A 41031-nucleotide genomic window follows, 5' to 3' on the forward strand; every position below is an offset into this window, starting at 1 on the left:
GACATCAACTATTTTCTCCTCGCTGTCAAAAATTATAATTCCATCTTTTGAGTGAGAGAAAAGATTATATCCAGGCGAATTGCCGTTAGCCAATATATTCTTTTCCTTTTCCAAAGTCTCAATCCTGGCATAGAGTCTCCTGATTTCCTGATTCATAATGACCACTCTATTTCCTCCTATTGGGATTTGCAATTAATTAAATATTTCTACAAAATCAGATTAAAACCTTTAAATCTCAGAGAAAAATGGCTAAAATAATTTTTATATTAAGGGCTTTGGATAGAAAGGAAGAGACATACCCTATCACGAGTATGCCTGGATTTTACAGTTTAAATTTTGCAATCATCTCATTTAATTGTTCTGCCAATTGCAACAGAGACTGTGCATTATCTGATATTTCCTCCATTGAATGATTAGTCTGAGCCATTGATGCGCTCGTTTGTTCGATGCCTGCAGCAGATTCCTCAGATACTGCGGCAATATTGCCAATGGACTGATTCATATGTGAAGAATTAATTGAAACTTGCTCGAGGCTGCGGGAAATGTCGCTGACATTGGTGGACATTGAGTTAACTGCCTCATAAATTTTCTGGAATGTTTGTCCTGTCAGTTGAATTTGCTCCGTTCCTTTTTCAACCTGAACATAGCCTGTTTGAAGTGACACGGCTACACTGTTCGACTCTGCTTGAATACCTCCGACAATCTTGGTGATATCTGAAACCGAATAGGATACCTGCTCAGCCAGCTTCCTCACCTCATCTGCCACGACTGCAAAACCTCTTCCGTGCTCACCGGCTCTGGCAGCTTCAATTGCTGCGTTTAATGCGAGCAGGTTAGTCTGGTCAGCAATTTCCTTTATAACCTTAACTAACCTTGAGATTTGTTTGGTCTGATCATCCAGTCCATTAACCTTGTCCACAGACGACTTCATAATCTGATTAATTAATCCCATTTGTTCCTGGGATTCTTTCATAAGCTTGTTTCCATCCTCAGTAAGCGATAACACCTCAGTGGAAGCACTCTTGATTTCATCCCCGCTGTATGCTGCTTCTTTTACTTTTTCCAGGTACTCGTCCATCAATAAAGACAAACGTGTTGCAGAGCCAGCCTGATCCTCAACTCCTCCTGAAAGCTCCTGCATGGTTGAAGCAACCTGCTGACTGGCTGCTTTCACTTCATTTGCAGCAATATTCAGTTCTCCGCTTCTTTCTGTAACATATCCAGAAACTGCATTAATTTCCTGAATCATTGTCTGCAGTTTTACTTTCATGGAATTCATGGCTCTGCTAAGCTGTGCTACCTCATCATTACCCTCATATTCCACTGAATCCGCATTGAGGTTTCCTTTTGCTATTTCATTTGAGAACTGTACGATCGAAGTTAATTTCTTTGAAATAATACGTCCTATAAAAACAATACTTGCGATTCCAAGGAAAGCGGAAACGATTATTGAAATGCCAAGTACTATCAAAGTTAGAATAAGACTGGATTTTGCAGAAGATACTGCCTTTTGCTGGTCCTCTTTCATCATGCTGCTAAGGGTATTCAATTTTTCAACCGTTTCAGAAATAATATTATCTGCCTGCAATTTCCCAAGCCTATATTCTCTTTCATGCTGAAGTTTGACTTTTGGCTCAATAACGTCATGAAATAAACTGGTGATTTTTTGATCGTTTTCATCAATTTGCTTAAAAAGGTCTTTGGATTTCGCATTGTTGAGATCCGGCGAAATCTCCTTCTTTAATTTATTAAATTCCTCTGTCAGCTGGTCAAATGTCTTTAAATGTTTAGGATTGGAGTCAATGATAAAGTTTCCAATCGTGCTCCCTTTATGGTGAAATGTGGCCGCTGATTCACTAATTATAATGGCTTTTTCTCCAGAATCCTTAACAATCTCCAGTTTTGAGCTGGCAATTGTAAGCAGAAAAAAAGTAAGGACTGTTGAAACTGTGAATAGACCAATGGTCACAAAAAGAGCAACCCCATATTTCTGGCCAAGCTTCAGGTTCTTCCACCAGCTTGTGCCGGCAATTTTATTAAAAAACTTGCCTATATCAAACTTTTTAGACTTAGATGAGGCTTTTCGTTCCTTCTTTCCTGATTTGAATTTCCTTACCCCTTTCAAATTACTTCCCCCTTTGTGATTTAAACCAGATGCGAACAATTGAACTAGTTTATTTATGATTCTTTTTTACTATTCTTTCAATTCATTATAATAGAACAAAAAAGACATTTGAAGATTATTTTTCCAATTTATTTTAATCTGGCACTTCTCAGGGGCTTTCCCCTTTATGATTTTTTTCCTGGGAAGCGCAGCTTTTTAAAGATTGGCAGACTAAATTAACTGCTACCATTTATCTGAAACAAAAATGACAATCAGTTCAAGAATTTTGAAACAGGCTTGCAAAAAGATTTCTCAGCCTTATAATATATGAGTTGGATGGCCGTTTTTTTATACAACAGAGTTTTAATTATTATGTTACAGTTATTTCAGAACTTTTTTAATTTACTTTTTCTGTAAATAAAACCTCCTATTTACACGAGAAATGAAGTTTGCTTCATGTTAAAGTGGGTAAAGACATAGAGAATATTTTTTTGGGGGTCTTTAATAGAGGAGGACATATGAAACAACGTGACTTTTACTTCGACAATGCTAAGTTTATCTTGATCTTCTTTGTCGTTTTCGGGCATTTGCTCCGCTCTTTTATTGAAGATAATGAGACAATTTATACAGTATATAAAGTGATTTATACGTTCCATATGCCGGCATTTATATTGGTATCCGGTTTTTTTGCAAAAGGCTTTTATAAAAAAGGCTATATAAAGAAAATTGCCAAAAAGCTTATACTGCCGTATATCATTTTCCAGGTTATTTATTCCGTTTTTTATTACTTTTTATATAATAAAGGCACCTTTGAGCTGGATCCTTTTAACCCGCATTGGTCATTATGGTTCCTGATCAGCATGTTCTGCTGGAATATCATGCTTTTATTCTTCGCAAAGTATAAAGCGGTTTACTCCCTCGCAGCTGCCTTTATCATAGGGCTTGCTGTTGGATATGCTGATTGGATTTCAAACTATTTAAGTTTATCAAGGACGTTTGTGTTCTTCCCTTTATTTTTATTGGGATACTATTTAAAGAAAGAGCATTTATATGCTCTATTCCAGCCGAAGTTCAGGATTAGTGCGTTCGCTATTTTTGCTGTGGTCTTTATCGGCTTTTATCTTTACCCTGAAGTGGATTACAAATGGCTGCTTGGGTCGAAGCCATACACTGAAATGGGGGCAGCATCCATTGGAGCAGTTTTTATGAGATTGGGCTTTTATATCCTAAGCCTAATTATGGTATTTAGCTTCTTTGCTTTCGTACCGCGCAAACAATATTTCTTTACTAATTTAGGGAAGAATACACTTTATGTCTATCTGCTGCATGGGTTCTTTGTTCGGGTATTCAGAGAAAGTGATATACAGGGCTTTTTCACTAAACCGGAAAACTTCCTGCTGCTTGCCGGCATATCACTGCTGCTGACCTTGCTTCTCTCAAGCAAACTGATTACATCATTTGCACAGCCTATCATTGAACTGAAGACATCACAGCTTAAGAAGCTGAAAGATAGATCAAGGGCATATGCGAGATTTTATCGTAAAAAACTTACAAGTTAGATCAGAAACCGGTCATGTCTTAATGGCCGGTTTTACTTTAAGCATAACCATTGACCATTTTTGATTATGGGATTATAATAAGTAACTGTACTTCACACAATATAATTATGCCAACATGTCTCAGTAGCTCAGCTGGATAGAGCGACAGCCTCCTAAGCTGTAGGTCGTGAGTTCGAATCTCGCCTGGGACGCTACAAAAGAAAAGCGCAAAACCCTTTTATATCAAGGGTTTTGCGTTTTTTATTCTATTTAATTTGAGTAGTCATAAACCTTTGAATTCCAAGTTTTGGGTCGGTTTGGGGTTGGAACGAAATTTTTTCCTAATTAACTGCTCCAGGCCTCTTAATTTCTACAGTTATATTTGGCATTATCTTTAGTGCAGAGTACTTCTCACTTAATTCTTCATTGCTTAAATGAGTATATTTCCTTAAACTTTTTATTTTTCTTCCAATTCCTATGGGATCTGTTTCTAAGATTTTTAATTCCTCAAGAATTTTCTCGAATTCATTATTAAGTTCTTCACCAATCAAGCGCTCTAATTTTCTCGTTGATTCTTTATCAATTATGGAAGCGGATGGCTGAATTTCTATTATTGAAACTGAAATAGACGCGTTTAAGTTTACTATTTCATTATTAACTACCTCAATTTCTCCCTGATAATTGATAGGGTGTAAGGTTATTTTATACTTTTCATTTTCTGCATTCTCAGAGATAAGCACTCCAGTTTTCTCTAATTTATCAGAAGGTATCGTTAAGGTTAAATCCCCTAAGAAAGCATTGTTGTTAGTGAATAATTTTATGTAGAAGGTTTTAATTAAAGAGATAGAATCAACCATTTTATCATCCTTGAATAATGCTACTCCTTCTATAAAAGGTGCTTCACCTTTAATATTTTTTATAATAGGCAGCGTAGGATCAATGCCGCTCTCATATAATGCGGAAATAAAGTCATGCAAGTTAGAGTTTATTAACATTTCTTTTTTCTCATGTTTGTCCAGTAACTGATACATATAAGAACCCATTTCCGGAAACTCCTCATATTCTTTACTATTTATCGTTTCCTCCGACTTGTCTGTGATCGCTAAGAATATGAAGGGATTTATCCTGGTGTCCCTCAGCATTGTATCAAGAAATGAAAATAACCCTTCCTCGGCAATTTGCTTATCAAATAGGATGGTTCTTAATTGTCCAGAGGAAATGTCATGGCTTGTTTGCTGCTCCAGCCTTTGTCGAATTTCTTTACTGGTAGAACCCTCAGCTGAAATGGTAGTACTTGTCTTTCCCTGTGAACGGTCAAATTGCAAAAGACTAATTGTGCCTTTGTAAGTCTCATCATCAAGTAAGTCAAAACCAAGAATAGTTGAAATACCCTGCATCTCGATTATTTTGCTTGGAGGGACACAAGATGTACAGATAAGGGTACTAACCAAAATAAAGAATCTTAATTTCATTATTTCAACTCCCCTTATGAACGACCAACGATTTTTGATTTAATGGTAATGATGCCATATAAAACTACAGGGTATACAAACCATAAAAAAAATCCAATTTGAGCAACTTTATCTATAAAATAATCATTATCAACTCTTTTGGTGATAAAAAAACTGCAGATAAAAATGATAATTGAAATTATCCATATTCCATATTTCTGCTTTATGCGAAAAATCTGTTTAACACCATTAGAAGATAAAAATAACGAAATACACAAGTTAGGAAAAATTACGATTATCCATATTGAAACTACTATAAATTCAAAGCGCTCAATAAACGGAAAACGAATAGTACTGATAATGCTGACAAATGGCCAGATATTCACCTCTAATTCTTTTGAGCTAAAAAACAATATAGAGAAAATGGTAATGATTAAAACAAGAAATGTTGTAAACCATACTGCCAGTTGACTGTATAAGTGTACTTTATTTTTCTCCTTGAAAAATGGAAAAAGAAAAAGTAACGCCTCGAAGCCTAACATTGTATAAGTACTTTTGTAGACTCCATTCATAATTTCAGTCGGACTAGTCGATAAAATGGGTAATATTCTATCGAGATTTAAACTTTGAAGAGGTTGATACAATACGAATAACATCCATATGAAAATAATAAAAGATAAAAAACAAATACCAGCAACAACTCTGAATCCGCCAGACACACCATAAATTGTTATCAAAACTAATGACAGGACACCGACCCATTCATAGAGACCTTCATAACCCCACGTAAGTGATAGTTCAACATAACTTATGGTGATTGAATAATGAACTGCCATAAAGTAAACGACAATTACGACATTAATGATGCTGCCAAACATACGTCCAAATAAATTTTCATGTATTTCAAATAGCGTACGATTTTCATTCTGTTTAAGTATGGATATCATTATCCAAGTTATAAAGCTAATTGCTATACCAGACAGTAAAACCGAAATCCAAGCATCTTTCTTAGATTCTAAGTACACGATCCTCGGAGCTCCAAGGATACCCATACCAAATTGAGATGTGTGTATAATAAAAAAGGCCATAAAGGCATTGACAATGGCATTTGACTTCATTTTCCACCTCAAATTTCATGTGAATTTGAACTTTTTATTACCTCTCCCTTATTCGAATTGTATCTTTTGGGCGATTGACTACAGGGCGTTTGGTATAAAAATGGTGGGGGAGCCGAAATAGAAAGTATTTAAAATCCTCCTTTCTGAACGGATATAATGGCGCAAGATAGGGCTTATTTAAAGACGTAAGCTTTAACAAATGAACCATTAGTATACAAACACTAATCATAATCCCATTCAAACCCCATAAACCAGCCAAAATAATACATGGAAATCTTGCTATCCGAATCGCAGTACCCATTTCATAAATAGGAGCCAGAAAAGCCCCTAAGGCACTGAAGGCAACAATAATAATTAAAATATTACTTGTTAATCCTGCCTCAACTGTAGCTTGGCCTACAACAATTCCTCCAACAATCCCCATTGTTTGACCTACTTTAGAAGGGAGTCGTGCACCAGCTTCTCTAAGTAATTCAATTAATAATTCAAGTAAAAGAGCTTCTAATAAAGGTGGAAAAGGAACTTGTGAGCGCGATTGTCCTATTATAATCAACAATTTAGAAGGTATCAGTTCAAAATGATAGGTCATTGTAGCTACATAGAATGCAGTTAAAAATAAAGATACTATCATAGCAAAAATTCGAGTAAATCGTATAAATGTACTTAGCGACCATCTTAAATAGATATCTTCTGTTGATTCAAAGAACGAAAAAAAGTTAGCTGGCCCAATAATAGCTACTGGACTGCCATCCATAAATACACCAATTCTTCCGTTCAAAATCGAGTAAATAAATCGATCGGGTAATTCTGTTAATAGAAGCTGCGGAAAAAATGTATAGTGATCGTCTTCTAGGCATTGCGCTAAAACTGAACTGTCATTAATATTATCTGGTTTTATTTTTTCTAATCTTTCTTTAAGGTTATTTAGTGTTTCATCATTTGCTATATCTTTTATATATACGATTCTTACTTCCTTCTTAACACGTTCCCCAATTGTTAAGCTATCAGTACACAAATTATAATCATTAAGGTTTTGCCTGATAATCTTGATATTTGATGATAATGACTCTGTAAAGGATATCTTAGGTCCATATACTAATGATTCTGTTTCTGCCTTCTCAATTGATCTTTCAAGAGTATTATTGCAATTTACCATAAAACCTTTTTTCTCATTTAAGAAATAAATATAAGAAAATCCTTTTAAAAGAGATGAGATGAACTCATTCTTTTCGTTTTCAGTTTTTATTTCCTCAATTGGTATGTTATTAACCAAATAAGTGTAATTTAAGTGTTTTTCTGGAATTGTTTGCATGTATTTAATAACATATTCATTTAGGACTTCCTGATTTATTAAATTCTTCATAAAAACGATTTGAATAGTTTGCCTTCCTAATTCCATTTTTCTACACATCAAATCTGGCGAGTCATTAAGTATGGTTCTTATTTCCTGATAATCCAGGAAGACATTTTTGCTTTTCATTTGTAACCTACCCTTTAATCATTTCTTTTAGTTTTTGTTTCAGGGAAGAATTTATACGCAGTAGCAGAAAACACGCGTTAAAATATTTAGATCAATTTTAAATTTTTCACAATTAATACACAAGGACTCTCCTTACACCTAGCCAATTATTGTCAGGAGAGGGATAAAATTGATAAGCTCAAAGGCATTAATCCTCATTGCCATGTTTGTAAGGAGCAATTAAAAGTAGGTGTTCGTGTTGTGATGGATAGAACCTTAAAAGGAGTTATACACACTACATGCAACAACCTACCGCAAATGGAAATAGAAGATCAGGGTTGATTCGAAGAAGTAGTCTTAAGAAATCAATTGTGGCTAAATCAATAAATCATATGGTATTACATTAAAATGAAATTACTGGATGAAATTAAGCGACTTTACTACGATGAAAAAATGTCACTAAGGCAAGTAGCCGGTATAGTTGGAATCCAAGCAAAAACGGTGATTAAATACCTAAACAAAAATACTGCAGGTACAAGAGAAATGAAATTAGCATGCCAACTGTTTCAGATATTATACGAAGAAAGACCTGGAAGCACATATAAAGCCCCTCACAATTTAGAAGGACTTTTATACTTTTTTGCTAATTCACTATTATTAAGTATCATTTAGTTCTCCTAACCATTCCTTTTTTGAGTATTATAAATGTACTTTACCATCTGCATAGTTTTAAGACCCAAGGCTGTAATAATTAGGGTATATATTGTTGTTAAAAGTATTGCAGAATATCCTAAATATGTAATGTTGCCTGTTGTTTTAGAAAATCTCAAAAGGTCCACTTCCTTTGTATGATATTGTATTATAATGTTCCCACCATAAAAGCTTCTATGTATTACAAAATTCTTTTATCAAATTCTTCATATGTGAAGCCCCTCTCTAGTGAGAAGGGCTTTAAACTGATAGCCTAACCGGGAACTATAATTTCCCCTGTCTTTTATTTCTATCAAGGTCAAAAACCAGACAATGAATCCAAACCTAACGGTACTCACTACAATTCCATCACCTGCTGCCACGGAGGGGTGGATATTTCTTAACTACGCTCACTTGACACGTAAGCGCTGTCCCACATAAATAGTATAGTTTTCATCGAGATTGTTCCAATCCCGGATCTGCTGAATTGTGCTCCCATAGGTTCTGCTTAAAGAATATACAGTATCTCTAGATACAACAGTGTGGTAGACCGCTGAACTCTTCTTAGGAAGATTAAAACTCTTCACAATCCCTTTCACATGACCACGAGCAAGATTTTCAATAAAAGTGCTTGATTTTAATTTAGCTGCGTCACTTGCATTATCGATAAACCCATTTTCAGTTAGTACTGCCGGCATGCTTGTTTCCCGCAAAACATGAAAGTTTGCCTGCTTTTTACCACGATCATAAAAATCAACCAGCTTAATTATTTCAGCATGAATATTATTTTGATATGTGGTCGTAGGTGCTCCAACTCCAGGATAAACATAATCTTCATATCCTGTTCCCCCGCCTGCATTAATGTGGACCGACAAAAAGAAATCAGCTCCCCATGCATTGGCTGCATTCGTGCGCTCTGATAAAGATACGGTTTGGTCACCAGTTCGGCTCATTCGGATTGAAACATTATCATATTCAAGGGTTAAAATATCTTTTATACGTGTGGCGATTTGAAGTGTTAAACTCTTTTCCTGAAGACCATTTCCTACCGCACCTGGATCTGTGCCGCCGTGACCTGGATCAATAAAAAGTTTGACCATATTTAATCACCTCTAATAATATTTTTATTCGCAAATCTATTAACTGCTTGTACTGCTGTCCTTCCTTTCACATGACAAACACCCCTTTCAAGGCATAAGAAAAGCCACCGAAAAGGGCAGCTTATTTTGGCCTTTGATAACGTTTAGCTTGTTGGCTATCCTCGATTCCCCTTGTTGTTGGATCATTCAAAGCATTCCACACACTCACCATGATCAGCAGTAAAACATATGGATTTGAAAAAGCTCCGGCCAGTAAATAAAAAACAGAACCCCATGTAGTGAGGTCCTGTGCGGTTAATCCGTAATAACCAAGTATTGGTGCAAAAAAGGCTAGAAATAATTGTGCAAGAAACACAGGATTTTTAAAGCGAACCTTCCAATTTATCAATTTATTGTCCTCCTCTTAAAACGTTATAAAAAATAGCGATTGCTCCCCCGATAATACCGGTGCAAATCGCTGTAATAATAGCTCCTGTAATTGTTCTTTTGATCCATGTTGTATTTTCATCAATTTTATTGAGCTTTTCATTTATGGAAGTAATTTGCTGATCATGCCTATCTGTCACCCTTTCCAATTTGTTAACTCGAAACTCTATATCTTTTATATCACCTTTCAGCTCAGCAATTTCTTGATTATATGCGTTTACTGATACCGCCTTAAAGATTTTCCCCTGGAACTTAGCACATTTTGGCCGTGCACCCATATGTGAACTGACTTCTACTAAATCTGCTCCATATTCATCCATTCGAGCAAATTGCATTTCATTAGCAACACTGTTTGACATTGACCTTGTAACCATAGATACATAAGCTTCCGTTGACATTTTAGCCCCATCTTTACGTATTAGAGCAGGAACACCATGTTCTGCCCATCTTGCAGCTGTCTCTGCCAGCGCTTGTCTGGGTGTTTTTGTCCCTGCTATAACTTTTCGTGTTGTTTCATTCAATATGGTTAGATATATTTGCTGAGACTGATCTAACATTGTTGTATTTATCAGGTTGAAAGTTTCCCTTGCTTGCCTTTGAAAAGACAATAAGACCCCTTCAAGAACTGGGCTTTCTTTAGGTAAAGGTGGTTGTAGCAAGATGCCTTGAGTAACAGCTTCTATTAGTTCCATTTCCGATTCCGTAATAGCTTCATAGCCGGCTTCTTCAAGGTGTAGGTCGTGAGTTCGAATCTCGCCTGGGACGCTACAAAAAAAACGCCAACAAAAGTTTGGCGTTTTTTCTCGTTTATGATGTCAGGCGCTTCACATATTATAAATCATCTATAACAATATAAGCAGCCTTAACAGGCCCATGGACTCCCACAACGAGGTTCATCTCAATATCTGCTGAATTGCTTGGTCCGGTTATGAAGTTAATGCATGAAGAAGCCAGCTCCCCTCTGCTCACTCGTTCCCCGATAATCCTGGCAGCCTGTGTCATGCGAGGGACAAGTGTGCTTTTCGGAATAAGGATAATGGAAGCAGCAGGCAGAAAACTGATTGACCGTCCATGGTCTCTGCTGCTGAACAGGACTGCTGTTCCGGATTCAGCCAGAGTAATTTCACTGATGGTAATGCCGATATTTGCCTTTTCTGCGTAATCAACATTAATTTCTCCAGCAGAATAATCCCATTCATATACTTCCACATTCTCTTTTGGCCAGATTTCCCCAAATAGCTGCGTAAGCCCAAACTGTCTATAACGGTCATCCTTCCAGGTTACAACTGGACCCCCTCCGTACTGGGCTGCAATCTCTTTAAGAGTTTCCGGCAAATTGGCGGCTTTGGTTACAAGAAGGTCAGTGTGTATTTTCGTGCACTGTGTTTTTAAAGCTTCCAGAAGCTCATCTGAATCTGCTTCTTTAAAGATGGAATCCTGAGGATTATAGCTCCATTTTGGCCTTTCAACTCCAGAAATTCTCTTTTCCCTGCCCAGTCTGCCTGCAATTTTATTTAAAAAAGCGTCCCGATTATGAATAGTTCCGTTCACTGCTGTCCGCCTCCTTTTGGCCGGTTTTTGAACCAATCGCGAAATCTTTCTTTATTAGGAGCAGGAAAATCCCTGATTTCTGTCCAGGCCTTTAAAGGCCCCGGTCCCTTTATAATTTTGTCGCCAGCTGTAAATGGATTCATGGCTGCCGGTGCCAGCTTAGACCCCAGTTTATAAAGGGAAGGTGAAGCGGCGCCCAGTCCAAAGGCCTTCATGGTCATCTTTTCCGATATAGGAGCCCTTCCTTCTTTTTCGACAATTACCTGCCGGTGTCTGTGAAGCAGCTCATGCAGAGGGATTTTGACTGGACATGCTTCTGTACAGGCTCCGCAAAGGGTGGATGCATAAGGCAATTCCTTATAATCATCATAGCCGCCTAAAAGGGGTGAAAGAACCGCTCCGATCGGGCCTGAATAAATAGATCCGTAGGAATGCCCTCCAACATGCCTGTACACTGGACAAACATTCACACATGCAGCGCAGCGGATACATTGAAGAATGGACTGAAACTCCCCTCCTAAAATCGATGAGCGGCCATTGTCCACAATGACGAGATGAAATTCCTCGGGGCCATCAACATCAAGTTCTTCTTTTGGACCAGTCAAAACAGTTATATAACTCGTAAGCTTTTGTCCAACCGCACTCCTTGTCAGCATGCTGACAAGCACTTCCATTTCCTCGTATGTCGGGACCAGCCTTTCCATGCCCATTACGGTAATTTGTGTCTTAGGCAAGGCTGTGACAAGATCTGCATTGCCTTCATTAGTCACTAATGTGATTGAACCGGTTTCAGCCACAGCGAAGTTACAGCCCGTAATGCCAACATCGGCGGTTAAGTATTCATGGCGGAGCATTTCTCGCGCATGCCAAGCAAGCTCTTCCGGCTTTTCTGTATTCTGATAGCTTAGTTTTTCTGCAAATACATCCCGAATCTGCTCTTTATTCTTATGAAGGGCTGGCGCCACAATATGTGATGGCGGGTCATGGTCGTCCACCTGAAGAATGTATTCCCCCAAATCAGTTTCAATCACCTGGCACCCCGCCTCTTCCAAGGAGGCATTTAAGTGGATTTCTTCCGTTACCATCGATTTTGATTTAACCACTTTTCTTGCGTTCTTCTTTTCAATTACTTCCCTTATATAGGCAGAGGCTTCTTCACCAGTTTCAGCAAAGTAAACGTGCCCTCCCCTTTTAGCAACATTTTCGCTGAGCTGGTATAAGTAAAAATCAAGATTTTCAAGTACATGCTGGCGAATTTCTTCTGATAGCGAACGCCATTCTTCCCAATTTCCAAGTTCTGCGGCAGCATCAAGTCTTCTAGTCTGAAGCCTTTCCTGTGCACCTGACACTGCCCCTCTCATAAAGGAATTGTTTATTCCGGAATCTACACGATCCTTAAAGTCGTTTGTTCCTATTTTCATAGCCATAACTATTCCTCCTGTAACATAGCATGTCCATTAATTTGTCAGCGGCAATTCAACACTTCAGCAATATGCATAACTCTTATGGGTTTTCCCTGCCTTCCAATCCTGCCTCCAATATTCATCAGGCAGCCTGCATCAGCTCCAATAAGAATTTCCGCTTCAGTCTCCTCTATATGCCCAACCTTTTCATCTACCATTTGCTCCGATATTTGAGCCATTTTCACGGAGAAAGTACCTCCAAAACCGCAGCATTGCTCTTTGCCTGGAAGCTCTTCAAATTCAAGGCCCTTCACATTTTTCAATAGTCTCATGGGAGCTTCTTTAACTCCAAGGAGCCGGGTCATATGGCAGGATGTATGATAGGTGGCCTTCCCATTTAAACTCGCCCCGACGTCGTCCACATTTAGAACTTCAACGATAAATTGAGTAAGTTCGTATGTTTTCTCTGCCAGCTTTTTTGCTTTGGGTTCCCATACAGAGTCTTCTTTAAAAACCTGCGGATACTCATGAAACATATAGGCGCAGGATCCGGAAGGGGAAACAACATATTCTGCATGTTCAAATGCCGAGATCATCCTTTTCATGGCTTCCTTCGATTCCTTCACATAGCCGCTGTTGTAGGCAGGCTGGCCGCAGCAGACCTGTGCTTCCGGGAAATCTATTTCACACCCCAGCCGCTCGAGCAGTTCAACTGCTGCCTTGCCTGCATTTCCCTGAAACATATCTACCAGACATGTTGCAAAAAGACTTACCTTCATCTCTATTCCCTCTCCCAGCTAATTATTTTATTTTCTATTATTTTACTATAGTTATAATCCAAATTGTTGTATTTTTATAAATATTATAATAATTATCATTGTTTATCTTCTCTAACATATGTCAATGTTTTACTTCCTTTTTTTCAGTCAAAAATATGATACAATTATATGATGTTTAAGTTGCTAACAAGGGAGTTCAGAAATAAATGAAAGTTATCGCCAGTACGCTTAATGCCAAATATATTCATACAAATATAGCGATCCGGTATCTCAAGGCATACGCTCAGCCTGATTTCGATGTGGAATTAGCCGAATATACAATTAAAGATCCGGTAATGAATATCGTTACAGATCTGGTCCGCAAAAAGCCTGATGTGATCGGATTCAGCTGTTATATATGGAATATCGAGGAAACCATTAAGGTCATTAAGATGATTAAAAAGATTGATCCCTCCATTCATATTGTAGTCGGAGGACCAGAAGTGACTTATGATGTTGCTGATTGGATGAACAATGTACAAGAATTTGATTACATTGTCATCGGAGAAGGTGAGGAAACCTTCAAACAGCTGCTGAATGAGCTGAACAGCACCATGAATATGGAAAATGTGCATGGTCTTGCTTTCAGGGAAAACGGCCAGGTTCGTATTAATCCACAGCGGAATAAGCTGGACTTGCGCGATCTGCCTTCACCATTCCGCTTTGAAGAAGATATTCCCCACCTTTCTAAACGTGTCACTTATATAGAAACCAGCCGGGGATGTCCATTCAGCTGCCAGTTTTGCCTTTCCTCTATTGAAGTAGGTGTGCGGTACTTTGACAGGGAAAAAATTAAGGACGATATCCGATATTTAATGAAGAATGGTGCAAAAACGCTAAAATTTGTTGACCGCACATTCAATATTAGCCGCAGTTATGCCTTGGAAATGTTCCAATTTTTGATTGATGAGCATCTGCCGGGGACTGTCTTTCAATTTGAGATCACCGCAGATATTATGAGACCTGAGGTAATTGAATACCTGAATAAGGAAGCACCACGAGGATTATTCCGATTTGAAATTGGCGTACAGTCGACAAACGACTATACAAATGAATTGGTCATGAGGAAGCAGAATTTTGACAAGCTTTGCCGAACAGTTACAATGGTAAAGGATGGAGGAAAAATCGATCAGCATCTCGACTTAATTGCCGGACTGCCTGAGGAAGATTATGATTCATTCAAAAAAACATTTAATGATGTATTTGCCATGCGGCCGGAAGAGCTCCAGCTCGGCTTCTTAAAAATGCTGAGAGGCACCGGTCTTCGCTTAAGGGCAGAAGATCATCAATATATTTATATGGACCACTCACCATATGAAATACTGGGAAATAATGTTTTGTCCTTCGATGACATCATTCGCATAAAACAGGTCGAAGATGTGTTAGAGAAATATTGGAATGACCATAGAATGGATGCAACTGTTGAATATTTGGTTACAAAAGTTTTTCCGACTCCTTTCGATTTCTTCCAGGAATTCGGCAGTTATTGGGAGCAAAAAGGATGGTCCAGAATTGGGCATCAGCTTGAGGATCTTTTCAAACGCCTTTTTGAATTTCTGCAATCAAAAGAAATTGCTGATTTGGATATAGCAGAAGGACTAATGAAGTTCGATTATATTTCAAAACAAAAATATAAGCCCAGAAAACCATGGTGGCAGCCAAGCTTTGAAAAATCTGAAAGATCGAAGCTTTATCAGTCTCTGCTCGAAAACCCAAACCAGCTGGGAGAAAACTTCTTAACCCTCCAGCTGAATGAAAAAGAAATATACAAACATACCTTAAGTGAAAGATTATCCTTTGATATCGAAAGGTATATTAATGAGGGAATAATAGAAAAGAAAGACTCTGTTCTTCTTGCCTATTTCGATTCAAGCTCAGAAACAGTCTCTATCTTTTCGGGTCCTTTACAATAACGAAGAAACCGGCAGAAATCTGCCGGTTTTTTAGCATTTATCCCGATCTTTCATTTTATCTTTATCACGGTTCATAAATGGCTGCTCATAAAGTTTTCCAGCATTTATATCACCAAACTCCATACCGAATTCTACATTGGCCGAGCCATTTTGCCGGCCTTTTTTTCGTGGTTTATTATGATCCACTTAGGCTCTTCCCTCTCTCCCATGCTTGGAGTTGCGGTTAGCCATTTTCATGGGATTCTCTCCCTGGCTGAATTCTGCTGAAAACTCTGATTCCTGAAGGTTCTTCTTAGGCGTTTTGCTGTATTTTTCAACGGCATTATACTCAGCTTTTCGTTTGGCCATCCCAATCTCCTCCTGAAATATATTTCCTAGTGCTAATCCATTTTCAGGTTTAACACAGCTTTATCTTTAGTAAAAAACACGGTTTCATTCCTATCTGAGTCTTCCTTATTTTACAATCATAAATTTTACTGCGGTGCAAAAAATAGAGTAAAAAGGAATGAGCGATATGACTAATAAAAAGAATAAAGATAACAAAAGCATTGGCATTGACGAGACACTTCCACATCAAATTGAAGCTCCGAGCTTTAAAGACACAGGCATGAAGCTTCAGCCTCCTTTCAAGAATTCTTTTGGCGTAACGATCGGGGACAGTCATTATTCCTCAAACAGTTCACCGCTGGAAAACTGGAGTGATGAAACAGACCCTGCAGTTATAGCTGGAGACGAATGGATTCATCCAACAAATGATATCGGCTGGAATACAACAGAAAACAAAGAACTCCTTGAAAGCAAAAAACCGCCTCAAGCCTACCCATTCATGCATCCTACTAAAGATGTCAGCCGCGGGACGGATTAATAAGAAAAGCCCAAGCGCATAGGCGATGGGTATAGACAAAAAAAGCAGTCCGGAATTAATCTTCCGGGCTGCTTTTTATCCAATAATAACTCGCTCTTTAGGATAATGAAAATTAGGCTGTTTTTCTTTGCCGCCTATAATAAATAAGAAAGAAGTTAATCCAATTCTTCCAATAAACATTAAGGCCATTATGATACATTTCCCAATCATTGATAATTCAGGTGTGATTCCTAACGAAAGACCCGTAGTACCAAAAGCTGAACAGACCTCGAAAATAATTTCAATAAGCTCCATCTGCTTTTCTGTAATGCTTAGAATAACTACAGAGAGAAAACACATTCCAATAGCAAGCAATGTGATGGCAAGGGACTTCAGAATATCATCTTCATGAATTTCTCTTTTAAATATTTTTATATCCCGGTTTCCTTTGGCAAAGTGATAGATAAAAAGGATATTCACAGCAAAGGTAGTCGTCCTGATGCCCCCGCCGACAGAACTCGGTGACGCCCCGATGAACATTAAAATACTCATTATGACGAGTGTAGGCATTGTAAACTCGTTAACATCCATGGTTGAAAGACCGCCGCTCCGGGTGGTAGCGGATTGGAAGAATGCATAAAAGAAGCTTTCATGCCAGTTCATGCCTTTAAAATATTGATTAAATTCCATGATGAGCAAAATAACCGTTCCAAACACAAGAAGTGCTGCATACGTAACAGTCGTCAATTTAGAAAATAAGGAGAATCGAAAAGATGGCTCCTGACCCCATTTATTCCGAAATAAAAATTGCTTTAATTCGATAAGAACAGGAAAACCTATAGCGCCTAACGTAATCAGAATAATATTGATCAGCTGCACGAAATAATCGCCGGCATACGGTTTAAGAGAGGCTCCTGTTATATCCATGCCTCCGTTGGTTGTTGCACTGACCGATGCGAACAGCGCATGCAGGAATGCATCATCCCATGCCGGATAATATTTGAGAAAATGAAAACCCAGTATGAGGGCACCCAGGGTTTCAATCACCAATATTATTTTAATGATTTCTTTCACTAAATTGACTAGTCCTGACAAGGCATATTGATTATGATCGACCATTATGAGGCGGCGCCCTCTTAAACCAATCTTGCGGCCCAGCAGGAGCCAAAAGAAGGTGCCCAGCGCCATGATCCCTATTCCGCCAAATTGAAGGATGAACATGATGACAAAATAACCAAAAACACTGTATGTTTCTGATATATCAACCACAGACAGACCAGTCACACTGACAGCACTGACAGCAGTGAAAACCGTATCAATAAATGCAACCTCCACTCCTGGTTTATGTACAGCTGGTATTCTTAATAAAAGTACCGATACAGATACTGCCAATAAATAATATCCGGATATTACTTGGGCAGGTGTTAGTTTATCCAGCCAGCTTCTTACGTCTTTCCACATATCATACCTGTCCCCTTCAAAATTTTTCTAACCCTTATCATAATGAATATACCCGGTTTTTAAAAGGGATATTATAAAATTCGCAGGAAGTTTTTTATTTATATATAATAAAATCAAAAACAAAAGGGAGATTTGATATGCTGCTGCCTGATCTGGCTGAAAAAATCATAGCTGAAGTGCGTCAGTTTCTTCAGGAAGATATCATTGTTGCCAATACCTGCGGAGTGATCATTGCAAGTACAGACGCTGGCAGAATAGGCAATTTTCATGAAGGAGCATTACTTACTATAAAACATAAAGAAAAGCTGATTATAACCAGGAAGGATCAATCACGTCTTCAGGGTGTTAAAGCGGGCATTAACCTGCCGATCTTTTTTAAAGGGGAAACAGTTGGTGTTATTGGCATTACCGGAAATCCCGATGAAATTTCCCCATTCGCAGAAATCATCCGCAAACTAACAGAATTGTTTATCAGCGAAAGTTACTTTGCAGAGCAGCTCGATTGGCAGGCCCGTGCAATGGAAGGTTTTATGTTTGACTGGCTGCAGACTAAAGAGTGGGATCCCGCATTCAAGGAACGTGCTCACCTGCTGAAAGTAAACCTCTCAGTGGATAGGCAGGCATCTATCGCTGAATTCAGGCACCATAGCCAATTGCTTCATCGTGATCTTTGGAATAGAATTTTATCCTGGAAAGAAGCAGGTCCAAATGATATTCTGATTCGCTGGGGCAACGATCGAATTGTCCTTTTAGCCGGGGTTCCTTCAGCAGAAAAAGAACGCAGCATAAGGGAAAAAATCATACGCTTCCATCGTTATCTGGAAAACCTGCTCGCTGCCAAAGTAAGTATCGGCACCGGTAAACCCTTGCCTCCTTTCAGTCTGTCCGAATCATTTATTCAGGCAGAACGAGCTTTAAAAATCGCAAAAGACCGGGGCCCCATTATATTTGATCAGGATTTGACCATTGAAATGATATTTGATGACCTTTCTCCGGAAACTAAGAAGGACTTTATAGAAAGAACGATCGGCACATTTTTGTATGAAGAGGATCTTATGGTTACCCTTAAGGAGCTATTCCGGCAAAATCACTCTTTGAAAAATACTGCTGAGGCCCTGCATATACATATTAACACCCTTCATTACAGACTCAAGAAAATATCAGACCTTTCAGGACTGTATACCTCAAATTTGAATGATTTAATGAAATTATTCATTGCTGTAAAGCTTTTAGAGGAAGGTACAAAAAATAATTAAGACAAACCTTAATATTTGTATAATTATCTATAGCAGGGGGTTCCCTGTTTTTTTTATACTTAAAGAATAGATATTGCCAGGCTGCTATTAAAGGAGAGGATCTATTTGGTTGACGTTCAAATAAAAGAAAAATTAACTGCCATTGTTGGCGCAGAAAATTATGATGACTCAAAAGCCGGTCGCCTTGTTTATTCTTATGATGCAACTCCCAATTTCCAATCGATGCCCGATGCGGTGATCAGCCCGCGAAACGCTCAGGAAATTTCCCAAATCCTCAAAATTTGCAGCAGCAGAGGAATTCCAATCGTACCAAGAGGATCAGGCACAAATTTATGTGCAGGCACCTGTCCTACAGAAGGCGGGATTGTACTCCTGTTTAAGCATATGAATAAAGTCATTGAAATCGATGAAGAAAATCTTACGGTTACAGTACAGCCCGGTGTCATCACGCTTGACATGATTAACCAGGTTGAAGCAAGAGGGCTATTTTATCCTCCTGACCCAAGTTCAATGAAAATAAGCACAATCGGCGGAAACATCAATGAAAATTCAGGCGGACTGCGCGGATTGAAATATGGTGTTACCAGGGACTATGTGATGGGACTGGAAGCTGTACTTGCGAACGGAGAAATTATCAGAACGGGCGGCAAGCTTGCAAAGGATGTGGCAGGATATGATTTTACCAGGCTGCTGGTTGGATCTGAAGGAACTTTAGCGATTATTACGGAAGCCACATTGAAGTTAATTCCGCTTCCCGAAGCAAAAAAGACAATGCTTGCTCTCTTTCAGGATCTGGAACAAGCTGCGAAATCTGTCTCAAAGATCATCGCAGACAAAATCATTCCGGCCACGCTTGAATTTTTAGATCAGCCAACACTAAAAGCAGTAGAGGATTTCGCTCAAATCGGTTTGCCAACTGATGTTAAAGCTGTACTTCTTATCGAACAGGATGGGCCGGTTGACGTTGTGGAAATGGATATGCAAAAAATGGCTGAAATCTGTCAAAAGCAAGGAGCTGTATCGGTACAGCTCGCAAAATCTGAACAAGAAGCCGAAGCCTTAAGGACAGCAAGACGTGCCGCATTATCGGCTCTTGCACGCCTAAAGCCGACAACCATTCTTGAAGATGCTACAGTGCCAAGATCTGAAATTGCCAATATGGTAAAAGCCATAAATGAAATTTCCCAAAAATACGGGCTCTCCATCTGTACCTTTGGCCATGCCGGTGATGGAAACCTGCATCCGACATGCCCTGCAGATGCCCGCGATAAAAATGAAATGGAACGGGTTGAAAAAGCTTTTGAGGAGATTTTCATCAAGGCGATAGAACTTGGAGGAACTATAACAGGAGAACATGGAGTAGGAGTCATGAAAGCTCCTTATCTTGAACTGAAGCTGGGCCAGGCAGGGATTAATGCCATGAAAGCGGTAAAGACTGGTTTAGACCCCAATAATATTCTCAATCCCGGGAAAATTTTTGCCAAGGACAACAGAAAACGTGTGGTGGTTACACAATGACAACATTAAAAGAACAGGCAATCATACAGGAAGAATTTGCGAAGCGAATGGATGAAGACGAGCTCCTGAATTGCATGCGCTGTGGCTTTTGCCTCCCTTCTTGCCCCACTTATGTCGAGTCAGGCTTTAAAGAAGCTCACTCCCCAAGAGGGCGGATTGCATTAATGAAAGCTGTTGCTGACGGATTGATTGAACCGGATGAAGATGTAGAGAGATCTCTTGATCTTTGTCTGGGCTGCCGGGCATGCGAGCCTGTATGTCCTTCAGGGGTAAAATATGGACACTTGCTGGAAGAAGCGAGGGATATTATTAATCAGAATAAGAAATACTCACTTCCGGTCAGAGCGGTTCGCAATTTTGTCTTTAATGGGCTTTTTCCCCATCAGAACAGAATGAGGGCAGCTGCAGGGCTATTGGGCTTTTATCAGCGTTCAGGCCTGCAATCGGCCGCCAGAAAAACAGGAATGCTGAATTGGCTTCCAAAAAACCTCAGTGCAATGGAAAAGGTACTGCCTCAAGTACCAAAATTAAAAGAAATGAAAAATAGGCCATCATATCTCTCAGCAGATAAGCCAGTAAAAATAGCCGCTTTTTTTACCGGGTGCTTAATGGACACGATGTTCCTGGAAACGAATAATGCGACAATAAAACTTCTCCAGCTTGCCGGATGTGAAATTCATATCCCTCAAAATCAAGCTTGCTGTGGTGCTCTTCACGGTCATAGCGGTGAAAAACAGACAGCTAAGGATCTGGCAAAGCGGAACATAGAAGCTTTTGAAAAACTGGACACAGACTATATCATTACAAATGCAGGGGGATGCGGGGCATTCCTTATTGACTATGGCCACCTGCTTAAAGATGACCGGGAATGGCATGAAAGAGCTGTAAAGTTTTCGGAAAAACTCAAAGATATCAGCCAAATTCTATATGAACTTGAATTTCATAAAAAAGTTCATCTTGAGCTGCCGGGGCAGATCGTAACCTATCAGGATTCCTGCCATTTGCGCAATGTCATGAAAACCTCCATAGCACCTCGTACCCTTCTGAACTCAATCAGGGGCATTGAATTCAGGGAAATGAAAGATGCAGACAGATGCTGCGGTTCTGCAGGGATTTATAATATTGTTGAATCTGAAATGTCTATGCAAATACTTGATCATAAAATGATTCAGGCCAAGTCAGCAAATGCTGCAGTAATTGTTGCCTCTAATCCAGGCTGTCTTCTGCAGATGAAGCTGGGGATCGAACGGGAAGGTTTGCAGCATAAAATTAAAGCAGTTCACATCGCAGACATCCTATTAGAGGCTGCCTGTGAAAAATAAACATTCTGCTTATGCCGAAATATTACCACTTATGAAAACCCCTTTTTAATTCATACTACAAATACAGAGGGATGGTAACTCTGTAAGACCAATAATAAGGAGTTGAATACAATGGCAAGAAGCAGCAATAAGCTTTTAGTTCCTGGTATTGAACAATACATGGACCAGGTTAAATATGAAATTGCCCAGGAATTTGGTGTTCAATTAGGCTCTGATACGGTATCCCGGGCTAATGGATCTGTAGGCGGAGAAATTACTAAGCGGCTTGTCCAGCAAGCTCAGGCCCAAATGTCCGGCCAGAATAATCAATAATAACTTAATATAAATGGAAAAAGTCCGGAGCATGCTCCGGACTTTGCTTTTATCGATTTCCTTTATCATTATGCTTCCCTTGATTGTTTCCTCTGCCTTTATTAGGATTGTCACTAATTTTCTGGTTTTTCTCATGACCATTCCCGCCTCTGTTTTTCCCTTTATCTTTTTCTTCGGGACTTCTTTCAGGGTTATTTCTGTTTTCATTAGACTTATTATTTTTTTTTCGCTTGGATGATTTGGATGTTTTTGGGCTTTGACCTTATTTCCCTGATCTTTTTTTCCTTCTTTATCGTGTCTTTTTTCATGATCATTTCCATTATTGTTTTTCCCGCTGTTATTCTGCTGGTTTTGCTGGTACTCAGACTTTTTTATTTGCCCCGGAACAGCAGGTTTTTCTTTATTAACTCCTTTATTCCCCTGCTTTTTTAATTGGCTTTGGGTATTTTCAGCAGGTTTTTGCAAAGATTGAGTTTCTTTATCTGACTGTTTATGCGGATATGCAGGTTCAGAATTTTCTTTCCTGTCATCGGCAGCCTTTAATTTACTTTCTTTATATATCCCGGCTGACAGCCCTTTTTCAATGGCAGCTTCTCTTTCCTCTTCACTTGCTTCCAGTAAAGTTACTTCAAGCTGCTCTTTCTGTGCATCTTGTTTAATATCTGCTAACTCTTTCTGAATGCGCTCATCCGCTTCTTTATTCTCTTCTGTATAAACGGCAGCAATGACTACCTCTTTATTTTCCTTAAAATAGCCCTGCTTCTTTATCTGAAGGAGAATTTTGTCAGCCACTTCATGAATGCTGTTCTTTTTCCAGCTCTTGATGTTCTGGATAATAAGTTTCCCTTCTTTATTATAAGGAATGAGTTCTACTACCTGATATTCCTGATTGACCCCTAATTCAATACTCGGATTAACGTCTATTGACATATAAGCATACACTTCGTCGTTTTGCAAGAACGGCAGAAAAGACACGATTGCGAGCATCATCGCAAATGCCGCTGCCATTAATCCTTTTCCTCTTGACAATCTAAAAATAGATAGAGGACGAGACAAGTTTCCGTTTTTCAGTTCTATTGGGAAGAATGCAATTTCCTGGCCTATTACGTATGCCCGATCTTGTTTTCGGGCACGCAGAAATTCTCCTTCCGGGGTTAATAGGGTTAAAAAACGTTCGTTTATTTCCATGATTATACCTGTTTTCACGTTTCCAACACCCCTTTGATATAATCCATTAAAAAGACATAATCGCCAGTTAATATCAGTGATATGGCAATTATATATTTTCTATTTCTCTCTATTGTTTTTCTGCTTAAAGATACATAACCCTCCAGCTGTTTGATCGGCAGCTTTTTTTTGTCAAAAAGAATACTTTTGAGCTCTTCATTTTCAACCAGAATTTTGGCTACAGTCATCGCATTTTTTCGTGCATCCGCATGTTTTGGCGATTGTTCAATCAGATCACTGAAGGTAAGTCCGAATTCCTGAAGGATTAGCGTAAACTGGATAATTTCTTCTTTCCTCAGCTCTTCATCTGTTTTTTTCCTGTAGTCTTCAATGGACAATTCGGCTTCTATTGCCGAGCCGGCAGTATCATCATCTTCCAGTTTAGAGACTCCATTAAAACTGAGATTCTGAAATTTGGATTGCTTGCGGATATAATCAATAACCCGCCTTTTAATCAGCACTTCAGAAAAACTGATCAATGAACTTCCCTTATCAGGACTGTACTTTTGAATGGCTTCATTAAAGGCTATGAGGCCAATGCTAAATTCATCATCAGATTCATGAATATATCTCTTGCATACTGCTGATACTGTTTTAGCAATAAACGGCTTATATGACTCTATTAACTCATTATTTAATGCTGTATCTCCCTGCTGTATTAACTCTACCGTTTCTTCGAGCGATCTTTTCCGCTTTTTCGGCATAAACAATAAACCCAGCAATAGCCCCACCTCTTTTCAAATCACATTATATCATACGGCGTCCAATCCGTATTATGGGCAGGGGCTAATGTAAAAGCTTTAATTCTCTTTATTAAAACTCATATGATTCCACCTCATGATTAAGTTAAAGCGGCCGCTTGTTCATTACAACTGTACGGATTCATGAAAGAGATTTGTGGGGGTAATGTAAAAAATATTTTAAAAAAGAAAAAAGCTTTAGCACCACTAAAGTAATTAGTGTGGCAAAGCTTTTTTGATCAATAAAACTTAACTTTGAACCGTTGACTTTCTCCATTTTAGGATTAACCACCTGATCAGCAGGCCAGTTACTACACCAGGAATAACAAAGATCATAGGTAGAAAGACCGGCCCAAAAAACATTCCGAACAATTTTAGTTTTGTTGAGTACATAAGTCCTACTGTGACAAAATAGGCACTGAATACAAAAGGAAGGAATGATAATTCTTCCTTTTCCGGCATAGCACTGCGGTATGCATCCCACATTGCATACATGTAAAGACAAGGGTAAAACATGAGCCACTGATAATTAAGGACATGAACAGCTTTATCAATTTCGCCCATAAAACTGAACATGATAGCCGAATTAAAATGGCTGGATACATTAATGATAAATTCAAGGACGACAAACAATGTCCCCTTCCACAGCTGCCCCGCCAATAATTGGCTAAAACCTGGCAATGCAATACTCCAAAAAACCGCTTCTAGTTTACTGAGTTTTTTCATTTCATTACCACCAGCTACAAGTCGATACTTATATTGTGCTCTGAATATTGGTCGATTATCAAAAAAATTTCCAGATATTTTCCTGAAACACCTAGTCTTTAACGTAAAAAAAGACCCCTTTATTTGAAGGAGCCTTCATCAGATCTAGAAATTATCATCCCGTTTCTGTTTTTTCTTTGCATCGTCATCACTTTTGACAATTTTTAATAATTCCTCCAGCATGGCTGCCATATCATCTCTGCTGTAAGATTTTGCATCATAGGTTTGAAGCTGATCTTTGTCTTCGTCATTATTGTGATTCCGGTTTTTGTCCACTCTTTCTTCAAGCAGGTAAGCAGGCACTAAGTGGCCATCCGGTGTTGCATACATTTTATTTAATCGCCGTGTATCCTTGTCAAAAAAGCTATATACAACTGGTATGACAAATAATGTCAGGAACGTACTGCTGATCAGTCCGCCAATCAGAGTAATTCCCATAGGCTGGTTAATTTCTGTTCCTTCTCCAATGCCAAGTGCTAAAGGCACTAATCCAAGTATAGTAGTTAAGGCCGTCATGAATATTGGCCTTGCACGGTCCTTAACTGAAATGATTATGGCATCGTAGCTCTTAAGACCCTGCTCTTTCTTTTGGTTAATATAATCGACAATGACTATTGCATTATTAACTACAATGCCTGCAAGTACAATTATCCCGATTATGGCTGTTAAACTAATAGGTGACTGGGTTGCAGTAAGAGCAATTGCCACGCCTATCACCATGAGAGGCACAGTAAACATGATAACTAGCGGATACTTTAGCGACTCAAATTGAGCTGCCATGACAAGATAAATAAACACGATTGCCAGTACAAATGCCAGAATCAGGTCATCAATGGATGATTCCAGCAATTCTCTGTCACCGCTAAAAACGATTTCTGTTTCATCCGGCAATTTCAGATCTGCAATTTCTTTATCCACTTCTTTTGACATGGCACCCATGTTTGTAGAAGACTTGTACTTTAAAGTAAATTGGACAGCATCCTGCTGATTTATCCGCTGAATATTTACCGGTCCTTCTCCGCGCTCTATATTGGCTACATCACTCAGAGCGGCGGCGTAATTGCCATCTGGCTTTTTAATTAGCAATTTCTTCAAATTCTCTATATCCTGTGTGACTTCCCGATCGTACTCCACAAAAACGCCATATATATTGGATTCTTCATCTATCATTTGTGTTGCACGATTGCCTTGGGTTACATCATTTACTGTCATGGCTACCTGGGCGGGAGCCAGGCCCTGCTCAAGAGCCTTTTCACGGTCCACAGTAATTTGAATTTCCTCAACGGTATCCATGAGGTCAGTCGATAATTCGGTTACATCATCAAGGTCTTTCAATGCATTATAGATTTTATCTACATTTTCCGTTAAGCGGTTTGGATCTGTATCCCTCACACTGAAGGTCAGTGTATTCGGTGATGTACCTGCTGTTGATTGAGTATTAAATGAGAGTTCTGCAGTTTCATTAACCTTTGATGCAGCACTTTCCAAATCCTTTTTTACCTCATCGACAAATTCAAACGTTGACCTTTCCCGCTGATCCAGCTCTTTCATTTTGATATACAATTCAGCGATATTGGCATTTTTCAAGCCCCGGAAGGACCCTTCCTGTGTAGTTCCGATGAGACTGACAAATGTATCTACATCTTCTTCATCTTTCAATTCTTCCTCTATAGCTGATACAGCCTTTTCTGTTTCTGAAAGTGCAGTGCCGTTCTCAAGCTCCATACGCACCGTAAAAAAGCCCTCATCTGCATTTGGCAGAAATTGCGTCCCTACTGTGGTCAATCCAAAGCTGCCCGCTGCTAATAACAGCATGGTAATAGCTATTACCGCTGCACGATTCCGCAAGGACCACTTGATGGATTTTTCAAGTGATCGCATTAAGCCTGTTTCCTGCCTTTTGATCTCCATGTTTGTTTTTGGAGACTTCAGCAGCCTGCTCGCAAGCATCGGCACTACTGTCAGGGCAACAACCAGAGATGCAAATAAGCTAAAGGAAATGGTCAGGGCAAACTCCTTAAACAATTCACCGATTATTCCAGTTATAAATACTACTGGGAGGAATACTGCAACTGTCGTCAGTGTGGAAGCCGTAATTGCACTTCCTACTTCTTTTGCCCCAACACTTGCCGCCGTTTTCGGATCTTTCCCCATTGATAAGTGGCGGTATATATTCTCAATAACCACGATGGAATTATCCACCAGCATGCCTATTCCAAGCGCCAATCCGCCAAGAGTCATAATATTTAAGGTGAAATCGGAAAAATACATTAACACAAACGTGAAAATAACTGAATAAGGAATAGAAATTCCGATGATGAGCGGACTTTTGACATTTTTCAAAAAGAAAAACAGCACAATCATAGCAAAAATACCGCCGAGAATCAGTGAATTGGAGATATTTCCTATTGCAAGACTTATATAATCCCCCTGGTCGAATAGAATTTCTGATTTAATATTTTCAAACTGTTCCTTTTCAAGAAGATTATCCAATTGCTTTATAAATTGGTCTGAAACCTCTGCCGTATTAGCATCGGATTGCTGCAGGACACTCAGTAAGACAGACGGAGCCTGGTTTGTGCGCGTGATGGTGCGATCATCCTGGCTGGTCAGCTGAACCTCTGAGATATCATCAAGGCTTACTTTATTGCCTGTTGCAGGGTCAACTGTTACCGTAAGTTTTTTCAGTGTATCCAGGGAATCAATGGAGCTGATAATTCTGGTTGTCAGCTCTTTTCCCTCAGTCAAAACAGGATCACCCGGCATTGAAATATTATTGGATTCAATTACATCCACAACATCCGCCTGGCTAAGTTGGAAATCTCTAAGCTTTTCCTGGTCAAGTTCCACTCTTACTTCCTTAATCGCAGTTCCAGAGAGATTTACACTTGCTACTCCTTCAACTTTAGTCAGTTCAAGGTTCAATTCTTCAGCAAGCCTTCTTAATGCTTCAGGCTCCTCATCTGCACTAAGAGATAATTGAATAATAGGAAACTGAGCGGGATCAAACTTCATAAATCGCGGTTTATCCGCTTCATCAGGAAGCTTTGTCTGGTCCAGTCTTTGAATGACCTCACTTTGTATTTCATCAATATCTGTAGTCCAAGAAAATTGCATCAAAATGAAATTTGCGCTCTCCTGCGAGGTAGAAGTCAAGGTCTTAATCCCCGGCAATGTTGCCAGATTTTCCTCAAGCGGCTTTGTTACTTTTTCCACCATTTCATCGGGACTTGCTCCAGGATATGAAGTGACTACAACTCCTACAGGAGGATTAAGATCTGGTATGAGTTTTAATGGAATATTTATGAGGGAGACAACCCCTAAAATAAGCACTAAGAACATCGTAACCAATGTAAAAATTGGCCTTTTGATTGAAAAATCGCTTATTCGCACACATTCTGCTCCTTTCAATGACTGTATGAGATAATCTGTGATCGATGCAAGCTGTAAAATTTAACACATTTTAACTATATTAAAGCAGCTATTGCGATGCAAGCAATCAGTGTGCTGCATAATTTGTCCATACAGCTCCTTATCCACAAAAAAAAGCAGCCTAAGCAGCTGCTTTTCTCTATAATTTCTCGATTTTCAAACCCGTAAATCCATAGATTAAGGTGATTGCAGGACTGAGCAGACAGAACAATGAAAACGGCATGTAAGCTGTTGTTTCTACACCTAGAACACCTGTTAGAAATACTCCGCAGACACTCCACGGAACTAATGGGTTTACTACAGTGCCTGCATCTTCAAGAATTCTGGAAAGATTCTTCGGATGCAGCCCGGCTTTTTCAAAAGGCTCCCTGAAAGCATTTCCTGTTAAGAGAATAGACAGGTACTGCTCGCCAAGCAGGAAATTAATCCCGATTGCTGTTCCTGCTGCTGCCGCCACAAGGGCTGACACCCGATTCAAAAACCCTTTGACCCCTTCCAGAAGTGCTGGAAGGATGCCAAGCTTAAAGAATAAACCGCCCATAGAAAGCGCGAGCAATACCAAAGAAATAGAAAACATCATGCTTTCCATGCCGCCTCTTGATAAAAGGGCGTCAACTTCCTCTGAACCGGTATTTGAAGAATATCCCGAAAACAGCAAGGTCATAACTTTTTCCAAGCTGAGGCTTCTTTGGACGATAACGGCTAAGATTAATGCAGACACGATGCCAGCAGACAGCGTAATAATAGCTGATGCTCTTTTAATGGCCATTATAGTCAAAATTGCAAATGGAATCAGGGAGTACCAATGTACCAATCCCTCATCCAGCAAGGTTTTTTTCAGCTCGGCAATCTTTGAGAAATCAGATGCTGCCTCCGATGGTGACAGGAAAGCAAAGATTGCCAGTGAAATGATAAACGAAGGAATCGTTGTCCAGGCCATCGTCTTGATATGCTCAAATAAATCCACCTTAACGGTGGATGATGCCAGGTTCGTTGTATCGGATAGGGGGGACATTTTATCTCCAAAAAATGCGCCGGAAATAACTGCACCAGCCGTAATTGCATCCGAGAGTCCCAAAGCAGAACTGACTCCCATAAACGCCACTCCCAATGTAGCAGCTGTTGTAAGTGAGCTTCCTATACTCATGCCGATGACAGATGCTACCACAAATACAATGGCATAAAAGAACTTTCCATTTACTGCTTCCAAAGCCATGTAAATAAATGTAGGAATCGTGCCGCTCGCCATCCAGCTGCTTATCAGCATCCCGATTAAAAAGAAAATGAAAATAGCTCCTAATCCGGATTGGGCACCTTCAATAAGCCCCTTTTCCAGCTGTATTATAGATACTTTTCTTATTAAACCGTAAGCTATTAACCCCATTATCGCGAAAACAACCGGAATATGGGGAACTGCCCCGGCAAAAATAATTGAATAGCTGATTCCTCCTAAAATGATGAAAGTGACAATGAGTGCCTCCAAGGGCTTTAAACTTAATGCTGCATGATCTTGATGCATAATGTATTCCTCCTAAATTTGCCTGTAATTCAATACAAACAAAAAGAGCCCTCTCGCCTATAGGGACGAAGGAGCTCCGCGGTACCACCCTAATTGATAAGCAATGCTGCTTACCCACTTGTAAAGTATTGTCCTGATTGATGCAGTTGTATTTCGATCATTGCTGCCTGGATTTTCATCGGCCATCCAGTTTCTGTTTGCTGCCGGCAATTACTCTACTTATGCTGCGGACAAGATCTTTAATTGAGAATTCAATTTCTACTTTTCAACTTAAACGCTTTTTAGCGTTAAAGTGTATGTGTTAATACTATATTATCAATTGATAGATATGTCAATAGGATTGAGACAGGAATATATGGAAAGCTAAAACGGCCCATAAAGGGCCGCCAGTTTTATTCCGAATCCATCGGATTATATAGTTTTACATCCGGATTTTTTTCCTGGAACCATCTGAGTGCAAAGTCATTTTCAAAGAGAAAAACGTTTTTGCCGTAACGGTCTTTAACCAGGAGACTTCTTCCGCTGGAAAGATTTTCGTTGACCTCATCGCCTTCGACCCAGCGTGCAATCTTAGAGCCTTGTCTTTCCATATAGACTTCCGTGTTATATTCATTTTTCATGCGGTGTTCAAAGACTTCAAACTGAAGCTGTCCCACTGCACCCAGGAGATACTCTTCCATTTTGACAGTCTTAAAGAGCTGGATGGCTCCTTCCTGAACCAGCTGTTGAATACCCTTATGAAAATGTTTTTGCTTCATGACATTTTTAGCCGTTACTTTAACAAAAAGCTCAGGTGTAAATTGAGGCAGACGCTCATATTGAAAGTTATTTTTGCCAACTGTTAATGTATCGCCTATTTGGTATGTTCCCGGATCATAAATGCCGATGATATCTCCGCTTACTGCAGAATCAACTGTACTCCTGTCATCAGCCATGAATTGTGTAGACTGCGCAAGCTTAATGGACTTGCCGATTCTTGGAATATTCACGGCCATGCCTCGCTCAAATTGCCCTGAACAAATTCTTAAGAATGCGATCCGGTCCCGATGTGCAGGATTCATATTAGCCTGAATTTTAAATATGAACCCAGAAAACTCCTCTGACAGCGGATCAATTTCCCCTGCAGTCGAATTCCTCGGCTGAGGCGGCGGTGCAAATTGCAAATAAGACTCAAGGAAAGTCTGTACCCCAAAGTTTGTCAATGCACTTCCGAAAAACACAGGTGTCAGTTCTCCTTTTGCAATTCTCTCTCTTGAAAACTCATTGCCCGCTTCATTTAGGAGCAAAATTTCTTCAAGCGTCTGATCATATAGCCCAGTATCCTTAATGGAATGGCTGCCCTCTATTTCACCATCCTGATTTAAGGGAATAAAGCGCTCCTCATCCTCTACTCTGAACTGCTCAATTCGATTATTAAACCGGTCATAGATTCCAAGGAATTCTTTCCCCATCCCGATTGGCCAGTTCATTGGGTAAGATTCAATTCCCATGACTTCTTCTAATTCTGCAAGGAGCTCAAGAGGTGCTTTCCCCTGGCGGTCCAGCTTATTCATAAAAGTAAAAATCGGAATTCCTCTCATGCGGCAGACTTTGAATAATTTTAGTGTCTGCTCCTCAATACCTTTGGCTGAGTCGATGATCATAACCGCACTGTCAACGGCAGTCAGAGTGCGATATGTATCCTCACTGAAATCCTGGTGACCAGGGGTATCAAGAATATTAACGCGCGCACCATTATATTCAAACTGCATCACACTGGAGGTAACAGAAATACCGCGCTGCTTTTCAATTTCCATCCAGTCACTTGTCGCATATTTGCCTGTCTTCTTCCCTTTAACTGTACCTGCATCGCGAATGGCACCCCCAAATAATAGGAGCTTTTCGGTCAGCGTCGTTTTACCCGCATCCGGGTGGGAAATGATCGCAAACGTTCGGCGGGATAAAACTTCTTCTTTAAAATTTTTGGACATAGTCGTTCCTCACTTACTTATATGAAAATTTGTTGATCTGGCAATCAATGTGTCACTTAATTATTGCAATACCTTCAATTTTATCTCTCTCAAGTAAAGTTTGCAACGCATTTAAGATTGCATATTTCTTTTTATTACTCTTTTTGAGGCTTATAATAGGGAAACTAAATGTAAAAAAGGGGTGAATAAATGGACACAATTACTCATACTCTATTCGGCTTGAGCCTTTATGGTGCAGTTGACAAAACGGATATGGATAAAAATTCCAGAAGGGCATATTTGCTTACCGCTGTTGGGGCAAGCCAAATTCCGGATATTGATGTCATCTCGCGCTTATGGGATACGGAAGGACTTTATCAGATGTGGCACAGGGGGATTACCCATTCCGTTTTTCTGACTCCGCTGTGGGCTCTGCTGTTTCTGCTGCTCTCCTTTTTGCTATTCAGAGTCAAGGATAAGAAACTTTTTCTGCTGGGATGGCTTGCAGTTTTCATACATAATACCAGTGATCTATTTAATGCATGGGGAACAGGTTATTTGGAGCCTTTTTCAGCTTTGAGGGTTACTTTTGGTACGATTCCGATTGTTGATTTAGTGTTTTGGGCCATAATAGGAACAGCTTTTTTCTTTACAAAAAGGAATAAATCAAAATCCCCCTATTATTTTAAAATGGCATGGGCATTTATGCTTCTGCACGTAGTAATTCAAAGCGCACAGGGATACCTCATTTATAAGCAGTATGACGATCACTATGAGCAAGTTGCCCTATCGGCAGAGTTTATACCGTGGACTTATTCTGTTATTACCAAGAAAGATGGCGAAGTCACAATATTTCATGATAATCTATTTACTGAAAAGAAAACCCGGTATGTGCTTCAATCGGAAGAAACAGCTGATTTGGACAAGTTGTTTTCACAATCCCCTGAAGCTAAAACACTTTATGAATGGTCCCCATTTGTCGTTCTTGTTGATGATGATGAAAGGCTTGGACTCTACGATCCCCGTTTTTACAGAAACGGCCAGTCATTTTTATTTGAATATATTGAAAAAAACACTGAAAGATGAGCGCTCCCGCTCATCTTTTTCCGTTTATACCCATTATTTTCTTCGTGCATACTATTTTCATGAATTTATTCCTTTTGTACATAATACAACTATTGAGCTTTATAAGCCGTTTCATAAGGGAATAGGATTATTGGCGCCAGAACTCTCCCTGCTGATTTTTGCCGGGAAAACTACTACATAGTGAAGAGGTGTAAACATGAACTTTATTTGGGGGATATTCGGTATTATTGTCATTTTAGGGATAGCCTTCCTGCTTTCAAGCAATAGAAGGGCGATAAGTTTAAGAACAGTAGCAGGCGGGCTTGCCATTCAGCTGATTTTCGCCTTTCTCGTTCTTAAATGGGAAGGCGGCAGAAAGGGTTTGGAATGGCTCACAATGAAGGTAAACGACATAATCAATTATGCCAATCAGGGGATAAATTTTTTATTTGGCGGCTTGTTTACAGATGAATCTGGCATTACCTTCGTTTTCGCACTTCAGGTTTTGCCTGTTGTAATCTTTTTTTCATCACTGATTTCCGTCCTCTACTACTTAAGGATTATGCAGTTTTTCATTAAAATTCTCGGCGGGGGACTGGCTAAGCTTCTCGGAACCAGAAAAGCTGAATCCATGTCGGCAGCAGCCAATATATTTGTGGGTCAAACAGAGGCACCGCTTGTGGTCCGTCCATATATCGCTAATATGACAAAATCAGAGTTATTTGCGGTCATGACCGGGGGCCTTGCTTCTGTGGCAGGATCTGTTTTGATTGGTTATTCTTTACTGGGAGTGCCTCTCGAATATCTTCTGGCCGCAAGCTTCATGGCGGCACCGGCTGGGCTGGTCCTTGCCAAAGTAATGCTTCCTGAAACGGAAGAAAAAGAAGAGCCTAAAGAATTTGATATGGAAGTGGATAGCGATTCTGCTAACGTCATTGATGCCGCCGCAAAAGGTGCAAGTGTCGGACTGGAGCTCGCTTTAAATATCGGAGCCATGCTGCTGGCCTTTATTGCATTGGTTGCTTTGATTAACGGACTTCTTGGATGGGTTGGAGGATTATTTGGGTTAGAAGGCTTAACGCTCGAAATCATTTTGGGATATGTTTTCTCGCCTCTTGCGTTTGCTATAGGAGTTCCATGGTCAGAAGCCGTACAGGCTGGAAACTATATTGGCCAGAAGCTGATTTTGAATGAGTTTGTTGCTTATTCTGCTTTTGCGCCGGATATCCCAACTTTATCTGATAAAACGGTGGCAATTGTAAGCTTTGCCCTTTGCGGATTTGCCAATATTTCTTCATTGGGCATTCTGCTTGGAGGACTTGGGGGATTGGCTCCAAATCGCAGGCAGGATATTGCCCGGCTTGGCTTGAAGGCAGTTGCTGCCGGCGCCCTCGCATCTATGCTAAGTGCCGCCATAGCTGGAATGCTGTTTTAATGAATTTTGGTATATGGAAAATCCCCCCGCAGGCCGGGGGGATTTTTTCTATTTCCTTAAATAATAGATAACGGATTCATATGGCCTTAAATGGATGGTCTCCGCAGCTGGAGGTGACTGATTGTAATTGGTCAGTAAGATTTCTCCTTTATATTCATCTGCGTGAATGTGATCAGGAAGGGTAAACGATGTTTCTTTCCCATAAAAATTATTTACGACCAACAGTTTTTCATTGTCACCATTTCGAACATAAGCAAATACATCAGGGTGATCCTCAGAAATCAGTTCATAGTCGCCATAGGTGATAATATCGTACTGCTTGCGAAGCTGGATGAGCTTTTTATAATGATAAAATATAGAATTCTCGTCCTTTAATGCTTTTTCGGCGTTGATTTCCCTGTAATTGGCTGCAACATGAATCCATGGTGTTCCATCGGTGAATCCGGCATTTTCAGAGCTATCCCACTGAACCGGTGTCCGGGAGTTATCGCGCGATTTGCTTTTGAGAATATTAATAATTTCTTCTTCTGCCATTCCTTTTTCCTTAAGGATAGAATAAACATTCAATGATTCTACATCTCGGTATTCATCTATGCTCTCAAAGCCCGGGTTCGTCATGCCAAACTCTTCACCCTGATAAATATATGGAGTTCCCTGCATCATATGAATGGCTGTCGCCAGCATTTTTGCAGATTCCCGGTGATAGTGTTTGTCATCGCCATATCTTGATACAATCCGAGGCTGATCATGATTGCACCAAAATAGGGCATTCCACCCTCCGCCCTTATGCATTTCTTTTTGCCATTTCGATAATATCTGTTTTAAAGCCCTAAAATCAAATTCAGCTAGTGCCCATTTCTCCCCATTGGGGTAGTCCACTTTTAAATGATGAAAATTGAACGTCATGCTTAATTCTTCCCGCTCGGGATTGGAATATTTTATACAATGATCAATTGTTGTAGATGACATTTCCCCGACTGTCATACTGTCGTACTTTGAGAAGACTTTTTTATTCATTTCATGCATGAATTCATGAACACGAGGGCCGTCTGTATAGAACTTCCTGCCGTCCCCCGGAGGTACAGAACCGTCATCATCCGGAAACTCCTGATCTTTAGAAATAAGATTGATTACGTCTAGTCTAAAGCCATCAACACCTTTTTTAAACCAGAATTCCATCATGTCATACACTTTGCTGCGCAGCTCTTCATTTTCCCAATTGAGATCTGCCTGTGTAACATCAAAAAGGTGAAGATAGTATTGGCCGGTTGCTTCATCATATTCCCATGCATTTCCGCCGAATTTGGATTCCCAGTTTGTCGGCTCGCTTCCATCTGCCTTTGGGTCTTTCCAGATATAAAAATCCCGATACGGATTGTTTTTGGATTTTTTTGCTTCCTGAAACCATTCATGTTCAGTGGATGTATGGTTAACAACAATGTCCATAATGATTTTTATGTCACGCTTATGAGCTTCTTCAAGAAGCTTATCAAAGTCTGCCATTGTTCCATATTCTTCATGAATGCTGAAATAGTCGCTGATGTCGTATCCGTTATCACGCTGTGGAGATTTATAGATTGGTGTCAGCCAGACAACATCCACACCTAATTCTTTTAAGTAATCAAGCTTGGCAATAATTCCGGGAATGTCTCCAACTCCATTTCCTGTCGTGTCGTTAAAGCTTTTCGGATAAATTTGATATACTACTGCTTTTTTCCACCACGGTTGTTTCATTTAGAATCACCTGTTTTAGTTTTTTTAGATAATGCTTTTCTTTTAGCTGTTAAATAGAAGCACCTGAGTTTCGTATGGACGAAGTTTAATTGTTCTGCTAATTTGTATATCTTTATAATTCCCAATCAACGGTTCGAATTTTTTCTCCTGAATGTCTGCAGGGAGTTCTGCTTCAGTGTTATCGCCATAGAAGTTGCACATGACTAGAAGAATCTGATTGCCAAGTGTTCTTGTATAGGCGTAGACTTCGGGATGATGATGAAGTATAAGGTTATACTTTCCGTAAATAATAATTTCATTTTTCTTCCTAAGTTCAATAAGCTTTTTATAATAATGAAAAACAGAGTCAGGTTTTTTCATGGCCTTTTCGACATTAATGTCTTTATAGTTTTGATTTACTTTTATCCATGGGGTTCCTTCCGTAAATCCTCCGTGCCTGGAAGAATCCCATTGCATTGGTGTCCTTGCATTGTCACGCCCTTTTGCATAGATGGCCTCCAGTGCCTTTTCCTCTGTCCAGCCATCGTTAAGAGCTTCATTATAAAAGTTAAGTGTTTCTATATCTCTGTATTCATCAATGCTTGAGTACCGGACATTCGTCATTCCTATTTCTTCGCCCTGATAAATATATGGAGTTCCCTTCATCATATGCAGCAATGTTGCCAGCATCTTTGCTGAACATCATACTTCGATAAGGCCTTTTCATTCATCTCCTGCAGGTATTCATGAATTTTTGGGCCGTTTCGATAATACTTGCTTCCAGAACCATATTTCTTCCCGGGCTTAGGTTCATCATCAGGAAGTCCCTCCACTTTGGAGATAAAGTTGACCACATCCATTCTGAATCCATCAATCCCTTTTTCGAGCCACCAGGTCATCATGTCGTATATTTCTTTTCTCAATTTAGGATTCTCCCAGTTTAGATCAGGCTGTTTTTTTGAAAACAGGTGCAAATAGTATTCTCCTGTACGTTCGTCAAGCTCCCAGGCAGATCCGCCGAAATTGCTGCCCCAGTTATTCGGCTCTTTTCCATTCTTTCCTTCACGCCAAATATAGTAATCCCTATATGGATTATCTTTCGATTTCCTTGCTTCTGAAAACCAGATATGCTCGTCTGAACTATGGTTCACCACCAGGTCCATAATGAGTTTGATGCCTCTTTTATGCAACTCTCCAAGAAGCTGTTCCCAATCCTTCATTGTTCCAAACTCACGCATAATATCCTGATAATCACTGATATCATAGCCATTATCATCATTTGGAGATTTATAAACTGGAGAAAGCCAGACCACATCAATTCCAAGCTCTTTCAAGTAATCAAGCCTTGAGATAATTCCCTGTAAATCTCCTATTCCATCTCCATTGCTATCCATGAAGCTCCGAGGGTAGATTTGATAAACCACACTTTCTTTCCACCATTGCTTCTTCATAATGCGACCTCCGGTACAATAAAAATTTGAGTATGCCTAAAAATGGCGATACCATGGAATCATAGAACCCCATGGCATCAATCATTTTATTTAAGCTTTTTTAAATTTCGAGAAAGCTAAAGTTAATACAAACGGCACAACAAGAGCGATTCCCATTCCGATAAAGAAAGCACCCCAGTTTTCCGCAAAGATGGAGAAGAATGCCGGCAAGCCTCCTACACCGATCGAAGGTGCCTTAACTGCATTAATAGTGATGAATATTCCTGCAATCGCTGACCCTATAATCGCTGCAAAAAACGGGTATTTGAAGCGAAGGTTAACCCCAAACATTGCCGGCTCGGTAACGCCCAGCCATGCTGATATTGAAGATGTAAGCGCAAGCCCTTTCAGCTTTTCGTTCCCTTTGCTTAACAGCATCATGGCAAAAGCGGCGGAACCCTGTGCGATATTGGACAGTGCCACCATCGGCCATAAAAACGTTCCGCCAATACTGCCGATTAGCTACAGATCAACTGCCAGGAATGTATGATGCATGCCAGTGATAACTAAAGGTGCATATAATCCTCCATAAATCAAGCCTCCAAGGGCTGGAACAGCATCAAAGATTCCGACAACTCCATTTGTAATCCAGCTGCCGATCGTGAATGTAATTGGTCCAATGGCAATAAAAGAAAGAAATCCAGTGATCAGTAAAGCTATTGGCGCGACAGTCAGAAGCTGAAAAGCATCAGGAATTCTTTTTCGAAGAAATGCCTCTATCTTAGCCAATACGTATGAAGCAAATAATACAGGCAATACCTGGCCCTGATAACCTACCTTTTCAACTTCAAGACCAAATAAATTCCACTTCGGAACTTCCTCTGCTGCACCATAGCCCCATGCATTTAAAAGATCCGGATGCACTAGCATCAAACCAAGCACCATACCAAGAAGCGGACTTCCGCCAAACCTGTTTACAGCACTCCATCCAATCAAACCTGGAAGGAATACGAAAGCGGTATTGGCAATCAGGTTAATGATGCTCGCCAGATCAGCCCAGTTTGTATAAACTTCAACAAACGACTTATCATCGAAGAAAATATCCGGCGCTGTCATAATGTTGTTGATTCCCATCAGCAAACCAGCTGTTACGATAGCCGGGAGGATTGGAATAAAAATATCCGCCAGTGTTTTAATTCCGCGCTGCAAAGGATTTAAGTTTTCGGCAGCAGCACTTTTGGTTTCTTCTTTTGACGATTCGCCGATTCCGGTTGCATCTGTCATTTCTTTATATACTTTATCAACGAGGCCTTGTCCGATCACAACCTGGAATTGTCCATTGGTGGAAAAGGAACCTTTCACAATATCAATATCTTCGAGCTTTTCTTTATTGACTTTTCCTTCATCTTTTAACGCAAAACGCAGCCGTGTTACACAATGAGTGGCCGCAGCGATATTATCCCTGCCCCCGATAGCTTCTACGATTTGCTCTGCTGACTCTTTATTTGTGGCCATTCTAAACTCTCCTCCTGTTACCGTTTTCATATTAAAGAAAAAAACAGTTATAAGGTTCTTATTATCGTTCTCGATTTTTATAAATCTATCCATTACACACAAACTAACTTGTATATACATGAACTGTTTACGCTTTCATTTTATCTTGTATATACATGTCAGTCAACTATTTTTTCTTTTCCTTCTTTTCTATACCCATTCACTCAGTTCGAAAGCCATAAAATAGAAAAACCGGCTTCGAAGACTAATCGTCTGCAAAGCCGGTTTCTAAACCAGTAGGCTATTTTCTTTTATCATCACCATCATCATCTTTAGTGAGATCACGGGTAGATTTCTTAAATTCTTTTAAGGTCTCCCCGAATGCTCTCCCTATTTCAGGAAGTTTCTTAGGACCAAAAATAATAAGAGCCAGAACCAGGATGAGAATTAAACCTGGAATACCGATGTTTGATAACATGCTGAACACTCCTTATATATCATATCGCTTGAAACAGCAGTAATCATGTTCATTGTCCATTATAGGGGATTGGCTCAAAAAATCATAGTTTTTATAATTTCTCATTCTCCCACTGCATTAAGGCACGATCAAGTTCTTCGAGTACTTCACCAATTTTGCGGTCATGGATCACTTCATCAGCATAAAAGTCAAAATCAGTGGGTCCCATGTTAATAATTACCAGTTTTGCTCCGTTTTGTTTCGCTATCAGCGGAAACTGATTGGCCGGTGTCACAGTCAAGGATGATCCCAGAACTATAAAAAGTTCTGCCTTTTCTGATTCTTCTGCTGCAAAATCTAAAGCCTGCTCAGTCAGCATTTCTCCAAACAGAACTACTGAAGGACGAAGCATCCCCCCGCAATTACATCGAATGTGTCCATGCAAATACCCCTCGCTTGGGTACTCTTTTTTACATTCCTGGCAATGGAGTGTCTGCAGATTCCCATGAAGCTCTGATAAACTTTCACTCCCGGCCAGCCGATGAAATCCATCAACATTCTGTGTGATAATACTCTTTAAAATGCCTCTCTTTTCCCAATCAGCAAGAATATAGTGGCCTTTATGGGGGCTGCACTCCTTGAGCCCGATTACCCGGTGCCGATAAAATTCTATAAACTCCTTCACATTTTCATTCAATGCTTCAGTACTGGCAATTTTCCCAGGGTCTTTCCCGTTCCATAAGCCATTATTGGCTGACCTGAAATCAGGCAGCCCGCTTTCCGTTGACATTCCTGCTCCAGATAGTATTACTGTATAATTTGATTCCTTCAGCCATTTCTCAAGCATAAATATCAGCTCCCACTAAAATATTGTCACAGCTTTGAAGGCTGTTTCCATTTTTTTCTCCTGGTTAAATGTTTATGTCATGTCAGGTATGCGGTAAATAATAGATTATAATTGTTTTTACGAATTATCAATATAGGAGTGATGGCTATGCCTGAAATAGAAACGAAAGACTATAAAGACGGCTATAAAAAATTTTCTTCCAGAGCAAAACGCTATGCGGAGGTTCCCGACAAAACAAAAGGCCTGCTAAAAAAGGCTACACTTAAAGCAGATAAAAACAAATCTTCATTAAGTGATATATGGGAAAAGTTTCAGCTGCTGATCGAATTTCAGGTGAACTTGAGAAATTTAAAGACTTGAAAGGTAGCCGGACTATTGAAATGAAATAATTATCAAATGCTGTCTATTTTAATATTGTCTGCTATAATAATAATGGAAAGTATTCATGCCTGTTAAAATTAAATAGCAAGAAATGTAGGGGAACCGGTGTGCCGGTTGAGACTTCATCCTTAAGATGCTGACCCTTTGAACCTGATCTGGCTAATACCGGCGTAGGGAACATATTCTTAAACATAATAAAATGTTTTTTATATGCGTCCCGGTATTATGCCGGGGCGTTTTTTATTTTTCTGGGCAGACTAATATCAACTTTCCTTACTACATTAAGCTTTTGG

General features: G+C 39.7%; 32 protein-coding genes, 1 tRNA gene, 3 pseudogenes and 1 riboswitch. Of the genes and pseudogenes, 12 read left to right on the forward strand and 24 right to left on the reverse strand.

The features are described 5' to 3' along the window. Positions 1-322: 322 nt before the first annotated feature. Complete coding sequence (locus BFI01S_RS10900) at positions 323-2125, reverse strand: methyl-accepting chemotaxis protein (protein ID WP_061792648.1); 1803 nt, start codon at positions 2123-2125, stop codon at positions 323-325. 497 nt (positions 2126-2622) lie between these two features. On the opposite strand from BFI01S_RS10900, the gene BFI01S_RS10905 reads away from it, so the two are divergent. Both BFI01S_RS10905 and BFI01S_RS10910 read left to right on the forward strand, forming a co-directional pair. Further along, complete coding sequence (locus BFI01S_RS10905; protein ID WP_061792649.1) at positions 2623-3663, forward strand: acyltransferase family protein; 1041 nt, start codon at positions 2623-2625, stop codon at positions 3661-3663. 117 nt (positions 3664-3780) lie between these two features. Beyond that, positions 3781-3854, forward strand: a tRNA-Arg gene (locus tag BFI01S_RS10910). A gap of 129 nt (positions 3855-3983) precedes the next feature. Here the strand turns inward: BFI01S_RS10910 and BFI01S_RS10915 are convergent. The 3 genes from BFI01S_RS10915 to BFI01S_RS10925 are packed head-to-tail and all read right to left on the reverse strand — an operon-like array spanning position 3984 to position 7691. Then, a complete protein-coding gene (locus tag BFI01S_RS10915) occupies positions 3984-5114 on the reverse strand; it encodes a Ger(x)C family spore germination protein (RefSeq protein WP_061792650.1) in 1131 nt (376 codons plus the stop codon). A gap of 14 nt (positions 5115-5128) precedes the next feature. Continuing rightward, positions 5129-6211, reverse strand: a complete 1083-nt coding sequence (locus BFI01S_RS10920; RefSeq protein ID WP_061792651.1) for a GerAB/ArcD/ProY family transporter — start codon at positions 6209-6211, stop codon at positions 5129-5131. A gap of 37 nt (positions 6212-6248) precedes the next feature. After that, a complete protein-coding gene (locus BFI01S_RS10925) occupies positions 6249-7691 on the reverse strand; it encodes a spore germination protein (protein ID WP_061792652.1) in 1443 nt (480 codons plus the stop codon). Positions 7692-8078: 387 nt separating this feature from the next. Between BFI01S_RS10925 and BFI01S_RS10930 the strand changes: the two genes are divergently transcribed. Then, positions 8079-8342 (forward strand): hypothetical protein, encoded by a 264-nt coding sequence (locus BFI01S_RS10930; RefSeq protein ID WP_061792653.1) that lies wholly within the window; start codon positions 8079-8081, stop codon positions 8340-8342. 428 nt (positions 8343-8770) lie between these two features. Here the strand turns inward: BFI01S_RS10930 and BFI01S_RS10935 are convergent, their stop codons facing one another. The 6 genes from BFI01S_RS10935 to BFI01S_RS10965 all read right to left on the reverse strand — a co-directional run bounded on the left by BFI01S_RS10935 (position 8771) and on the right by BFI01S_RS10965 (position 13619). Next, positions 8771-9460, reverse strand: coding sequence for an N-acetylmuramoyl-L-alanine amidase (locus BFI01S_RS10935; protein ID WP_061792654.1), 690 nt, complete (start codon positions 9458-9460; stop codon positions 8771-8773). A gap of 121 nt (positions 9461-9581) precedes the next feature. After that, positions 9582-9848 (reverse strand): phage holin, encoded by a 267-nt coding sequence (locus BFI01S_RS10940; protein WP_061792655.1) that lies wholly within the window; start codon positions 9846-9848, stop codon positions 9582-9584. A 1-nt stretch (position 9849) separates the two neighbouring features. Then, the gene (locus tag BFI01S_RS24355; RefSeq protein ID WP_268875325.1) at positions 9850-10638 is read right to left on the reverse strand and encodes a phage minor capsid protein; all 789 of its coding nucleotides are present in this window, start codon (positions 10636-10638) and stop codon (positions 9850-9852) included. A 79-nt stretch (positions 10639-10717) separates the two neighbouring features. Further along, a complete protein-coding gene (locus tag BFI01S_RS10955) occupies positions 10718-11437 on the reverse strand; it encodes a LutC/YkgG family protein (protein ID WP_061792656.1) in 720 nt (239 codons plus the stop codon). After that, the gene (locus tag BFI01S_RS10960; protein ID WP_061792657.1) at positions 11434-12864 is read right to left on the reverse strand and encodes a LutB/LldF family L-lactate oxidation iron-sulfur protein; all 1431 of its coding nucleotides are present in this window, start codon (positions 12862-12864) and stop codon (positions 11434-11436) included. The genes BFI01S_RS10955 and BFI01S_RS10960 overlap by 4 nt, the downstream gene beginning before the upstream one ends. A gap of 38 nt (positions 12865-12902) precedes the next feature. Next, positions 12903-13619 carry a (Fe-S)-binding protein gene (locus BFI01S_RS10965; RefSeq protein ID WP_061792658.1) on the reverse strand — a complete coding sequence of 239 codons (717 nt, stop codon included), beginning with the start codon at positions 13617-13619 and terminating at the stop codon, positions 12903-12905. 206 nt (positions 13620-13825) lie between these two features. Between BFI01S_RS10965 and BFI01S_RS10970 the strand changes: the two genes are divergently transcribed. After that, on the forward strand, positions 13826-15571 hold the full coding sequence (locus BFI01S_RS10970) for a B12-binding domain-containing radical SAM protein (protein ID WP_061792659.1): 1746 nt from the start codon (positions 13826-13828) through the stop codon (positions 15569-15571). 30 nt (positions 15572-15601) lie between these two features. On the opposite strand, the gene ykzE is transcribed toward BFI01S_RS10970, so the two are convergent. Together ykzE and ykzP are read right to left on the reverse strand one after the other, a co-directional pair. Further along, positions 15602-15757, reverse strand: coding sequence for a protein YkzE (ykzE, locus tag BFI01S_RS23370; RefSeq protein ID WP_169799757.1), 156 nt, complete (start codon positions 15755-15757; stop codon positions 15602-15604). After that, positions 15758-15919, reverse strand: coding sequence for a protein YkzP (ykzP, locus tag BFI01S_RS23375; RefSeq protein WP_166672519.1), 162 nt, complete (start codon positions 15917-15919; stop codon positions 15758-15760). It abuts the gene before it with no gap. A gap of 166 nt (positions 15920-16085) precedes the next feature. On the opposite strand from ykzP, the gene BFI01S_RS10975 reads away from it, so the two are divergent. Then, positions 16086-16436, forward strand: coding sequence for a DUF3905 domain-containing protein (locus tag BFI01S_RS10975; RefSeq protein ID WP_061792660.1), 351 nt, complete (start codon positions 16086-16088; stop codon positions 16434-16436). Between the two features lie 75 nt (positions 16437-16511). On the opposite strand, the gene BFI01S_RS10980 is transcribed toward BFI01S_RS10975, so the two are convergent. Next, a complete protein-coding gene (locus BFI01S_RS10980; protein WP_061792661.1) occupies positions 16512-17876 on the reverse strand; it encodes a TrkH family potassium uptake protein in 1365 nt (454 codons plus the stop codon). Positions 17877-18013: 137 nt separating this feature from the next. Here BFI01S_RS10980 and BFI01S_RS10985 point away from each other — a divergent pair, with 137 nt between their 5' ends. From BFI01S_RS10985 to BFI01S_RS23975, 4 genes are all read left to right on the forward strand, one after another. Beyond that, positions 18014-19132, forward strand: coding sequence for a CdaR family transcriptional regulator (locus BFI01S_RS10985; RefSeq protein ID WP_061792662.1), 1119 nt, complete (start codon positions 18014-18016; stop codon positions 19130-19132). Between the two features lie 105 nt (positions 19133-19237). After that, a complete protein-coding gene (glcD, locus tag BFI01S_RS10990) occupies positions 19238-20650 on the forward strand; it encodes a glycolate oxidase subunit GlcD (RefSeq protein ID WP_061792663.1) in 1413 nt (470 codons plus the stop codon). Then, entirely contained in the window at positions 20647-21972 is a 1326-nt protein-coding gene (locus tag BFI01S_RS10995) for a (Fe-S)-binding protein (RefSeq protein ID WP_061792664.1), read from the forward strand. The genes glcD and BFI01S_RS10995 overlap by 4 nt, the downstream gene beginning before the upstream one ends. 111 nt (positions 21973-22083) lie before the next feature. Then, the gene (locus BFI01S_RS23975) at positions 22084-22284 is read left to right on the forward strand and encodes an alpha/beta-type small acid-soluble spore protein (RefSeq protein ID WP_009331086.1); all 201 of its coding nucleotides are present in this window, start codon (positions 22084-22086) and stop codon (positions 22282-22284) included. 609 nt (positions 22285-22893) lie between these two features. Here BFI01S_RS23975 and BFI01S_RS24700 read toward each other — a convergent pair. From BFI01S_RS24700 to BFI01S_RS11025, 6 genes and pseudogenes are all read right to left on the reverse strand, one after another. Further along, a pseudogene (locus BFI01S_RS24700) lies at positions 22894-23472 on the reverse strand (anti-sigma factor domain-containing protein); the annotation flags it as partial. Positions 23473-23486: 14 nt separating this feature from the next. After that, positions 23487-24233, reverse strand: a complete 747-nt coding sequence (sigI, locus tag BFI01S_RS11005; RefSeq protein WP_061792665.1) for an RNA polymerase sigma factor SigI — start codon at positions 24231-24233, stop codon at positions 23487-23489. Between the two features lie 267 nt (positions 24234-24500). Beyond that, positions 24501-24977 carry a hypothetical protein gene (locus BFI01S_RS11010; protein ID WP_061792666.1) on the reverse strand — a complete coding sequence of 159 codons (477 nt, stop codon included), beginning with the start codon at positions 24975-24977 and terminating at the stop codon, positions 24501-24503. Positions 24978-25121: 144 nt separating this feature from the next. Continuing rightward, complete coding sequence (locus tag BFI01S_RS11015) at positions 25122-28409, reverse strand: efflux RND transporter permease subunit (protein ID WP_082804512.1); 3288 nt, start codon at positions 28407-28409, stop codon at positions 25122-25124. Between the two features lie 178 nt (positions 28410-28587). Further along, positions 28588-29967: a Na+/H+ antiporter NhaC gene (gene nhaC, locus BFI01S_RS11020; protein WP_061792667.1), complete on the reverse strand. Its 1380-nt coding sequence runs from the start codon at positions 29965-29967 to the stop codon at positions 28588-28590. Positions 29968-30359: 392 nt separating this feature from the next. Next, positions 30360-31937 carry a peptide chain release factor 3 gene (locus tag BFI01S_RS11025; RefSeq protein WP_061792668.1) on the reverse strand — a complete coding sequence of 526 codons (1578 nt, stop codon included), beginning with the start codon at positions 31935-31937 and terminating at the stop codon, positions 30360-30362. Positions 31938-32126: 189 nt separating this feature from the next. Here BFI01S_RS11025 and BFI01S_RS11030 point away from each other — a divergent pair, with 189 nt between their 5' ends. Next, positions 32127-33002 carry a metal-dependent hydrolase gene (locus BFI01S_RS11030; protein ID WP_061792669.1) on the forward strand — a complete coding sequence of 292 codons (876 nt, stop codon included), beginning with the start codon at positions 32127-32129 and terminating at the stop codon, positions 33000-33002. Positions 33003-33198: 196 nt separating this feature from the next. After that, the gene (locus BFI01S_RS11035; RefSeq protein ID WP_061792670.1) at positions 33199-34416 is read left to right on the forward strand and encodes a NupC/NupG family nucleoside CNT transporter; all 1218 of its coding nucleotides are present in this window, start codon (positions 33199-33201) and stop codon (positions 34414-34416) included. Positions 34417-34464: 48 nt separating this feature from the next. Here the strand turns inward: BFI01S_RS11035 and treC are convergent, their stop codons facing one another. The 5 genes and pseudogenes from treC to BFI01S_RS11060 all read right to left on the reverse strand — a co-directional run bounded on the left by treC (position 34465) and on the right by BFI01S_RS11060 (position 40357). Then, on the reverse strand, positions 34465-36150 hold the full coding sequence (gene treC, locus BFI01S_RS11040) for an alpha,alpha-phosphotrehalase (RefSeq protein ID WP_061792671.1): 1686 nt from the start codon (positions 36148-36150) through the stop codon (positions 34465-34467). Between the two features lie 42 nt (positions 36151-36192). Then, positions 36193-37580 (reverse strand): annotated as a pseudogene (locus BFI01S_RS11045) (glycoside hydrolase family 13 protein). Positions 37581-37670: 90 nt separating this feature from the next. Continuing rightward, a pseudogene (gene treP, locus BFI01S_RS11050) lies at positions 37671-39074 on the reverse strand (PTS system trehalose-specific EIIBC component). 280 nt (positions 39075-39354) lie between these two features. Continuing rightward, the gene (tatA, locus tag BFI01S_RS11055; protein ID WP_061792672.1) at positions 39355-39531 is read right to left on the reverse strand and encodes a twin-arginine translocase TatA/TatE family subunit; all 177 of its coding nucleotides are present in this window, start codon (positions 39529-39531) and stop codon (positions 39355-39357) included. A gap of 91 nt (positions 39532-39622) precedes the next feature. Beyond that, a complete protein-coding gene (locus BFI01S_RS11060) occupies positions 39623-40357 on the reverse strand; it encodes an NAD-dependent deacylase (RefSeq protein ID WP_061792673.1) in 735 nt (244 codons plus the stop codon). Positions 40358-40504: 147 nt separating this feature from the next. Between BFI01S_RS11060 and BFI01S_RS11065 the strand changes: the two genes are divergently transcribed. Continuing rightward, positions 40505-40717: a hypothetical protein gene (locus tag BFI01S_RS11065; protein WP_235831158.1), complete on the forward strand. Its 213-nt coding sequence runs from the start codon at positions 40505-40507 to the stop codon at positions 40715-40717. 106 nt (positions 40718-40823) lie between these two features. Then, positions 40824-40932, forward strand: a riboswitch (TPP riboswitch). The last annotated feature ends 99 nt before the right edge of the window (positions 40933-41031 follow it).

It is taken from the genome of Cytobacillus firmus NBRC 15306 (assembly GCF_001591465.1).
GTDB lineage: Bacteria > Bacillota > Bacilli > Bacillales > Cytobacillaceae > Cytobacillus > Cytobacillus firmus.

What these genes read in the sequence shown, in the direction of transcription:
- BFI01S_RS10915 (WP_061792650.1), bottom strand. Translation starts at nt 5,114, where the DNA reads ATGAAATTAAGATTCTTTATTTTGGTTAGTACCCTTATCTGTACATCT.
- BFI01S_RS11025 (WP_061792668.1), bottom strand. Translation starts at nt 31,937, where the DNA reads ATGTCCAAAAATTTTAAAGAAGAAGTTTTATCCCGCCGAACGTTTGCG.
- ykzP (WP_166672519.1), bottom strand. Translation starts at nt 15,919, where the DNA reads ATGGCCAAACGAAAAGCTGAGTATAATGCCGTTGAAAAATACAGCAAA.
- BFI01S_RS11035 (WP_061792670.1), top strand. Translation starts at nt 33,199, where the DNA reads ATGAACTTTATTTGGGGGATATTCGGTATTATTGTCATTTTAGGGATA.
- BFI01S_RS10925 (WP_061792652.1), bottom strand. Translation starts at nt 7,691, where the DNA reads ATGAAAAGCAAAAATGTCTTCCTGGATTATCAGGAAATAAGAACCATA.
- BFI01S_RS10930 (WP_061792653.1), top strand. Translation starts at nt 8,079, where the DNA reads ATGAAATTACTGGATGAAATTAAGCGACTTTACTACGATGAAAAAATG.
- BFI01S_RS10995 (WP_061792664.1), top strand. Translation starts at nt 20,647, where the DNA reads ATGACAACATTAAAAGAACAGGCAATCATACAGGAAGAATTTGCGAAG.
- BFI01S_RS11030 (WP_061792669.1), top strand. Translation starts at nt 32,127, where the DNA reads ATGGACACAATTACTCATACTCTATTCGGCTTGAGCCTTTATGGTGCA.
- BFI01S_RS10920 (WP_061792651.1), bottom strand. Translation starts at nt 6,211, where the DNA reads ATGAAGTCAAATGCCATTGTCAATGCCTTTATGGCCTTTTTTATTATA.
- BFI01S_RS10935 (WP_061792654.1), bottom strand. Translation starts at nt 9,460, where the DNA reads ATGGTCAAACTTTTTATTGATCCAGGTCACGGCGGCACAGATCCAGGT.
- BFI01S_RS11060 (WP_061792673.1), bottom strand. Translation starts at nt 40,357, where the DNA reads ATGCTTGAGAAATGGCTGAAGGAATCAAATTATACAGTAATACTATCT.
- BFI01S_RS10985 (WP_061792662.1), top strand. Translation starts at nt 18,014, where the DNA reads ATGCTGCTGCCTGATCTGGCTGAAAAAATCATAGCTGAAGTGCGTCAG.
- BFI01S_RS10980 (WP_061792661.1), bottom strand. Translation starts at nt 17,876, where the DNA reads ATGTGGAAAGACGTAAGAAGCTGGCTGGATAAACTAACACCTGCCCAA.
- BFI01S_RS10970 (WP_061792659.1), top strand. Translation starts at nt 13,826, where the DNA reads ATGAAAGTTATCGCCAGTACGCTTAATGCCAAATATATTCATACAAAT.
- BFI01S_RS10960 (WP_061792657.1), bottom strand. Translation starts at nt 12,864, where the DNA reads ATGGCTATGAAAATAGGAACAAACGACTTTAAGGATCGTGTAGATTCC.
- BFI01S_RS10975 (WP_061792660.1), top strand. Translation starts at nt 16,086, where the DNA reads ATGACTAATAAAAAGAATAAAGATAACAAAAGCATTGGCATTGACGAG.
- BFI01S_RS11010 (WP_061792666.1), bottom strand. Translation starts at nt 24,977, where the DNA reads ATGAAAAAACTCAGTAAACTAGAAGCGGTTTTTTGGAGTATTGCATTG.
- BFI01S_RS10965 (WP_061792658.1), bottom strand. Translation starts at nt 13,619, where the DNA reads ATGAAGGTAAGTCTTTTTGCAACATGTCTGGTAGATATGTTTCAGGGA.
- nhaC (WP_061792667.1), bottom strand. Translation starts at nt 29,967, where the DNA reads ATGCATCAAGATCATGCAGCATTAAGTTTAAAGCCCTTGGAGGCACTC.
- tatA (WP_061792672.1), bottom strand. Translation starts at nt 39,531, where the DNA reads ATGTTATCAAACATCGGTATTCCAGGTTTAATTCTCATCCTGGTTCTG.
- BFI01S_RS10905 (WP_061792649.1), top strand. Translation starts at nt 2,623, where the DNA reads ATGAAACAACGTGACTTTTACTTCGACAATGCTAAGTTTATCTTGATC.
- BFI01S_RS23975 (WP_009331086.1), top strand. Translation starts at nt 22,084, where the DNA reads ATGGCAAGAAGCAGCAATAAGCTTTTAGTTCCTGGTATTGAACAATAC.
- treC (WP_061792671.1), bottom strand. Translation starts at nt 36,150, where the DNA reads ATGAAACAACCGTGGTGGAAAAAAGCAGTAGTATATCAAATTTATCCG.
- BFI01S_RS11065 (WP_235831158.1), top strand. Translation starts at nt 40,505, where the DNA reads ATGCCTGAAATAGAAACGAAAGACTATAAAGACGGCTATAAAAAATTT.